We start from the raw sequence: 55,424 nt of genomic DNA, 5'->3' as shown, positions 1-55,424 counted from the left end.
GGACACAAAAACATCAAAAACACCCTAATTTATACACAGCTAGTAAGCTTTGAGGACAACGAATACATTTGCAAGGCTGCAAGAAACATTGAAGAAGCAACCAAACTCATAGAAGAAGGATTTGAATATGTCTGCGACATGGAAGGCATAAAACTCTTCAGAAAAAGGAAATAGCAACTGTCTGTATGTTCACCGAGAAACAGGGGGTTCGCCGGCAAACCGGGGGTTTATGCCAAAAAGCCGGGGGTGGGAGTTGAACCCACGTATAGCTGCTCTGCAGGCAGCCGCCTGAGCCGCTCGGCCACCCCGGCGTTATTTATATGGTTTTAAAGCGATCTTTGGGTAATAAATTTTGTTAATTCTGTTGACGGTGATGATGGAGTGTCAATTGTGCTTGGTGATGTTCTAATGTGTAGATTTTTATGTTTTTACTGAAGGATGTTATCGTTGGATTTGTATGTCTCGCGTGTTAGAAGGGAAGCTTAGGCGTTTAATCGAGGTTTTGACTTCGGCTTTTCTCTTTTTATTTCAGTATGTACCCGTGTCAGGTCTTGGTATGGCCTTATGGTTTTTCCATTGGTATTTTATGTATTTGGATTCTTTTGGAGTATTCCGGAATTTAGAGAACCGCAATTTTACCTTTTCCTTTTTGAACCGAGGATAATGTTTGGAAGGGTTGTTGCGCTGGTTGGTTTGATAATATTCTTAACGGCTTTTATTCAGATGTTGAGGATGAGGCGAAAGCGGCTTTTAACCAGCGGACTCTATTCAGTTGTCAGACATCCTCAATACTTTGGAATTATCGTTATGACTTTAGGGTTAACTATAATGTCTATACAATGGTCGGGAATGGAGCCTAAAGTCCTTTTAATGTGGCTGATTGAGGTTTTGGGCTACTGCTTGCTGGCGAGCTACGAGGAGCGATGCCTCTTAAACAAGCATGGAAAAGAGTATCGACAATATAAGCAAAAGGTTCCGTTTATATTCCCAATAAGTGTAAGTAGGATGCCTGAACCAATCCTCACATTAACAGTGGCGCTAATAATAGCCGCTGTGTTAACACTACTATAGTTTTCGTACAGAAAATTCAGTTTAATCCAATTTTCTGTTTGATTTCTTGGTATATCTTTGTTGCTGTTTCTTCGTCTGGCACGTTTTTTATTAACATTCTTCCATGGTTGAATAGGGTTATCTCATATTTCTGGTAGGCGAAGACTATTGCCATTGAGGATTTTAGTCGAATTTTGAAGTTTTCCTTTAGCTTTGCATGAATGGTTTCCATGTTTATTTTTAATGGTTTTTCCGGATTTATGTTGACTGTGTTTCTTCCACACAGCCAAACTAATTTTTCTCGAATTTTATGAGTTGTTGCTTCGCCTTTGCACGCCGGGCAACCCGGCCTTTTGTTGATTTCTATTGTGGTAAAGTACATGTCGTTGAAATCGCATATCATGAGTTTGCCTTTTAGGGGTTCGCCTATGCCTGCCAAAAGCTTTAAGGCTTCCATGGCTTCCATCGTGCCTATTATGCCCGGTGTCGCTCCAAGCACGCCTCTGACATCGCACGTGGGAATAGTGCTGTCGTCAATGTTTGGTAAAACACATTCTAGGCATGGTGTCTCCGGAGGCGCAAAAACTGAGATATTTCCTTCAACGCCTATTGCTGCTCCAAAAACATATGGAATCTTTAGTTTCACACATGCACGGTTAACGATATAACGGGTTCGAATGTTATCTAAACCGTCAACGACGCAGTCAACACCGTTTAAAAGTTTTTCAACATTATCCGCATTCACGTTTTCAGGAATTGCCTCAACCTCTATGAAAGGGTTTCTTTCCATAAGCCGTTTCGCTGAAACCTCAGCCTTCGGATAACCTAAATCTTTTGCAGTGTACAAAACTTGTCTATGCAAATTGTGGGGCTCAACAGTATCTTGGTCTATTATGCGCAGGTATCCAACACCAGCCAATGTTAGGTAAAGCGCCGAAACTGTGCCAAGGCCGCCGAGGCCTACAACAGCAACTTTGGATTTTGCAAGCTTTTCTTGTCCCTGCGGGCCGAGCTCTTTTAAGACGAGTTGTCGACTGTAAAATTCATTGTAAGAGATTTTAGGCCTTCTTGGTTTTGCCATTTCAATCAACCCGAAGCGTATTTATGGTTTTCAAGTTTATATTACCTTTTTTAGAGAATTGGCTCTCGTAGATTTCTCTAACCCGCTGTATAGTGTCAGCTTCCTCGGCAGTTTTATCGTCTCGTATGCGGGTTATCCGCGCGAACCGCAATGCCATACCGCATTTATATTTTGGGCTTCTTTGAATTTCGTTGTAGGCTACTTCCACAACTAGTTTTGGAACCACAAAAACTCTTCTAGGTTCTTCTTTAATTGCCAATGCTTTGAGACGTTCTGTCATTTCAATGATTTCCGCATCTGTTAGCCCCTTGAAAGTTTTACCTACAATCAAGAACTCGCCAGTATTGTTATCTCGCGCTGCAAGATAATAGTCTGACAGCCATTCACGCCTTCTTCCGTAGCCATATTCCGCTGCAACGATTACCAGATCAAGTGGGGGAAGCGTCGGCTTTATCTTGAGCCAACGTTTTCCACGTATCCCGGGCATATATTTGCTGTCAACTTTTTTAGCCATGAGCCCTTCATGGCCGGAACTCGTGGCTTCTTTAAGAAATTGTTCGGCTTCTTTAACACTGTCGGTTATTATTTGCCTTGTTAAAGAGATTTCGCCGACGCTTTCGGCTAAAATTTGTCTCCTCTGGAGATATGGAAGTATTGTTAAGTTTTGCCCATTTAAGTATAGGATGTCGAAAAGGAAGAGTTTAACCGGTATGGCTGAGGCTGCCCCTTCAATTCCGTGGATTCTTTTAAATCTTCGCATTAAATGTTGGAAAGGTAATGGGTTGCCCTTGCCGTCGACGGCTATGACTTCGCCCTCCAAAATGGCGCTTTGAGCTTTCACGTTCTTTTTGACAATTTCAGCTATTTCTGGAAGGCTTTCAGTGACATCCGTTAACCTGCGGCTGTAAATTTTGACAATTCCGCCTTCCTTATGAATTTGAACTCTGGCGCCGTCAAGCTTATATTCGAAAGCTGTTTTTCCACCGTGCTCTTTAAGGGCTTCCGCCACACTGGCGGCTGTTTGCGCCAACATAAGTTTAACAGGCCTAAAAACCATGAGGCTTACTTTTAAAAGACCTTCTTTTCCTTGGGTTTTAGCCATCGACGCCACAGTTCCAATGTCGCCCAATGTCATACTGGCTTTTCGAATGACATCAACCGGAACATGGAATGCCTCGGAAACTGCTTGTTCCATTAGGCCCTCTTGGAGGCCGGTCCGCATTTCCCCGATAATTATTTTAACTAAGTATTTGACTTCGAGAGGAGATGCTGAACTCAACAACGCTTCTAACAAGCGCTCCTTTTTTTCTCTAGAGCCAGGGCCGGTGGCCTCTGCTATGGCTTCAAAACTTTTCCTAACATCCATTATCGTTAAAGTTCTTTTGAACAGAGACACTTGCCTCTTAACCTTGCTTTTTTCAAATACAATTTTTGCAGCCGAGCCAACATCGCCAGTTTTGCTGAAGGCTTCTGTGAAAACTTCCCGGCTAACTCTGGTTATGCGCTTGATTATTTCGCTTATGGTAGCCCAGCTTACTTCTAGAGTTTGCTGGCTACTTTTAGGAAGCGCGTTTCCTAAAATCATTGAAACAGCGGGCTCAACCTCTTCGGGTTCTAGAGATTTTAGAAAATAAGAAGCTAGGCTGATCATGTGGGTTCGTTTTTTCATGCCTTCTAGTTTTTCACATAATTCCGCAAGGTTCCTAAAAGGGGTGGGCATAACTCACCCTTTACATGCTTCATGAAAGATTTATATGCCCTCTTAGATAAGGCTACGGTAGCCTAAAGGAAAAAGTGGAGCGTAAGTTTTAGAAGGATTCTTCCAGCCGAGCTTTAATCTCCCTTATCTTTTTCTCCAGTTCCTCAACTTTCTCTTTTTGCATCAACACTTTGTAGCAGTCCTTTGCATACTCTAATGCGCTTACTCCGAACCTGTCAAAACCTTTGTTGAATGAAAGGTCTGCGGATTTTAGGAAATGCTCAGCAGCTTTTTCATAGTCTTTTAACATGAAAGCACATTCACCAGCCTTGAAAAGCGAGTAAGCTGCATCAAAAAAGTTGTTTGCCTTCTGGTAAAGCTCTGATGCTTGCAGAAAATTTGCTTTCGCCTCTTCGTACTTGCCAAGTTCGTAAAGAGTGTTTCCATCTTTATGTAGCTTAACAGGATCTTCTTTTTCCACCATTGCCAACCAACCTACACTCACTTACAATGTTTGGAGACCCAATTTAGGTTTTCCATTTCTAATGTCTAACCTTTTAAATTGAAAGCCTTTGCGGATGCATTATGCCCAGCCGGTTTCAATAAACGCTGCATCACTCCAGCCACGAAAGCCAGAGAACGCGCGACATCCACAAATGGATAAGCTAATATACGCATGTACATTCCGTCCCCTAGGTGAAATGTTCTGTAAGCGTACAACGCCATAAGCCCAACAATTGGGAAAAATAGGAGAGCAAGTAATGGTGATAGGAATTCCGTTGACCACGTCAAGACTATGTAAATAGTCAGAGATAAAACTACAAAAAACCAAAGTGAAAAAGCAGCAATACTAAATAAAACCCATATAGATAAAATGCTGTCAACCCCCTTGATTTTTGGCACTAAGCCGCCTCCTTGCCCATAACGGAAAGCTTGTTTAATGAGTTCTGAAAAACTAGAGCGATGCTTATGTTTAACCGTTATTTCCGGAGTTAACAGTATTTTATATCCCTTCTCGCAAACTCTTTCGGCAAACTCCAACTCGTCAAAGCCATATTCAAATCTCTCATCAAAAAATCCAGTTTTTTCAACGGCCTCCCTTTTAACGGCAAAGTTGCATCCAACTGGATAATATGCGGGAGAGCTTATTTTGTTTAAAACTATTTCCTTTTTGAAAATTCGCATCACTGGGATTATGCTTTCATCAGCATAACGGGAAAAGAAATCGTCGCCATATCTTAAAATTTGGCCGCCAACGCATCCAACTTCAGAGTCTTGAAGGTTTTCAACTATTTTCTTGATCCAATCCTTTGGAACAACGCAGTCGTGATCCGTAAAGGCTATGATTTCTCCTGTGCTGTTTTTTATTCCCGTGTTTCTTGCAGTGTTAACCCCCGGCTTCTTTTCCACCAAGAGTCTTACAGGATATTTAGAGACTATTTCTTTTGTACCATCTGTTGAGTCTCCGTCAACAACTATTATTTCAAGCTTGTCTTTGTCATAATCAACCTGCATTAGGGAATCTAGTAAGTCCTTTATTTTAGCTGCTCCATTCTTTACGGGAATTATAACCGAAACTTTTGGAATTCTATTTTCTTCTTCCCTCAACCTTATTCCTTCACAGGGTTTTATTCATCCTTCAGGATCTCCTCTGCAGCCTTTTCTACTGCTTGATAGCTGTTTAGTTTAGGTTTCCAACCTAATTTTTTAATTTTATCAATATCTAGGAGCATAAATTTTACGTCTCCTTTCCACCCTCGCCCTCCCTCAACGCCACCTGTAAACATGTATTTGACGTTGTTTAATCCCATTTTTCTACAGACAATATCCGCAATTTCCTTGACGGTTATTTGGTCTTCCGATCCGACATTAAAAATTTCCGCTTTTCTATGGACTAGGTTTATGCAAAATAAAATCGCGTCCACGCAGTCTTCAACATGCAAGTAGGATTTTTTCTGGGTACCATCCCCAAGTATTTCAAGCTTTTCCGGGTTTTCTTTCAGTTTCCTTATGAAGTCGCAGATTACTCCATGACGCGCTCTGGAACCAACTATGTTTGCAAGCCTAAAAATTACCGCTTTGAATCCATAATTGTAAGCGTAGCTTATTATTAATGCTTCTGAAGCTAGTTTGGAAGCGCCATAAACAGAAATGGGTTTTAAGGGGGCATAATTTTCAGGTGTTGGAATTTGCTGGGCATCCCCGTAAACCGTCGATGTGGAAGCAAAAATTAGGGTTTTAACGCTGTCTGTTCTGCGAATTGCCTCTAGTAAGTTGAAGGTTGCGAGCACGTTTTGTTCGTAGTGAATTTTAGGATTTTCTGAGCTTATCTTGACCTCTGGGTTTGCTGCAAAATGAAAAACCGTTTCGCAACCATTTAAAGACTTCAAGATTTTTTCTGGAAACAGTAGATCACCTAAAACAAAACGGAAGTTCGGTGCATCCAGCCACCTTTTAATATTTTCAATACTTCCCGCACTTAAGTTATCGAAAACAACTACGGGTACATGTTCTGCACACAATCTGTCGACTAGGTGGCTTCCTATAAAGCCAGCTCCTCCGGTTATGAAAACTTTTCCGAAGCTCGGAGAGAGCATGTTTTTTCTTTTATAACTTTGCTTTTTTAAAGCTGTTGTTGCCAATTTATCTATATTTTGCTAAGGCAAGCCATAAGTGATCACTTTCGGGGCGAGGGATAGCCTCTAAACTACCGTTCTTCCGCACTAGGAAGCGCTGTTGTCTATGGGCTAAGAATTCTCCAATAATCGAAGCTTCTATACGATTTTTCCTTAACTCCTCGACAATTTTTTCAGAGTATCCCTTTTTTGAAGCTATGAGTAAGGCTCCGGAGCCGATTAACTGTAAAGGGTCTATTCCAAAGAATTTACAAATTTCAACAGTTTCTTTTGCTACTGGAATTTTTTCTTCAAAAATTTTAACACCGCAGTTTGAAGCGTCAGCCATTTCGTGGATCCCACCAAGAATACCGCCTTCAGTTGGATCATGCATAGCGTTCACGCCGTCAGTTTTGAAGGCCAGAATTGCCTCTTTTACGATGCTTATTTTTTCAAAGAACCTCTGAGCTGAATAAACCATCTCTTCATTTAAGCCACTTTTTAAAAGCAGTTCACAGCGTTCTGTTGCAAGGATAGCTGTTCCCTCAACTCCAGCGCTTTTTGTCAATATTAGTTTGTCGCCGGGTTTTGCCCCTCCGGCCGTCACATATTTTCCTCTATCGGTTATTCCCATGGCACAGCCGATAACAATTGGATTGGTAAGCCCAGGCGTAACTTCGCAATGTCCTCCTATGATTGCCATTCCAAGGTTCTTCGAGGCTTCATCCATTTGTGAGCATATAGCCTCAACTATTTGTTCATCAGCCTCCTCGGGTAAGAGAATGCAAGAGGAGAAGAAAGCTGGTTCAACGCCAAAGGTTGCAATGTCGTTGGCGTTGACGTTAACAGCAAGCCACCCAATTCGTTCAACAGCTCCAGTTATTGGGTCCATTGAAACTATGAAGGACTTATCGCCAGTGTCTATCACTGCGCCGTCAAACCCGGCCGAAGGCCCCAGGACTACTTCGCGTCTTTTCGCTCCAAGGTTTTTGAAGACTATATCCTTCAATATCTCCACTGGGACTTTTCCGGGGGGCAGTTTCATTTTTTGTTCCTTCTTTTAGCCTTTAAGTTGTGGCAGTATATGCCTAACAACTCTCACTATTGGCGTGGCTATTATAAGCCCAATGGTCATTTGTCCGATGTTTATGGGAACTTCGGCTATAGCGAAGACGCCTAGGAAAAATTGTTCGTAGAGGAAGTAGCCGAGAACCATCAATAATCCCCCAGAAACGCACGAAATGATTGTAAAACCATACTCTGGCTCGGAGATAAACGCAATGAACAAAATCATTAAGAATGCAAGCACACCTATTCCGGACCAAAAGCTTGCCGGAATAAAGAGGGTTGACATCGGATTTTCGGCGGAAACTATGCCGGAGTAAAGTTTAACAAGTCCACTGTAATATAGTGAGCCTACCAGAGTTACAAGCCCTCCGACGAGAGCCCCCGTTAGAACCGTGAAAAGTCTTAGTTCGTTTTTGGTATACGCCTTAGCAATGCCTTGTCCTTTTTTGCTAAGAAAACCCGTAACGAATCCTTCAACAGCTTTAATGATAAGCGTCGCCGGTGCATAGTAATAGTAGCCCAGTAGGAGGTCGGCAAACATGGAGCCGACTCCACCGGAAAAAGCACCAACGAAAGGTCCGAAAAGTATGGCTGCCATGTAAACCATTGTTTCACCGATGTTAAAGTAGCCTTTGGTGCTTGGCACATAAACCGTAAAACTGGCCGTAGCTATACACACAAGGGCTGTGAAAACAGCGGTTATGCTGGATTGTTTTGTTAGACTTTTCTTTTTCATCAGCCTCATCAACCATTAGTATATAGTATAGTTGCAACTTGACTATTTTTAATTTACTGTCGAATTTAAAATCAAAGCAAAAGTTTCAAGTCGTCAAAGGCTTGAAGAACCTTTAATCCACGGCTAGTGATTTTAAAAAACTTTCGTCCATTCTTTTCGTAACATGTAATAAGTCCCTTGCTTGAAAGCTCTTTTAAATGCTGATAGACAGCCGCTCTTGTCATGACCTCACCAAGCTTTTTCCATAATTCATAACCATATGCGTCTTTTTCGTTTAGAATTCTCAGTATTTTCTCTTTTGTGGTTAGCTCTAAGCCAACCACTGCGGTCTTTCTTTTCTTCGTCAAAGCTTGCAGAACTTCGGTTGCTTTGAGTCCGCTTCCTGTTATTAAGCACACAACCTTATCCATCCTGCCTATCAATCCTTGATTCATGAGTTTTTTAGCAGCAGCGTAAGTGGCTGCGCTTGCTGGTTCAGCGAAGACGCCTTCAAACTTTGCCATCTCTCTTTCCGCCAAGAATATTTCTTCGTCGGAAACAGCCAACGCTAAGCCTTTCGACTCTTTTATAGCATTTAAGGCTAAAATGCCATATGCTGGATTTTTTACTAAAATTGCAAGGGCATGGGTTGAAGGCTTCACTTTTAAGACTGGCTTATGGGTCTTTCGCAGATAGGCGTTAACTATTGGCGAACATCCTTCAGCTTGAACGCCAACAAGCTTTGGCAGCTTGCTTATCTTACCAGCTTTTTCAAGTTCTCTGAATCCTTTCCATATAGCATACAGTGTTCCGCCGCTTCCCATGGGAACTATAAACCATTCTGGGACACCTATCTGCTCGAAAACTTCGTAGGCTATGGTTTTGAGAGCCTCCAGAGCCAATGGATTCAGCTCAACGGAGCATTGATACCATCTTGTTTCTTTTGCGATTTCTTCAGCTTTTTCTAAGGCTTCATCAACTATCTCACCATACTCTTCAATCATAGCATCGTAAATGAGCATTTGGGCAAGTTTTCCTATGTCCACATTTTTGGGGACCACTATATGACATGCAAGTCCAAACTTTGCACAGTAGGCCGCCAGGGAAGCGCCAAGGTTGCCATTTGTAGCGCAAACCACTGATCTATAACCTAAGTCTAAAGCGTTTGAGACTAGAAGCGCCGCACATCTATCCCTGAAAGAGTTCGTGGGATTGCGTGTTTCATCCTTAAAGTAGAAATCTCCAAATCCGATGGTTCCGGTTAGTCTATGCGCCTTGTGGAGGGGTGTTCCGCCCTCACCCATGGAGACAACATTTTTAACTTCTGGCATAAAGTGTCTATAACGCCAGAAGTAAAAGCGCTCTGTAAGCTTTGTAACTTTAAACCGTTCATAATCATACTTGTATTCCAGCACGCCTCCACAGTTACCACAGAGAAACTTTGGTGGAAAAGCATCAAACTTTGAACCACACGAAACACATTCCAAAAACGTCATTTCCACATAATCCCTTGCAGCCCAAATTATTAAAGGATTTGTCTCGCTTTAAGCTTGATATCCTGAACAGTTGCACGAATATCATTTTTAATAAAACCAGATCTAAAAAGCTCAGCATCTCCTACTTTTCTAAAAGACTGTACAACCGCCCTTTTTTCCAAAATCCTCCTGAAATTAACTAGAGGATAGAAAAGGCCTCTAAAGGTTTCCTTAGCCTCTAGAAAGTGACCAGCCAAAACAAAGCCAATTCCGGCTAAAAAAGTTAGAAAGGAGTAAAGGGTAAGATGCCACCACAAATTTTTTAACTCATAGTTTTTAGCCATCGTGAAGATTCTGTTCTTAACAGAGTGCCATAGCTTCCTTGGATTCAAAGCTCTCACGGGGTCTCCATCATGAAAAACTACCGCGGTGGGAACAAAAACTATTTTATATCCAAGTAGCCTCACCCTGAAGGAGAAATCTGTGTCATCGTCGTAAATGAAGTATTCTGGATCGAAGCCTCCAACTTTTTCAAAAGCCTCAAGCCTTACTAAACATCCGGCGGAGGACGCGGCGAAAATTTCGGTAAGCGTTTGAAAGTTGTCTGCTTTTAAACCTCTTGGAGTGTACCATGTTCCTAAAGCGTCTATGGCTAGTCCAGCGTTGTCCATTAATTTTTTGTTGCTTGTCATCAGTATTTTCGCTTGAGCAACACCTATCTTCTCGTTGCTTTCCATGACTTTCACAAGCTCGGTTAGCCAGTTTTCGGTTACGTAGGCATCATTGTCGAGGAAAGCCAAGTACTTGCTTTCCGGATTTAGAATGGCCTTTCCAACGTTATGGGAGGCTGAAGGCCCTATATCATAGGCGTAATGGACAATTTTCGCTTTTGGAAAGTGCTGGTTAGTCCATGATTCCAAGTTTTCAGTTAAACAATCTACGATGATTACCTCATAGTTAGGGTAATTTGTCCGCATTAGATAGGTTAAACATTTTTCAAGCTGGTCTGTTCCTCTAAAGTTGATCACGACCACGGAAACCATGGGCCATTTGTTCGACAAGTGAGGAAGCCACCGTAAGTGTCTTTTCTGTTATGATATTTTGTCAGTTATGTAAACCCATTTCCGCATATTCTCTATTTGAACCTTCCAAAACTTGACATGTTCAAGACGCTTTACCAGTATGTTCAAGTTTTTTTCAAGGTAGTCGGCTAATTCGAAGTAACAGTCCGCATAACTTTTCGCCGAAAAATCTGCAGAGTCACAGACTCTCCATAAATATTCATTTATCTCCAACCCATTTGCCTCTTTAAGCAAATCCTTGAAAACGCTTCTACCCCGCTTGACATGTCTTCCAGAAGGTTTACCCAGACAGAGTTTATCACCTATATGGTCAGCTATTTTTTTGAGGAAGACACCGGACCAAATGTCGTCAAACCTGTCAATGCCATTGAAGTTCATGTAAAGCTGGTAAAAAGCTGGCACAATTTTTGACAGAAAAGAGGTGTTCATGCTGCAAATTCCAAAATAGGTTCCCTTTTCTACAACCACTTTGTCCCGTTTGTGCCCCATACTTTCTATTGAACATTTACCATCCAACCCACCATAATAAAGTATTGTTAAAGCGTCTAAGTCTGGGTGTCCACTCCAAAGTCCCATGTTTAAAACACATTTCGCACCCTCGTCTGTCCAGGTGTAGTCTTCTCTCCTACATGTTGGATCGTAAGGATGCCCCCTTGGGAAAATTGTTTGATCAATATTTAATCGGAGGTTTTCGATGGCATTGTACCATTTACCAGAAGCGTTAACTGTTACACCCTTTTCGCTAAACAGGTTATCGACATGTGACTCAAGAAAGTCCCTCGATATTTCGACATCATCATCTAACTCTATTATAACATCGGCGCCCTCCTCATAAGCCTTTAAGAAGCCAAAAGAAATCTCTGCATGACATTTCTCGGGGATAATTTTAACATATTTCCGATATGACCGCCCAAATCTATCCTTAAACCACTTTTCCCTTTCCTTTGGCCCATAGTACTCATGGAGCACCCTTGACAAGAGTTTCTCATTCAACCTGCGAACGTTTTCATCACCTTCATCTATAACCAGGATCTTAACCTCGTCTATAGACGAAGGGTTATTTGCAAGTACGTTAAGGTTTTCTAAGGGATTTATAGATGCGGTAACCACATATGCGTGCATTTAAATTCACTTTGGGATTCTGTATGCAAATTTCAATGTACATTTTATTCTATAAGCTTTTGCAGCCTCAGCCACAACGTCCATGAAAACAGCCTAGGATTCTAAATCGGACAGGAAGGCTAAGATCGACGAAACCTCTTTGGGAACAGTAATATTGGCGTTGAGTTCCTTTTCAAGATCAAGATTTCCGCCATCCGCGATCTCGATCCCCAAGTCTAAATCATGAAGTATCATGTAATCATAATCTTTAATAACTCTCGGTCCAAGGTCCTTTGGTTTTTTTAACTCGATTAAGGATGGCAAAAGCATGAGGATGATAAGGGACAGAACACTAAAAAATAGCAACATCACCATCGATAACGGATTCGAAGTCGGAGCCATTCCTTATCGTTTTCACTTTTTGGAAGGAATCATAATATAACGGTTTCCATTTCCAGAATGCATAGTTTTTTCCCAGCAATTGTTGTTTTTTCCAATAAGCTTTGAAAACAAGAGATCCAAGAGAGCTTTCATACATATTGGAATATTATATAGAAATACGAAAATCAGAAGAGGGATAAGCCATTGAACTCGTATTCTGCCATCTAGATATGTTCCAACACCAACCTCATAAAAAGGTGCGAAATTTCCAACGGTGCTATACATAGAAATGAACATGGCAGCCCAAAATGGAGAAAGCCACTGAGAGTATTTCAAAATGAAAAGCGGGATGCCAACAATCCATGAAAGAAGTGCTATGATTGGCATGAAGTAGACGTTAAGCAGAAGTAGCCCATCAACTTTTTGGATGAACGTAAGCTTATCGCTTCTCAAAAGGTTTATGGAGTGTTTGAAGGCGCATTGCATGTGACCCTTAGCCCATCGGTATCGCTGTTTCCAGTAAGCCCACCAGTTTTCCACAGCCTCCTCGTAGCATTCCGCGTCTAAAACATATTTGACCATGTAGCCTGCAAGGTAAACTCTGAAAGTTAGGTCGGTGTCCTCCGCGAGCATTCGCTCATCCCAGCCGCCAAGCTCTTCTAAAAGTTCTCGGCGGAAACCACCAACTGTGCCGCCGAACTGAGTTATAAGGCCTAGTTTGTCACGAGCTTCTTGATCAACACGATACCCGCCTATTCTTTCCAACGCAACAAGTCGCGTAACGATGTTTTGCGGCTCGTTTAAAACAACGACTCTGCCTTGAACAGCGCCAACTTTGGGGTCTGCAAACTCTTTAACGAGTTTTTCTACGATGCATCTCTGTGGGTAGTAGTCTGCGTCAAAACATAGGACTATCTCGCCATCGGCGTGTTTTAACCCAGCATTTAGGGCAGAAGCTTTTCCACGTCCACCTTCATGTTCACGACGGTGAAGTACCTTAATATAATTGTAGCTTTTAGCGTATCGCTCAGCTATTTTTCCAGTATCATCCCATGATGCATCATCAACGACTATTACTTGTAGTTTATCCTTTGGATATGTTAGCTCTGTAATCCTTTGGAGAAGCCTTCCAATAACCTGTTCTTCATTGCGGGCAGGTATCAAAATTGAAACTGTAGGCTGGTAACATCCATTGGTAAAGCCTAAATTCGCTTTATTTTTCTGGTTATGTTTAAGTACTGTTATGGTGAAAATGTAGTGACGAAGTAAATAAACAACCATTACACCAGTTAGAAGAAGAAACAGAGCCTCTAAGAACTCAATAAACACTATCGCCGTCACCACTCACTATTCCTAGATTTCACCAAAAATGTTAAGCTGGTGGACCAAAAGGAAACAATCCAGAGTAAATTTAACAATGGATTCAGAAAAAGAAACAAAGCGTTAAAACCATCACCGAAACAGGAGGAAACGACGCCGACAAACATGGAAAACAAGGTACTCCAAATAAAACAGACCGCATTTCCAACTAAAAGGATGATTAACTTTCTTTCTAACGAACCATTTAACGGAAAAAGCATGCATACAAAGAATATGTTAAAAGTGAGTAATGCTTGAAGGGTTTCGTCGGAAACACGCAACAAATAGGAAGAAAAGATAATAATGAAGCCAGCAATCAGCCCAATGAGCACATGCCTCAAATTCACATCTTCCACATCTCCGTTAAACAGAGTGGACGCCCAAGTTACGCTTGGATAAATCTGAATATCTTCTGTTTGAACATTAAAAAATTGTGAAAAAGCGTTTATTTATTAAAAACCATTCGGTCTAAAACTGAGACTAAGGTTTGGAAAACCTCTTCAGCTGTTAGATTGTCCACGTCTAATATTAACTGGAAGGGTGTGAAGTCTTCGCCTAGTCTGAAACCGTAGAGTTTCCTGTAAATGGCTTTGGTTTTTTCTTCTTTGTTTCTTAACGCCTCTAAAGCCTTTTTAATGCTTATTCCGTCTCTCTTGGCAACCCTTTCAGCCCTTTTTTTTAGGGATGCCTCTAGCCATATCTTAAAGCCATTCTTAAGAAGCCATGGCATGGTCCAACTGTCTAATATGACGTCGCCTTGTCCCGCCACTTCCAAGAGTTTCTGGTCCACAGCTTTGTCGAACTCCAAATTTTTTTCTCTGGTTTCTAGAAAGGCTAAGCCTTCCCGGCTTTCCCACCAACCTTTTTCAAGGGGCATATAGCCCTTTTCTATGGCTAGAGCCTTTAGAGCGTCTCCTCCAGAATAATATTTTAAGCCGTATTTTTCAGCCAGCTTCTTGGCAACTGTGCTTTTACCACTCCCAGCCATCCCGCAGATACAGATGACGACCGATTCTTTCACCATCTTCCTAGCCTCAGCTTGCGGCTGTTAGACTTCTTGCAGCTTGTTTTAAAGCGCTTTTCAAACAGTTGGGACAGAGTTGGCCGCCATAAATTCTTGAAACTCTTCTTTTTGAACTGGTAAGTTTTCTCACCTCGAACGGAAGCATCCTCGGAATCCCAGCAAGTGGTTTACCGCACATACTGCAACTAGTTTTGGCTGGTACTTCGCGTTTAAAGTGCACGCCTGTACGTCCACCTGGCAACGCTTTTGAGACGCGTTTTCGACTTCTAGTTCGAAGGGCTGGTTTAGGCATTTTCACATCACTCCACACTAACTAGGCCAAACAAGTGGGAGAACAGTGTACTGAAAAGGAAATAACATAAGGTGTACCACCAGAATATCGACGAACCAAACAATGGAATAGGCAGATGCCAACCTACACCTGGAAAATAAGCAATTTCAGCTTCGCCGTATATCCCTCTAAGAAAGAACCAGATAATCCATAAAGGAACAATAAATATGAGCATTACTTTGGTTGATTGCCACGAAATTTTAGCGTTAAGCTGTAAAATGTACTGTTGTTTTTTCATAAGCTTTTCCATCCGCTTTTTATCTCCGCTTTTTTGGGCCTCCCGCCACTGTTTATAAAAGTCTGAGATTTCTTTTCTCCAAGCCTTCAGTTTTTCAGGGTCTGTTGAGAGACGATTTGCAAGAGTCATTAAGAAGGTGAGGGAAGCAGCTAGCAAGAAGAAGAAAAGCGTTGACCCGGGAGGGGTTGTGGGTAACATTTTAATACTCCTCCATTTCAGCCTCCAAATATTCTTCTAAAGGCTGGGTACATTTCAGCCACCCTTTCCCGCACTAAAATCTCGTAGTATTGGTAGATTATGCCAACGGAGAGGAGAATCCCAATGCCAGAGCCGAAAACTCCAAAGAAGTCTGATAAGCCTGCGATAAGCCCAACTATTATTCCGCCAAGCACAGTCACGGCTGGAATGTAGCGTTTAAGAATCTGTTCAACGGCTTTTTCAGAACGCCGGTAACCCGGAATCTGCATACCAGAGTCCACAAGCTGCTTTGCAACCGTGGAAGGCCCTAAGCCGCCCACTTCAAGCCATGTAAGTGAAAAAATAACACAGAAAACCATCAAGATTATGAGATATCCTACGGCTCTTAAAGGCTCATTCAGAACATTTGAAAGGTTCCCGGGAGAGGTTACGTAATAGACTAACCCCCCGGCTGGCACATACTGGTCACCTTGCAGCTTGTACCAGCCTAACAGGTCTGTCCAAAAGTTTCCTCCTTGAGGCCGGCTCCAATTATACCACAAGAGATAAGAGAAGAAATATATGTTAGCGAAGAGGGCTGAAGCAAAAATTACCGGAAGGTTTGAGACATATAAGAGCTTGATTGGGTAGCGGCTCCTAAAACCGCGATAGCCCGCGTAAGACAACGGCAACTCTACTCTGACACCTTCCATATAAATTATCACAAGAAAAGCGGCTATTGTGGCTATGAGGCCTGTCAGGGAGGGAAAGTTTCCGGGCCTCAACAGCAAGCCGGTTACAGATTGTCCGCTCATCAAGGTTTGTGCCAATGCAACAAAGATTCCGAAGCCGCCGTATTGGTCAACTGGTGAAGGGTTGAAGCATTCCCAGAATATTTGTTGCGCCACACCCGCCATTATGAAGAGGCTTATTCCACTGCCGAAACCCCAGCCCTTCTGGATAAGCTCATCTAAAAGCATAACGATCACCCCAGCGGCTAACAATTGCAAGAAAATTATAATGGCTGTTGTACCGGACAACTGACCGTACATGCCGCTTATTATGTAAGCAGACGCTTGAATGCCTGTCAATATCAAGGCGAGGACCTTGCTTGCAGCTGTGAAAAGGGCTCTGTCTTCGGGTTTTGACATGTCGCACTCAATCATAGCTGAGCCCACTAAGAGCTGTAAAATGAGACCGGCGGTTACTATTGGGCCTATGCCTAGCTCCATTAGAGTGCCGCGGCTTGAGGCAAAAATTATTCTTAGAGGAGCGAATGCTTCCTCTCTTTGGATTCCGTAGAGGCGACAAGCATCGCTGGCCATGACGAGGTATATTATGAGCGCTATGGCTGTCCAGAAAAGCTTCTCGTTAAAACTTACTCTCCGCTCTGGAGCCTTAACCTCTGGAATGAATCTTGCAAGAGGCCTGAAAAAGTTTAAGAATCTTCCAGCCATGGATTAACCTTACTACTCCTCAGATTCTTCCATGGATTCTACTAAAACTTGTCCCCCGGCTTCTTTTATCTTTTCAGCTGCAGACCTTGAACATGAAGTAACTTTCACCACTAACGGTTTAGTAACTTTTCCGGTTCCTAAGAGCTTTGTTATTCCAAATTTTTCCAAGTCCACGAAGATTTTGCCTTCTTCTTCCTTTGGCTGGAATTTTTCAATGTTTTCTTCTAGTTCTCCAACGTTTATGGCTTTAACTATTCGTTTAATGCTTTGGGGAGAGGTAAAACCTTTCTTGCCGAAGTATTCTGGTTCATATCTCATGACATAAGTCCATCCATGCTTATGGCGGCCAGCCTTTCTATAACCCTTCGAGCCTGATTTTCTATGCTGGCCTACTCTTCCGTAGCCGCATGTTCGTGAACCACGTTTTTTGCGAATTTTCCTAAGCTTGTGGGGCATATTTACTAACCAGCCATTTTGCTTATGGTGCTTTCTTTAATGGCTTTCTTAAGCCTTATTTCCAACACTCCGTTCTTATAAGTTGTATACATAGATTCCGGGACAACGGTTTCGGGCAAAGTTAGACGTCTACAATATCTGCGGTTTTGAGATTTCGCTAGCAGAGTTAGCTGATTCTTTTCCACATTGATTTTTATGTTTTCTCTTTTGAAGCCTTTGAGCTCTGTAACAATAATTACATAATTTTCATCATCGAAAACGTCCAGCAAAGGTTTAGGTTCTTTCCATTGTGAAGCAGTTTTTCCGTCAATCTTTAATCGTTTACGTGGGTACGTGTAAGGATTTCCCTTGGCTTTGAATTCATCAAATCTAATAGTTTTTAGATGTTTCCTACCTTCAGCTTCGTCCAACCTTCTTACAGCTTTAAACCATTTGGGACGCCGGTTGCTTCTCCGCCACCTCATTTCAAACCTTCTCCCTTATAGCATAATGGCATTCGTAAACTGGCTATAAAAGGTATCGCCTTAAAAATGTCATATAAGAAGAGGCTAAATCATCCGTTCCAATAAGTCATTTATTTTTTCGCCTCTATAGCCAAGTTCGCCGCCCATGTTGTAGCCCTTCTTTATTTTGCCCTTGAAGCCTTTTGTCGGCGGATGTAGCCTAAAATATGGTTGTACACTAGGAAGTTTCCAATATTCAACTTTGCAGTTATGTATGGCTTCCGCTAGATCCTCCAGTGATTTGAAGCCAAATTTTTGCGCGTATTCATCTGTTAACTTTTTGTTTCCAGCCAATCTTCCCTTCTTTTTCAGCAAGTTAGCTATGATTTCTTTCGAAACTTCTCCCCATGTAACGAAATTTTGTGCCGTTTTGAGCATCCCAAGAAATGATGGGCGATTGTCTATTAAAATGGCATAGTTATTTCTTTTTAGGTTTAGAATACGTAGGGTTTCCCTAACCTGCAATGGTGCGCTTATGATCCCTCGAACCCTCACAGCTGCAATGCATTTGCGTTCTTGATGTGGCTCCGCCAACTATCTCACCCAGTCCACGGGAGTTGTCAGACTGTAAGTTTTCTTTAGAGCATCAAAAACAGCATAAGCAAATGACGGAACAGTTCTTGTTGAGCCGTAGCTTCTAGTCCAACAATCCTTTATTCCAGCAAGTCCAAGGATAACTTTTGCAACCTCACTGGCAACAAGTCCTAACCCCCTCGGGCCGGGGATTACAACAACTCTAACGCCTCCGCATTTTCCCTCCACTTGAAAAGGCACAGAGTGGGGTTTTCCACATCCACACTCCCAGCTTCCGCATCCTCGTCTGATTGGAGTTATATTGAGCCTAGCATCCGTAGCTGCTTTCTCTATAGCTGTTCGCACTTGGCTTGCCTTGCCAGCGCCAAGTCCAAGGAAACCGTCCCTATTTCCAACAGCAACTATGGCTTTAAACCTAGACTTTTCCCCGGCATCAGTCTGCTTTTGAACAAGATTTATGTTTATAACTTCCTCTTGAAGGCCCGGGAGCAAAGCATCAACAATTTGAGGTTCCCGAATTGGTAAACCTTCCATGAAAACTTCTTCAATAGAGGTTATTTTGCCTTCTTGAACAAGCTTTCCAAGACGTGTTTTTGGAACCCACTGTTCCAGACTGCTAGCTTTACTCGCCACGACCTCTACCTCCACCTTTAAATGCTGCAACTACAGCCTTTTTAACCTCTTCAAAATGCTCAGGAAGTTGCTCCGGTGAGATTTTATTCTCCAAATATTTAGAGAATACAATCATATACTTTTCAGCGTTAACCGACAAGCTTCTAGCATACTGGGCTATATGCAGACCCTTTATTCTATCCTCATCTGGAAGCTTTTCCTCTCCATGGGGAACGGATAACCCTGCGTCTAAAACCCCTTTTAAGGCAGCGAAAACTCTTGCGCCTTTCGTTGGGGAATGCAGTCCAATGTCCAAAACAGCCTCATCTACGCCTTTAGCTTTGGCCTTTAACCCGCAAAGAAGCCCAGTTAAATAGGCTGCGGGAACATTACCTCTCGGAGCCCTCCAGCCGAACTTTTTTAGGAGTTCTCTGCTGTGAGCTGAAACCAAAACTTCATCGCCTCTGGGTTTAGCTGTAACTATTTGGACGAGAATGTTTTTCAGCGAGCCGCGAACCACAAGTCTCGGCTTCCCAGAAAGTATCAACGCTTTCCGTTTTCGATAGTTTGTTTTTCCTTCCCTCCTCCGACGGTAGGGTACACAGTAGCGGGCATTTCTCGCCATTAACGCTTCCTCCACAAGTCATGCGCCTTAATGTAGCGCTCCATGTCTGCAACAGACGCGAACCTTCCACTTTTCACCATCGTGTACAGTTTTCGATAGGTGCTCTCAGTAATGATCTTCCCGATTTTAAGCTCGCGAAGCCTCTTCCGCAAGGCCCTAACCTTATTCATCCAAGCTTCTTTCTTGGAGATTTTTGCACCAGTTGCCCCACCCCTGCTTCCTGGGCCGCGTCTCAAGCCTTTCTTCCTCTTTTCATGAACAACCCTTGCTCTCGCGCGGCTAACACCTTTCTCTTTTATGGGCTTGATTACGCCTTCATGGATAAGCTTTTTAATTTCCTCACGGGTTATCGCAGCTTCTACGTCCTCTATTCTGTTCGGGTCTATCCAAACCCTTTCTTGGCCGACTTTCAATATTTGTGCGGCTAGGCGTCGCTGGCTTCTAAGATTTGTCATTGCTTATCTTCTCCTCCTTCTTCTTTTTTGCGTTTCCTTCACCTTTTCCTCTTCGACCTCCTCTGCCTTCTCTTTTTCTATAGATTTTTCCTCGACTTTTTCTTTTGCTTCGCTAAGATTCAAAACGACTATTCTCTTTTTTCTTGCCTCTTGAAGGATTTGCATTCGCTTCTTTTTTCCAACTGTATGGGCAATTCGTACCGCTTGGGTTTTTGCATCAACTTTTTTAAGGTCTTCGATGTTATAAACCAAAACTTCCTCATAGCCTGAGGGGTGGATACCTCTAGAAGCTTTCGGCCCTCGGTATCCAACGTTTACCGTTTGAGGCCAACCCTTGATTTTCCTCCGCATTTTGTTGTCTATGCCTTTTGGTCTACGCCAATTCTCTTTTAAACGGTCATACCGCCAACTTTCATGTCTGACAAAGTCCGGCTTCTTCTTTTTTATCTTAGCCCTCAAACGCAAGGCTTTTTCCAAAGTCACGCTTTTCGACTCACTCATATTTAATTCATCCCCTCACCACGTTCGTATAGGTATACGCCGTCTAAGAAAACCCGCGGGTCTTTTCTTTTCACTTTGGTGGCTTGCTCTATGTTGGCTGCTGTTTGGCTTACATCTTCAATGTTGATTCCTTGAACTATCACATCGTCGCCTGAAACTTTGACTTTCGCGTTGCCTACTATTTTCGCTTTTCTCGGGTTTCTCTCACCGGTGAAATTTTCAATTAAAACAGTGTTACCTTGAACCTTAACCGAAATTGGAAAGTGAGAGAAAACTATTTTCAACTTGTAGGTGAAGCCCTTTCTAACTCCGGTGATCATGTTGTTGATATGCGCATAAACAGTGCCAACAAGGGCGCTTTCTTTTTTGCGCGGCCAATTAGCCCAGATTCTAAGGGTTTTTCCTTGAAGCTCCATTGAGATAGGAGCGTACGAAAAATCTCTTGTAAGAGAGCCGAGGGCGCCTTTAACGGTTACTTTTTTGCCTTCTAATGTAACTTCAACGTCGTCTGGAATTTGCAGAACCTTTGAGACCTCTACAGCCCGCATTGTAAAGCCCTCTCTTTAGTATACAAATGCTAGAAGTCTCCCTCCGATTTTTTTCTCCTTAGCATCCCTGTGGGAAAGCACGCCTTTCGACGTCGAGATAATTAATAATCCCACATCTCTGGACGGCAAAAACTTTTTCTCCCAATCTTCAATCTTGTCTACACTAACGGCGAAACGGGGTTTGATGGCGCCACACTTATTTATTCTGCCCAAAAGCTGAACTTTAAATTTCCCAGCGCGTCCATCATCTATAAATTCAAACTCGCCAATGTATCCGTGTAACTGCATAACTCTTAAAACTTTACCGAGAAGTTTAGAGGCTGGGCTAATTACGCATTCGCGCTTGTTGCGTAACTCGTTGTTTAGTATTGTTGTCAAGCCGTTTGCCAACACATCCATAGCCTTAGCCTCATTCATATTTTTGGAAGCCTAATTTTTTAGCCACTTCCCTAAAACAATGCCTACATAAATATAAATTATAACGCCGAATAATGGGTCCATAGGAACCACATCTTATACAAGGCCTTGAACCTTTACCGTATTTCCGCTCTTTCTTAGGTTTCTGTTTGGCCATAACCTTTCACCCCTTTTAGACTATTTCAACCCCTAAGGTGTCTTTAACAAAAACCATGGCCTCCTCTGGAGTTAAAATATGCCCAGCACCAACTTTTGACCTAGCTCTTTGCCTGTTTTTAACACGCCAACCAGGTCGATTTAGGGACACGCAAACATCCATGCCAAATATGCCAATTTCCGGGTCATATTTCACTCCAGGAATTTCTATGTGCTCTTTTATGCCGAAAGCGAAGTTTCCATGCTTGTCGAAACAGCTCCTTGGAAGCTTGTAATCAATAACATGCAAGACTTTCTTCAGAAAGTCTAGAGCCTTTTGCTTTCTAAGAGTAACTATGCATGCCATAGGTTCGCCACGTCTAATTCCGAAATCTCTTATTGTCTTCTTCGCTTTCCTCTTGCATGGATTTTGTCCGGTTAATTCCTTCAAAACTTTTGATGCTTTCTCAAGGGGCTCCCCGGATTTTCCGACACTTATGTTTACAACAACCTTGTCTATTTTTGGTTTAAGCATAGGGTTTTCTTCCCATTTTTTCCGGATTTCATCCTCAGACATTTTGTTTGGCCTCCGGTAAAGATATTAAGGGTTGTTCTTCGCCTATTGCAAAGACAAAGTCTAGAATTGTTTGGTAACGGTTTCCTTTCTCATCTTCTATGGTCACTATGGAGTCTTTGCGTTTCTTGCCTTTTGCCTCCTCGATAGCGATTATTCTACCACATTTCCCCATGTTTTTGCCGCCGGTTATTAACACGAAGTCCTTTTCTTTCATTTTTATGTGTCCAATGATCCGCCTGTCTGGAAGGTTCAGCTGAACTGTGTCAAAGGTATCGTAAACGTCTTCTTGTGGGTTCCTTGGATCCGCCACCTTTATGAGAACATTTGAGCCGTCATGAAGGTTTAACTGTACATGACCATTTTTTACAGTTGTTTTGTTTTCTATCCTACAGAGTTTAAATGTTGTTTCTTCCCCAGTTATTGGATGGAGAATAAAGCCCTTGTGAGACGGCAATATACGGAAGTGTTTGTCTGCCTCTGGAAGTGAAACAACATCCATAAGCCCCACAGGAAACTTGTCTTCGCGTCTAACCTTTCCATCTACGTAAACCTTTCCTTGGGAAGCAATTATTTTAGCTTCTTTCCTCGTTTTTGCAACTCCGAGGATTTCACGCAGAATTACGGTTAAGGGGAGACAGTTTTCAAGCGAGTGTGGACCTGGTTTCGGCTTTACAACCCATACAAACTCTTTTCTATGGATAGGCCAGACTTTTGGCGCTGGCTTCCGTTTCAGACCCATTGACCCACCTTTTTTACCCAACCTTTAATTCCTCCGACGACTTTCTTTTTCTTGTCCCGGTTTTCGCCTCTGGCTTAGCCGCTTCCGCTCCTTTAACAGCTTTCTTTGTTGCTTTCTTCTTTTTTCCTGGTTTCTCTGCCTCCAAGGCTAGTGGAAACTCAGCCACCGCTTTTTCTTCTGAGGGTTTTTCCTCAACTTTTACTGCTTCTGGGGGTTTCTCCGTTACCTCCACAGCTTTTTCAGTTGCTGCCTCCACTTTTTCTTTCGTTTTCTTTCTTCTTTCCAAAATTTTCCTTCGCCATTTGTCGTCTAAATTAAGCTTGGTTATCATGACTTTTGATGGATGAACGGGGACAAAAACAGTTGTACCATCAACCTTCTCTCGGGTTAAACCTTCAACGTAGATGCGGTATTTTTTCCGATCCACACGGGAAACTTTCCCCTCGAATCCTTTGCGGTCGCCTCGCATGACGCGGACTGTGTCGCCGCTTCTCACAGGCAAGCTTCGCGTGCCGTAGGTTTTCCTTAACTCTGGAGACAGCGGAGCTGCAAATTGTTTATAGCGTACGTGGTCAGCCGCCTGGAACAGTGCTTTCCTTTGCTTTGAAGGTTTAGATGTTTTAGCTGCTTGCATAGGCCTACCCCGCTATATTATTATGCTGGCTGCGCTGGCTATCCTCGGCCATCTTTCCGCAGCCTCCTTTGCAACAGGTCCGCGGATTTCAGAACCCTTCATCTCGCCCTCCGGAGTTATTATCACAGCAGCATTATCTTCAAATTGAATCCATACACCATCAGCTCTGCGGAAGGGCTTTTTCTGCCTGACTATAACCGCTTGGAAAATTTTTCTACGCATATCCGGCGTTCCACGCTTAACGGAAACCGTTACGCGATCTCCCACAGCCGCGGATGGCAAGCGGCCTAGCCTTCCCTTGTAGCCTAAAACTTGAATTAAACGTAATTCTCTCGCTCCAGTGTTGTCTGTGCACTTCAATATAGCGCCAGTAGGCAGCCCCCGTGAAATCTTTGGTCTTTGCCCGATCACTCCTTTTGCAACTAGGCCCCTTGTCTTTGCCTTTGCAGCCATTTTACTTCTCCTCCTCCCTCTTCTCAACAACAACGAAGGAGACGGTTTTGCTTATCGGCCTGCATTCAGCTATTGTAACGTAATCGCCCTCCTTCGCGTCTATGCATGGTGGGTTGTGGGCGGGTATGCGACTGTATCGTCTCTCATATCTCATGAACTTTGACACATATTTTAGATAATCGTGTCGCACTATTACGGTATTATTCATTTTGGCGCTGACAACAACGCCTTCTAATATGCGTCCTCTTACTGGAAGATTTCCATGGAAGGGGCAGTTCCGGTCGTTACACGTTTTTTTCGGCACTTTGAAAGTAAGCGCCATCACCATAACCTCTTAACTCGCTTTTTAAGGCGGTCTTCAGGTCTTCCAACAAGAAGTTTTCCATCAACCTCCACAATAGTGCCGTCAAAAAATTTGAAATGAAAAATTGACGTATCTTTAATAATTATCTTCCTTTCACCATTATGAAGTATCGTGAAAGTGTTCTTTGTCTCATCAATAACTCTACCTTGTATGCCTATATAGTTCGGGTTAGTGCTTTTGGCGACTTTAGCTTCTGTTCCAATAAACTCGTAGCGTATAATGTCAGGCGTTACTCTCATTTGCTCTCCTTCCTCCTTTAGATGCCTGAGATAGGGAAGCTTCAATCTTCTGCTCGTTTTCAATTGTTAATATTCGGGCGATTGCTTTTCGCAGCTCCTTTATTCGCGCAGGATTTTCTACGGCGCCCCCGGCTTTAACCATGGTTTTTAGCCTGACCAACTCTGTTCGGAATTCATTTAGTTTTTTAGCTCGCTCCTCCGGCGACAGCTCTCTTATCTCTTTAACTCGGATTATTGGCATTTACTTAGCAGCCTCCTCTTCTCCGCTTGTTTCTTCAACTTCCTTCTCCTTTTCAACCTCTCTCGGCGCGGTGTCTGCGGGTTTACTATCTTCTGTCACTTCTGATTCTACCTCTGCCGGAAGAGTTTCCGCTATTTCGATTTTGTCTGGAAACTTTGCGTCTGGAGGCATTATCCTAACTTTAACTCCAAAAATGCCTGGCTTTAATTGCACATGAACTTCAGCTTTCCGCATATATTTTATTGCGGGATCGCCGCACTTAGGTAGGTAACCCGCCTTAAACTTTTCGTATCGTGCTCTCTCAGTTCTCAGCTTTCCGCTGATTATGATTTCTACACCTAAAGCTCCGGCTTCCATCACTTGATTTAGAGCCCAGAAGCCTGCCCGCCTGAAATGTACGCCTCTTTCCAGGGCGGAGGCTATCCGCGTGGCAACAATATGGGGGTTTAGCTCTGGAACCTCTATTTCGGAAACCGAAATCTGTGGATTTGAAACGCCGAACTTTTCCTCTAAAGTTTTGGCAAGCTCTCTTATGGTTTCGCCGCTCCGCCCTATTACAAGTCCCGGACGCATAGCATAAATGACAATGTGAGTGCCAAGCGGGGTTTCTGCAATATTCACTCCACCATACCCGGCCCTTTCAAGTTTTCTCTGCAAGAACTCGTCTATTTCCGCCCTTTTCTTGGACTTGGATATAAAATGTTTCACAACAGCCATTTAAGATTCCTCCGTAACTGTTTCCGGCTGTTCCTCTAGGACTAACTCAATGTGAGTTAAAGTCTCAAATTTTGGAGTGGCCCTCCCAAAAGCCCTAGGCATGTAATGCTTGATCTTCATTCCCGGATACGCTGACGCATGAATTATTTTCAGCCTTTCTGTGTCCAAGCCCTTATTTTCAGCGTTGGCTTCGGCTCCTCCAAGAATCTTTAAGATCTGCTTGGCTGCTTTGACTGGATATCTGCCAGCATAAGCTTTTTCTAGACCGTGACGGTGTCCCGCCTTCTTTTTAAACCGCGTGAAAGGAACGGCCCTCCTTTTGGCTATAACATCCAGTAGAAATCTTTTAGCTTCGTTAAGGGTCATTCCCTTGATGGTTTTACATATTTCGCGGGCTGATTTAGGGGATACTCTAACCTCCCGCCCGCTAGCCTTAACCGTTTTTTCCGGGTCTAATGCTTCTTCAGGTATTGAATATCCCCACTCTGGCACTTAATAGACTCTCCAACTGTGCAATTGAACAGCTACATGGCGATTTATATGGTTTTCCATTTAGTTAAAGATGTTTCCAGAAGGTCTACTGGCCAAAAGCACACTTAAGCCTTCAAGAATCCAAAAAGCAGTGAAAGGTGTAGGAGAGAGCCATTGGTTTTGGTTCACCGTCAAAGTGTTGCGATTCCTTTATCTCCGGCGACCTCCTAGTATCCAGAGGCGGTGATAGCCCTTGAGTGCGAGTAAAGGCGTCATAACCATGTTACATGGTGCTGGCGGAACAATAATGCATGAACTTGTCAGAAACTATATCGTAAAGTATTTTGGCGGTTTTAGCAACGCAGAAGTCCCTCTCGAAGCACTTGATGACGCGGCGGCTGTTGGCGACATTGTTTTGAAAAGCGACTCCCACGCCGTAAAACCCATATTCTTTCCGGGTGGAGACATCGGGCGCTTAGCTGTTTCCGGCACAGTAAACGATATCGCTGTTCTGGGAGCTGAACCCTACGCTTTGGCATGCGGCTTCATCCTTGAAGAAGGACTAGCACTATCCGATTTCGAAAGGATTTTGGCAAGCATGCATCAGACATGCCAAGAGGCAGGCGTGAGCATAATTACAGGCGACACAAAGGTTATAGAGAAGGGCAACTTAGGCGGATGCGTCATAAACGTTTCAGGCATAGGTAGGAGAACCGAAGCCTTAGAAAAGAATTTAAATGTTGTGAAACGTTTTAGAGGCGACTTCAAGGCACGGTGGATTTTGGACTCTAACCTCAGCCCCGGCGACAAAATAATCTTGTCTGGAACCATTGCTGACCACGGCTTGGCGGTTCTGTCAGCCCAAGAAGGCTTAAGCTTCGGAAGCGACATAAAATCAGATGTCAAACCTTTAAACCGTCTAATCCAGCGCATGCTCTGCGAGGTGGGTGGCATAACAGCCATGAAAGACCCCACCCGTGGCGGTTTAGCTGACGCTCTCAACGAGTTCAGCGAAAAATCCAACGTAGGGATCATAATCTATGAGGATAAAATCCCTATTAGAAACGATGTTAGGGCAGCTTGCGAAATGCTAGGCTTAGATCCGTTGGAAGTTGGGAATGAGGGTAAGATAGTTATAGGCGTCGTGAAAGAGAAAGCCGAAGAACTTCTAGAACTTTTGAGAACAACAGAGGAAGGGAGGGGAGCCGAAATGATAGGCGAAGCTACAGACGCCTTTGCAGGAGTTGCTATGCAAACCGTCGTTGGCGGGAAAAGAATAATTCCGAGACCCGTTGGAGATCCTGTCCCAAGGATTTGCTAGGAGACTATTTGGATTTTCTCCAGAGGTCTGAAACTCTTCCAGCCTTAACAAGTTTCCATCTGCCAAAGAAATCCTTCTTGTAAAAGTGGAATAAGCCACAACGGCTACATTGCATAACTCGGCGCCCTTTCTCGAAATCCATTTCATATAAAACCAAAGGTGAGCCGCAGTCAACACATTTACCTGTGTACGCCCTATCGCTTTCACCGCTCATCTTCGAACACACGCCTCTATACAGTTTGAATTTTCCAGTGTTTAAGCTTAACCAATAAATGAACAGAGAAAAAGGCTAGTTAGGGTGAGGGGGGTTGTAGCGATGATTGGATAGCTGCCGGTTGAATTGGTGCCTGCGCTGTTTTTATGGAGAAAAAGCCTACAGCCATAAGTATCCATGAAATCCAAACTATAATAATGCCTATTAGTGGTATCACGGCACCTATAAGCCAGACTAAACCGGCGGTTCCAAAAAGTTTCTCATCTGACCTTGCAGAAAGCGCGTTTAACGATTTTCTAAACAGTATTGCTGAGACAATACCAGCAATGTAGAATACTAGGAGAGCTCCTATAACGGTTCCAACAATTCGCCAAAGAATATCCATATGGCCCATAAAATATTGTTGAACTTCTAAAAGATTGGCCCAATTTAATCCCATAGCTAGCACTTGCAGGGCAAGCATTACGAATATGGTTGTGGTTGCCGCTATGCCGACAATTATGGCGATAACTCCATAAAGAGCGTTGTTAAATATGCCACCGTCTTGGTAATGATCCGCGAAACCCTTTAACGCAATCAAAACCAGAATAATTCCAACAATCAGTAGAAACAATGTGTAAGCTGATTTGAATAAGCCGAGAAGACTTATAACCATCAGTATTGCACCTACACCGCCTAACGCCTTGTTTGATTCAAGACTCATAGTTTTTAACCTCGCTTAGAGGCGATTCATGTTATATCGCATTCTGAATAAAAGCTTTATCTGATGGATTTCGCCCAGATCCGACATGTTCCTTCCATGCTTACCATGCATGCCCCCACAGGTTTCTGCGGGGTGCAAATTTTCATGAAAAGAGGGCACTCGGTAGGCCTAATTTTTCCAATCATAACGAGGTGACACTGACACCCGGGCGGCAAATCCCTACCACGAGTGATACGTACTCTAAACTTTTCTCTTGCATCAAAAGCCGCATGCTCATCTTTTAGCCTGAACGCTGACGATGGCAGTTTTCCCAGTCCTCGCCATTCACCGTCCACGATGTCAAAGGCTTTATACATGGCTTCTTGAGCTTTAGTATTGCCCTCCCAACTTACAGCCCTAACATACTCGTTTTCAAGTCTCGCTACGCCTTCCCTAAGTTGTTTCAGAACCATGTAGATGGCGAATAACACATCTAGTGGTTCGAATCCAGCAACGACGGTGGGCATGCGGTAAGCTTTTGGAAAGATTTCATAAGCCTTTAACCCTATAACAGTGCTCACATGTCCAGGGGCGATGAAACCGTCTATATGAAGGTCGCCTATTCCCAGCAGAAGCTCCATAGCTGGCGGAATGAGACGATGAGAAACAAGAAAACTAAGGTTTTTAGGAGGTTTCCTTAAGATTTCTATAGCCGTTGAAGGTGCTGTGGTTTCAAAACCGATGGCAAAGAAAACGAACTCCTTACTCGGTTCTTTTTCAGCCATTCGGACAGCGTCTAAAACGCTGTAAACAACTCGGACGTCAGCGCCCTTAGCTTTAGCATCTAAAAGAGATTGCTCAGAGCCTGGAACGCGGAGAACATCCCCAAAACACGTGACAACGACTCCTTTTATGGCAAGGACTACAGCCTCATCCACCTCCGAAGCCGGTGTAACACAGACCGGGCATCCCGGCCCGGCGATAACCTCAACAGTTGGAGGAAGCAAACTTCGCAGGCCGTAATGGGTTATTGTCCACTCATGAGTGCCGCAAACGTGACATATTTTCACAACATCATTTTTAGGTGCGATTTCCTGTATTTTCGCAGCTATTCGACTGGCCAAATTTTGGTCTCTAAACTTTAATTGTTCAAACATATTGACCAGCAACACGCCACATCATTTTGGTCCTAACGTGCTCTCAACCTCTAAGATTTCACGCCATAAACGTAGTGTTTCTTCAGCCTCTTCCCGGCTTAACACTTGGATGGCGTAACCAGCATGTACCAAAACATAGTCGCCAACCTTAACATCCACAAGGGAAACATCAACCTCTCTCAGAACACCTTCTCCAAAGTCAACTTGAGCTTTACTGTTCTGAACTTTTACAACCTTCGCAGGAATAGCTAAACACATTGTTCTCATTGAAATGCAAGCACACATCAATAAAATGGTTGCGTTTAGAAATGAAAAAAACCGGCATAAACAGCTTGACCGAAAGATAAACCTCCGTCGCCAGGTGGAATAGCCTCGTGAACTAGAAAACGGAGATTGGCAGCTTCCACGGTTTTCCGCATAATTCCAGCAAGTATTTCGTTGCATGCAACTCCACCCGAAAAGCCAATAATTTTGACGCCTTTTTCTAAGGCTTTTTCAACCGCAAGCTCAGCCAAGCCCCTAGCCAAATATACATGAGTGGAAAAAGCCAAATCAGCCACTGCGCACTTTTCTCGTTTTTCAAATATTTCAAGAACCATGCTTGTCGTTTCTAAAGCATCCCCCTGTATTATGGGTTTCAATTGCAAAACATCTTTACCGTTTATAGCTGCTGATTCAAGTTTCATGGCTGGTTCACCCTCATATGTACGCTCATAACAAACACCAAGAATAGCTGCAATAGCATCCAGAACTCTTCCACAACTCGTTGTTTCAATCACACCACGCCTCTTTTCCAGTTGCTGAAGAATTAGATGAACCTCCTTTTCTCCGTATGGGAAGCGTGACCCATTCTGCATAAGCCACTCCCTCATGTTTATTTTTCTATGAAGAATCCCGGCGGCCATTCTCAGTGGGTAGCGTGTTGCCAAGTCTCCCCCAGGCATTGGTTGTTCCTCAAGATGAGCAACGCGTTTTACTTCGTAGGAGTTTCGTGAAGCGAATATTATTTCGCCGCCCCATGCCTCACCGTTAATTCCATATCCGTACCCATCGCAACATATGCATATTATTTCGTCAACGCCATGTTCAGCCATTAAAGCGGCCACGTGGGCAAAATGATGTTGCACTTGGATAAGTTGCCATCCATGTTGGACAGCCAAATCCTGAGCAAGTCTTGTCGTAGTGAACTTCGGATGCAAGTCACATGAAACTACTTCGATCCTACTGTTAGTTAGATAAGCCAAATGTTCAGCAGTGTTTTTAAGAAAATCTCTGGTTTCAATGTTTTCAACGTCACCTATGTGCTGAGATATAAAAGCTTTGTCGCCGTTCAAAATGCAGGCAGTATTGTTAAGTTCGCCGCCCAAAGCTAAAACGCATTTTTCAGCCTTTTCCCTTAACATTAAAGGTGCTGGAGCATAACCCCTTGAACGTCGGATGAAAACTTGTTTTTCACCATGCACACGCATCACTGAGTCGTCGCAACGGTGAGCAATCCGTCTATTATGGAACAGAAAATAGTCGACTACGCCGCCAAGCGCTTTCAAAGCTTCAAGGTCGTCTTTGACTATAGGCTGGTTAGGCGGATTAGCACTGGTCATCACAAAAGCTGGATCGTCGACGTCGTCAAAGAGCAGGTAATGTAAACCCGTATATGGAAGCATGACTCCAACATTGTGTAGGCCTGGAGCGACCAAATCTGAAAGATAGTAATCGGCGCTTTTTCTCAGCAACACTATGGGACGCGTGTAGGAGGTTAAAAGCTCAGCCTCTTTAGCATCCACTTCGGCGAACGATTTCACAGCGTCTAAGCTTCGCGCCATAATGGCGAAAGGCTTCTGCTTTCTATGCTTTGCTTTTCTAAGCCTTTCTAGAGGTTCATCTTTTAAGGTTGAAGTCGCGACATGAAAACCTCCATAGCCCTTAACAGCCACGATGAAACCTTCAGCTATCAGTTTGCCAGCCTCTCGTATGGGGTCCATAAACGGAATAATTTCGCCATTGCTTGTTGTTAAATAAGCCTTTGGACCACACCTTGGACAAGCTACGGTTTGGGCGTGGAAACGTCTGTTTAACGGGTTCCTATACTCGTTTTGGCAGAAACTGCACATGGGGAAGTCTCGCATCGTAGTGTTCTCTCGATCATATGGAAGTCTTTCAATAACGGTATATCTTGGACCGCAATCAGTGCATGTAATGAAGAAATAGTTGTATCTGGGGTTGCTTTTGTCTCTAAGCTCTTTTAGGCATTCGTTGCATATAGCCACGTCTTGCGGAATTACAGAACCAGAAAGTTCAGCCTTATCAGAACTTTCGATAATTTTAAAGTCGGTGTATTCGTATTGTCCTTTAACTTCGGTTGTAATGACTTCGTGGATCTGCGCCAAGGATGGCTTTTTGGTTTTCAAGTCCATTAGAAAATTGTTAATGGCATTTTCTTCACCTTCTAGAAGAATTTCCACACCAGCGTCGCCCATGTTACGGACATATCCTTTGAGATTGTTTTTTACTGCTATACGATATATAAACGGGCGGAAGCCTACTCCTTGAATTATGCCAGTAACCCTAACCCTCACTCGCACCAGCGTCATCTCTTGCCTAGGCTGTTAAACATAATTGTCATGGTGAATTTTAAGGTTCACCTCAGCTTCCTTCCACAAATAGTTAAAATAGTCCTTAGCTAGTCCAGCCAGACCCGGATGATCTGACCATATGGCAGTTGTTTCCCCTTTTCCATCGCTGAAGAGAAGCAGAACTTCACGACTGTCGGATATGGCTCCGCCGCCGAACATTTTGTCCTTGAATCTTACTTCACCAACTTTTGAAAGGATTCTAAGGACATTTGCGCTTAACTCCTTCGAAACCATAACCCGCACTTGAATTTTCTCTCCGAAAAAGGAATGAAACAACTGGTAAAATTCTAAAAGAAAATCCTCTTTAACGTATGGAAGCGCCACCAGCAACTCTTCCCGACAGTTTTTAGCCATCTCCTTAAACTTAGAAGCTATGTTCGACGACCCTCTCAGAATCCAGATGTCATATTTTTCCTTGGCTTCAATCTTTTCGTAGAGCGGTGTCAACTTATCTGACACGACTTTTTCAATTTGTAACCATTCATCATCTAAAATTGCTTTAGCCGTTTTTAGGGCTGTTTCAGGCGACTTTGGAAAATATTTGCTCGGCCTTTTCCTCGAAACTTCTATCCATCCCTTCTTTTCCAAGCTATTTAAGACCTGATACACTTTTGAGGGGGGTATTTGTGCTCCATAACTTATTTGTCTGGCTGTTAAGGCGCCTTTCTCCAAAAGTGTTAAGTAAGCATTCACCTCATAATCGGTTAATCCGACTTTTTTAAGAAAAAAGTTCACTTTACCGCTCATATATAAGAATAATACTTTTCACCATATTAAAATTATGGAAATTTTAATATAGCTTTAGCAGAAACCTAACCACTAAACGTTGCGGGATAAAGATGACATCAATAATTGAAGAGACAACATTCGAAACTTACTCAACGAGCGTCTGCCCAGAATGCCTAAAAAGAGTCCCCATGAGAATTTACGAGGAAAATAATGTAATTTATCTCGAAAAAACTTGCCCTGAACACGGAAAGTTTGAGGATATCTATTGGGGAGACGCTGAGCTTTTCAAGTGGTTTTACAAGGGCTGGTATAGCGCAAAATATGGCGGAGTTGGATTAGAGAACCCTCACACAAAACCTGCCAAGGGTTGCCCCTACGACTGCGGATTATGCACTCAGCACAGATCCCACACTGTTTTAGGCATAATAGACGTCACAAACAGATGTAATATGGCTTGCCCAGTCTGTTTTGCATATGCAGGAGCGGTAAACTACGTTTATGAACCAAGCTACGAGCAACTGGTGGACATGATTAAACTTCTTAGAAACAATAAGCCTTGGGCCTGTAACTCGCTTCAGTTCAGCGGGGGAGAACCAACATTAAGGAACGATTTGCCAGCGCTTATCGCGGAAGCAAAAAAGGCTGGAATACGCCACGTAGAAGTTAACACCAACGGCTTGCGCCTCGCAGAAGACACAGACTATTTCAAAAAGCTTTTAGATGCTGGTTTAAGCACACTGTACCTTCAGTTTGACGGCTTGAAGGAGGAAATTTACAAGAAAACAAGAGGCAGAACAGACGTTGTCCAAGTAAAACAAAAAGTTGTGGAAAACGCCAGAAAAGTTGGCTTAGATTCAATAGTCCTCGTTGTCACACTTGCAAAAGAAGTGAACGACAAAGACTTGGGAGAAATAATCCGCTACGCTGTAGAAAACCATGACGTTATTAGATGCGTGAACATTCAACCAATCTCTATGGCTGGAAGAGCCCGGAAGGATGAAATGCGAAAAATGCGCATAACAGTACCCGACGCTATAAAACTGATAGAGGAGCAGACAAACGGAACCATAACCCGTTGGGACTGGCGCCCCGTTAACTGGCCTGTACCAATATCAAGAGGTATGGAGATTATTAAAAACCGCGTTTACCCAGAGTTTACAATGCACCCCATGTGCGGGGCTGCAACCTTCATAGTTGTTGAGGATGATGGTTCCTACAAACCTATCACCCAGTATTTAGATGTAGACAAGTTTGCAGAAGTCTTTTGGGACATCCACTACTCTGGCGTAAAGGGCAAGAGAACCATGGCGAAAATGAAAATGTTAGAGTTACTGCCCATGGTGAAATCCTCACTGGTTAGAGGCTTAATTAAAGACGTCGTAACTAAAGGCAGCTATGAGGCACTTGGAAAATTCATGCGGAGAATTGTGATGATAGGAATCATGCATTTCATGGACATTTGGAACTTCGACTTAGACAGAGTTCAAAAATGCGTCATTCACTATGCAACACCAGACGGAAAAATTAGACCATTCTGCACCTACAACAGCTTCCACAGAACCAGCGTGGAAAAGCAATTCGCCATATCAGCCAACGAATGGGTTGCAAAAACAGGTAAAAAGCTGAACGAGCCGGTATAATCGCTAATGAGGGGCATTTAAGTCTTAGCGGCCGCCTTTCTAATTTCCTCTTCCCGTAAAACCCTTCTGAGAACCTTGCCCACGGCGCTTAACGGCAACTCCGTTCTAAGTTCCAATTCTCTAATTGCTTTGTAAGGTGCAACCCTCTCGTTTACAAACCTCATCAGTTCCTCTTCAGTAGCGGTTACACCCTCTTTCAGGACCACGAAGGCCTTCGGAACCTCTCCTGCAACCGGGTCAGGTTTGCCGACTACGCAACAAAGCTTTACCGCTGGATGCTCATATAAAACGTCCTCAAGCTCCCTTGGATAAACACTGTAACCTTTAAACTTGATTAGATCTTTTTTGCGATCTGTTATGTAGAAGTAGCCCTCCTCATCCATTTTTCCAATATCGCCCGTGTAAAGCCATCCATTTCTTAAGACCGCAGACGTTTCTTCCGGCATTTTCCAATAACCTTTCATAACTTGTGGGCCTTTAACTACTAGTTCACCAACCTCTCCCGGCGGTAGCTCTCTTTCACCAGTTTCCATATCAACTATCTTAGCATCCGTGTCAGGCCAGGGTATGCCTATCGAGCCGATTTTCACTGTTCGCATGCTTTTATCAAAAGGATTAACATGGGTAATTGGTGACGCTTCAGTGAGACCATAACCTTCAACTAAAACGCCGCCCGTAACCTCTATAAACTTTTTCTGAATTTCAGGTGGAAGCGGCGCCGCACCTGACACGCAGAACTTTATCGAATTAAGGTTATACTTTTTGAGTTTCGGATGAGTTAAAAGCATAGCGTACATCGTCGGCACACCGCAGAAAACGGTTACTCTGTATTTTTGGATAGCTTGCAGGGCGTTTGCCGGATCAAAGCGAGGTAGTAAAACCATTGCTCCGGCGAATGATATTGGCGCGTTCATGCTTGTTGTCATGCCATAAATGTGAAAGAGCGGTAGAGCAGCCAACACGACCTCCTCGCCTTCGCTGGCTTGCAACCATTCTTTACACATAAGAGCGTTCGAAACGAGATTCATATGCGTAAGCATCGCTCCTTTGGAAATTCCTGTGGTTCCACCAGTGTACTGCAGAGCAGCCAAATCATCTTTTGGATTTATTTCAACTTTAGGTGGCGTAGCCTCATATTTTGCAATCAATTCTGTAAAAAAGTATAGGTTTGTCTTCTGCCTCACCTTACGAGTTGGAACTTTTCCCAACAAAGATCCGAGAGCAGCCTTAAATGGCGGCATGTAATCTTTTATGGACGTTACAATAACATTTCCAAGTTTGGTTTTTTCCCATATTTTTTCAACGATTGGATATACTAGATCAAGAACAACTATTGTTTCAGCTTCTGAATCGTTCAGTTGATGTTCAACTTCCCGTTCTTTGTATAGTGGGTTGATGGTTGTGACAACAGCGCCGGCCTTCAATGTGCCGTAATATGAAATTACAAACTGAGGAATATTTGGAAGCAGTATGGCAACTTTGTCTCCCTTTTTTATCCCCAAATTTGCTAGGGATGCGGCAAACTTATCAGTAAGCATGTTAAGCTCTTTGTAGCTTATTTTACGGTCAAAGTAGATAATCGCCGTTTTATCAGCATATTTTTGGGCTGCATTCCTCAAAAGTTCATGGAGGGGTATTTCCGGATAGACTATATGTCTTCTAACGCCTGGAGGATAGAACTTGTACCATGGTTTTTCTTCTGGCTTTTTTTCAACTTTCTTTTTCCTTTTAGCCGACATAACAGGCCCCTACGGTAGACATGCATGGCTTGGAAGTAATAATGCTTTCCGCAAGTGAAATTTTGCAGCATTACCCTCTTTATTCTGGTCGAGTGAACTCATAGGTAGGTTCTCCTTCATGGGTAATTTTTGCTACGAGTTTAGCTTTCATGCCTACTTTTATTTCCGAAAGCTTGAAGCCCGTCAGCCAAGCAAGCACCCGTAGGCCCTCCTGCAACTTGCCAATGGCAACAGTGTAGGGTTTTTCCTGCTGGAAACTTCTTGGTCTGACGACAACATGCGTAAAAGTTTCGATGGTTGCTTCACGGCTAAGTTCAATCCATTCCATATTTGAGGAAAAACATTTTGAACAATCAGCAACCGGTGGAAAATATAGTTTCCCACATTTCTTACATTTTGTAGCCAAAATTTTTCCTTGCTTTATACCTTCCCAAAAGGGCAAAGTTTTGCTTATTGGTATATCCTGCACAACTTTTATTTCTCTGGATTTTATATGCGGCATTGTCGCCATACGAAATCATCTCCTCAAAATAATAACATAACAATAGTGGCCGGTTCCACCTACATTGTGGGCTAGGGCTATGTAATTCTTCATTGATGCTTGTCTCCCTTTCTCAGCTACTTCTTCTCTTAATTGTTTTGTTAACTCGTAGATCATTGAGCAACCCGTTGCACCTATTGGATGGCCCTTCGCTTTTAAGCCTCCATCCACATTTACAGGAATTTTTCCACCTATCTCGGTTTGTCCTTCTCGGATTAGTTTAGCACCTTCGCCTTTTTTGCAAAGTCCAATGTCTTCGTAGGCCATTATTTCAGCTATTGTGAAGCAATCATGCACCACAGCGACATCAAGCTGTTCAGGCGTAACCTTAGCCATTTTATAGGCTTTTTGCGAGGCTAGAACGCTTGCCTCCAGCCCTAAATAATCAAGCCTTTTGCTAATGTTTGCAGTTCCGGAAGCGTAGCCTACTCCAGCAACCCAGATAGGCGTGTCGATTTTCAATTCTTTAACTTTTTCTTCCGAGGCAAGAATTATCGATGCCGCTCCGTCGGATACTGGACAGCAATCGTAAAGTTTTAATGGAGCAGCGACAATCGACGACGACAAAACATCGTCAACAGATATTCTATTCTGCAGGTGGGCTATTGGGTTCATGGAAGCATACTTATGGTTTTTAACGGCAACTAACGCTAAATCCTCCTCGGTTGTTCCAAATTTGGCCATGTGGGCAGTTGCGTACAACGCATAATAGGCTGGAAAGGTCATGCCAAAATTGTGGAATTCCCAAAGGTAATGCCCAGCCCTGCCAATCCACTCCATAACAGTGGGTGTGTCTATCTCTCTCATTTTTTCAACACCCAAAGCAGTTGCAACATCAGCCTGTCCGCTTGCCACAGCCCAGTAAGCAGTTGCGAATGCGGCGCTTCCACTTGCACATGCAGCTTCACAACGCACAAGTCCAGCGCCAGTTAAACCACAATATTCAGCAAAAACAACAGCAGGAAGAAGTTCCTCATACCATGCTCCCGCTCCCACCGAACCTACAGCCACAAACTCTATATCTGCTGGGGATATTCCAGCATCTTCAATTGAGGGCTTGAATGCTTCGAAAGCCAACTCCGCCACATTCACGTCATTTCTAACACCAAACTTTGAGCACCCGACACCTATGACTGCTACTCGCCTCATTACATCACGCCGCGCAAGGTCTTTCAAAAATAAAGGATTTGAGCTATTTCCCCTTAAATTCGGCTTTCCGCCTTGACATAAAGGCTTCTATGCCCTCTTTTATATCCTCGGTGGAGAAAGTTAAAGCCATAAGTGCAGACTCTATATGCAATCCAGCTTCTAAGGGTACTTGCGTGCCAAAGTTCAAGGCGTATTTAGCATACTTTAAGGCTATTGGCGGGCCCTCGCACAGTTTTTTAGCTAGTTGACGAGCCTCACTCCTAAGGTCTTCATAGTGTACAACCTTATGAACTAAGCCTATTTTGAGCGCCTCCTCAGCCTTAAGCCGTGTTCCAAGCATAACCATTTCCTTAGCTTTTGCTAAGCCGACAATTCTCACAAGTCTTTGAGTCCCACCCCAGCCCGGGATAAGGCCCAAAGTTATTTCCGGACTCCCAAGTTCTGCGTGTTCAGCGGCTATTCTAAAATCACAAGCCAAAGCAAGCTCTAAGCCACCTCCTAAGGCGAAACCATTTATGGCTGCTATAACGGGTTTTGACATTTCCTCTATCTTGCTGAAAACCTTCTGTCCCATTCTGGAGAACTCTTCAGCCTTTACGGGGGTGACCTTCGGAAACATTGTAATGTCCGCACCGGCGCTGAAAGCTCTGTCTCCTTCACCAGTTATTACAACACACCTTATTGACTGATCTTTTTCAGCAGTGTCCAGGGCGTCTGCAAGCTCCTCCATTAAAACGTCATTGAAAGCGTTAAGCCTATGCGGCCTATTTAGGATCAGCCACAAAACGTTTTCTTCCCTCTCCATCTTTATTGTTTCATATTCCTTACTCATGACCTTTCACCAAAGCTATGTTCTCAGCACGGCTTTATATTTGCTCTTTGGAACTTTTTCAGAACTTTCTGAGAAGGTACTTGAGCGTTGTAAGCTTCTGGATTTCGCTTGTGCCCTCATAGATTTCAGTTACTTTTGCGTCTCTATGATACCTTTCGACACGGTATTTTCCCAGATAACCATATCCTCCAAGGGTTTGAATTGCGAAGTCTGTAGTTTCCATGGCAACGCGGCTTGCATACTGCTTTGCCATTGCAGTAACCATTGGATCCATTTTTCCAACATCAATAAGCCAAGCAGCTTTATAGGTCAAAAGTCTTGCAGCTTCTATTTTGGCGGCCAACTCGGCCAAGGTACAACCTATAGCCTCATGTTGTATTATGGGCTGTCCGAAGGCTTCCCTCTGTTTTGCGTATTTGAAGGCTATTTCCCACGCACCCTGCGCCATGCCGACGGCTTGAGCAGCCACTCCCACTCTTGTTTTATCAAAAAACTCCATTGAATAATAGAAGCCTCTGTTAAGCTCGCCGACAATATGCCAGTCAGTAACCTTAACGTTGTCAAACCTGACTTCGCCAATTAAGGAACACCTAATGCCCATCTTGTTTTGAATTTTCGTTATCATTAATCCTGGAGTATCCTTGTCAACAACAAACAGTGTCTCACCTCTGTAAGCTGGTCTAACTTTTGTGTCCGTCTGAGCTAAAACCACAATAAAGTCAGCTATTGGAGCGTTTGTTATGAAGATTTTTGTTCCGTTTATCCACCATTCGCTTCCATATTTTATGGCGGTTGTTTCTATGCGAGATATATCGCTTCCGCTAACGTTTGGTTCGGTGAAGGCCGCAGCTGAGATATAGTCGCCTCTGCAAATTGGCGGCAAATACTTCTCCTTTTGCTCTTCACTGCCATACTCCAAAATTAATTCACTGCCAAAATTTCCAGCTGAAACTGCTACGCCAAGAGAGGAATCAGCCCTACACATTTCCTCTATCACAAGACAGGTTTCCAGGAATCCATAACCTTGCCCGCCGTACTCCCGCGGGAAAAACATGCTTGTAAAGCCGAGTTTTGCAGCCTTCTTATAAAGTTCCATTGGAAACTCTTCTTTGCAATCAAGTTCTAGGGCAAGTTCCGGTTTGAACTCTTTTTCACAAAACTCTCTTACAGCATTCCTTATTCCAATTTGATCTTCAGTTAATTCAAAATCCACTAGTAAAACCCCCTTCCAGCTTTCCTTCCTAACCAACCTTTACTAACATAATCCTCAAGCAACGGACATGGCTTATAGAGTTCCATCTTATATTTGGCATGAAGTTCATTCAAATTTTTAACAATAACGTCTAAACCGGTTCTGTCCGCATATTCACATGGACCTGAAGGCCAACCTGCACCGAGCTTCATTCCCGTGTCTATATCTGCTGGGCTTGCAGCATCCTCATGTACAAGCCAAGCTGCCTCGTTTACAGCTACAGCCCAAGATCTCTCAACGTCGTACTCCTCCATTAGGCTGAAGGGTATCCTCGGCCTTCCTTTGGTCCAATCGTAAAAGCCCACGCCAACCTTTTGTCCAAGTTTTCCCGCTTTTACAAGCGGCTCAATTAGTTCGGTGCAAAGTTTAAAGCGCTCACCATAGGCTTCATAGAGTATTTTCCAGATTTCATAGGCCAAGTCTAACCCAACGAAATCAGCTAGTTCAAACAACCCCATTGGGAAACCCCCACGGTATTTTAGTGACGCATCTATGCCCTCCTTCGTTGCCTCCTCGCGATAATAAGCCCAAAAGGCCTCGATGAAAACAGCAACCAAAACTCTGTTGACTATGAAGCCTCGTACGTCTTTCTTTACGATAATTGGAGTTTTTCTGAGTTTTTCAGCCAATTTAACAAGAGTATTTATTGTTTCATCGCTTGTTTTTTCACCCTTGATAACCTCTACCAGCAGCATTAATTGAGGGGGATTGAAAAAGTGCATTCCCGCAACCTTGTCGGGACGATTTGTCGCCTTACCCAGTTCTGTTATACTCAACGTCGAAGTGTTAGAGGCTAAAACCGCATAAGGCGGCGCCACCCTGTCAAGTTCACTGAAAACCTTCTTTTTAAGCTCAATGTTTTCGGGAACAACTTCTATGGCAACATCTACATTCATCGCGGCTTCTTCATAACTTGTCGTTACATGTATTCTTGCAAGAGCAGCGTCCGCGTCTTCCTGTCTTATACGCCTTTTTTCTACGAATTTACTCAGACTCCATTTAATTTTCTCCAAGGCTTTTTCGAGAAAAACTTGGCTAACATCCACCATCGCCACTTGAAAACCATTCATTGCTAGAATTTGCGCTATTCCATGCCCCATTGTACCAGACCCAATGACGGCTACTTCTTTAACTTCCCTAGCCAAACGGGGCCACCTAAAGGTTTAGAATATGCTACTTGGGCTAAGAGGTATAAACTTTTACAAAACTCTAAAGCCATAATTAAAAAGAGGGAAAAGAAAACATTCGTGATTTTTGGATTTCGCTGATATATCCCCACATGTTTCATCGACTGAACTATGTTACTTTTTGGGCTTTAAGTTCGTTAATCTTGTTTTTAAGGGCTGGTACTATCTTGAAAAGGTCTTCGACAATGCCGTAGTCTGAGAAGCTGAATATTGGCGCTTTTGGATCTTTATTTACAGCTATTATTAGGTCGGAGTTTTTCATTCCTAAAACATGTTGGAAGGCTCCGCTAATTCCCAAGGCTATGTAAAGTTTCGGCTTCACAATTTTCCCGGAAGTACCCACTTGCCTGTCGTTTGGAAGCCATCCTTTATCTACTACTGGACGAGAACATGCTAAAACGCCGCCAAGGGATTTCGCCAACTCCTCCACAATTGGTATGTTGCTTTGGTCTTTTACGCCCCTTCCAATACCCACCAATACACTTGCAGCTGTTATATCAACTCCTCCCGGGGGCGGTGGCACATATTCCAAGAAGCGTTTAGCGGTTACTTCCTCGATTAGAGGTGGTTGGATCTCTTCTATTTGCCCGTTTAACGGCATAGGTGGTTTTTTAGCTTGAAAGGCAGCTTGCCGCAGCGTAACCATGTAACTTTCAGACTTCCGTAGTACAACTTTTGCATTCACTTTTCCGCCGTATATTTGTCGAGTTACTGTAAACCTTTCACCCTCGAAATCAAAGTCTATACAATCCGTTGCTAATGGAATGTTTAAGGCTGCTGCCAGCCTTGGAGCAAGCTCCACACCATAGGAAGTGTGGCCAATAATTGTTAAAACTGGTTTACGTTGCCTGATTAAATGTGAAAGAACTTTATGGTACACGTCAGAGTTAAAGTTTTCAAGCCTACTATCCTCAATCAGCAAAACATTTTTGGCATACTCCGCCAACGTTTTCGCGTGTTCCTTAACATTCTTGCCCAGCAAAACAGCTGTCAAATTAGCGTTTGTCTTTTCAGCGATTTCCCTGGCTTTAGTCAGCATTTCGAAGGTTATATCTCTAAGCGCTCCTTGCCTGTGTTCAGCTAACACAAATATCTCAGCCATTTTAGATCAGCCCCCTTGACTTCAGAATTTCTATAACTTTAGCAGCTATCTCGTCCGGGCTTCCTTTCAGAAACTCTGTTTGCTTCTCAACTGGTGGAAGATAGAGTTTTTCTATTACCAGCCATGAACCAGTCTCGCCTACATCGTTTTCGCTTAAGCCTATATCAGCCAGTCTCATGACCTTTATTTCCTTTTGCATGGCTTTACGTATTCCCATGATGGAAACATAGCGTGGTTCATTAATCCCGGTCTGAACTGTGAAAAGCGCTGGCAGTTTAACCTCCAACCTTTCTTCGAAACCACCCTCAAGCTCACGGTTAACAATTGCTTTGTCTCCATCCAACACTATCTTTTTTACCATGGTGGCATGCGGCACCCCAAGAAACTCCGCTAAAACTGGGCCGACGACAGCGCTTCCATCGTCACCGGCCTGTGCTCCAGTTAGGATTAAGTCGAAATGCATGTTTCTAATGACGCTGTAAAGAATTTTTGCTGTGGCATACGCGTCTGAGCCGGCAAACTTTGAATCTGTTACACGTATGGCTTTGTCTGCGCCACGCGCTAAACACTTTCGCAGAGTATTGTCAGAATCTTCTGGGCCAACTGTTATCGCTGTTACAGTCCCGCCGAATTTTTCCTTGATGCGCACCGCCTCTTCTAAAGCGTAGTCGTCCCACTCGTTTATGTCGAAGACCAGTCCAGTTTTTTCTATGCCCTTACCAGTTGCGTCTATTTTCAGTTCTGCTTCAGCAGTTTCTGGAACATGTTTAACACAGACGATGATGTCCAAATCTATTCTCTCCTTTATATTCGGTGATCTTGTTCACACTTCGTTTTCATATAATTTTTGCTAAAAATATTCTTCTTAAAACATGGTTCAACTATGAAGAAGCTTTGTAGCGTGTTGATTATTTATGTTTAAGTTGATTCTCCAAGACTTCCGCGGCCCTTTTAATGGCTTCCCTTAATTTTTCGGTCAATGGCCCTCCACCCTGAGCGAAATTTTGTCTTCCTCCTCCCCCTCCACCTATTATTTTTGAGGCTTCTCTAGCTATTTCGCCAGCGTTTATACCCCTTTCCACAGCCTTTTGCCCGGCCATGACAAGTATTCTTGCAGTTTTTCCATCAACGCCGTAAAAGACTGTGACTGTGGTTTCGTCCCTTTTCACTATTTCGTTTGCCGTTTGTATCATGCGGTTGACATCAGCGTCCTCTCCAAAGTCACGCATGACAAGTTTAACGTCATCGATTTCACGGATGTTTATTGCTTCCGCCTTTGTGTCTACGCTGAGACTCTCCAGCCTCGCTATCTCCTTTAATAGTCTTCTTCTTTCAGCATTGGCTTCCTTTAAGTCTTTAACCATCTTCTCCGCAGTCTTATCTAGTTTTTCTAGCGGAGCATTCAGAATCTCTGAAACTCGCCAAAGCAGCGCCTCATTTTGCTGTATAGCCTTTAAGGCATGTATTCCAACAGAATATTCTAGACGTTCCACACCGTCTTGTATCCTTTCTGAATGTATTATTTTGATAAGACCTATCTCCCCGGTGCTAAGCACATGTGTTCCAGCGCAAGCCTCCACTTCCCAGTCTCCAATTTTAACCACACGAATTTCTTTTCCAGGAACAGCACCACCTTGGTACAGCCTAAAGCCATAAAGGTTTTCAGCTTCTGTTCGAGGCATCCATGAAATTTCAACTGGAATGTTGCGAAAGACCGCCTCATTGGCTAAAAGCTCTATTTTCTGCAATTCTTCTCGTGTAAGGCGCCGGTAATGGGAAATATCAAGCCTTGAGCTTTCGACGCCCTTCTGTGTGCCAAACTGCCAAACATGCTGTCCAAGAACGCGCCGCGCGGCAGCATTGACCACATGCGTTGCTGTGTGGTTTTTCATTAATACATATCGTCTATCCCAATCTATGAAACCTTTCACAAGACTTCCTTCAGCAGGAGGCTTTCCACCTTTAATCTGGTGAACAATAACTTTGCCTATTTTTTGCACGTAGACAACCTCAGCCCTTCCGCCGTCAAACGTTAAAAAACCAGTATCAGCAGGCTGCCCTCCGCCTTCCGGATAAAAACATGTCCTATCCAGAACTATATATTGATTCTTAAACACTTTGAGAACTTTTGCCTCAAAGCTTTTCATATACTGATCCTTGTAGTAAAGCTCCTCTGTTGGGGGAAGACCAGCCACTTCATTCTCAATCCATTTCTCGTGTTCAATCTCCTCAGTCGGTTTTGAGGTTTGCATGTGCCTTTCAGCAATCAAACTGTAGAAGTTCGCTGGAACCTCAGCAGTTACACCTTCAGCTTCCGCCATCTCCTTGACAATTTCCGGTGGAAGACCATGCGAATCATAGAGCTCAGTCAGCGTTTCAATGGGGATTTTGTTGAGATTTCTTGACTTTAAGTCTTCGGTTATGCGTTTTACAAGGCTGCTTCCCCTTGATATAGTCTCTTTGAATTTTTCCTCCTCTACGTGAAGCATCTCAATTATCTCATCTCGCATTTCCATGAGATGTGGATAATCCACAGACCAATAATTGATTTGCATATCAAAAATATCATAAAGCTTGTCCGAAATCCCCAAGAGTCTTAATAACCTATAAATTCTCCTAAATAAAAGTCTAGCTAAATATCCCTCTTGAATATTCGAGGGAACAACACCCTCAGAAAGTATAAAGCTTAAACATTTTGTGTGGTCTGCTATGGCAAATGCATTTTCTATAGGGGACAAGAAATTATCCAGCATAGCGGCATCTATGCCCAAAATGTTAGCTATTTTCTTTCTAGCCTCCATTAGGCTGATCGTTTTTCCCAAACCGACAAGGGGGGAGACTCTTGCAACTCTTGCCAGCAAATTCATGTCAATTTGGGTTATTCCAGCCATTTCAAGGATCTTATTCAGAAGTTCTCCGTATATAGTGTGGAAGGCGCTTGGGGCGCCTTGCGAAAGCCAAGCATAGCGCTCTATGCCATAGCCAGTGTCAACGGTTCTTATTGGTAATTTGATGAATTGATCATTGACAACTTTGTATTGCATAAACACTAGTGTTGCAACTTCTAAGCCTCGGGCTATGCATTCAAGGCATGGTCCAGCGTTTCCGCCGCCAGACCATATTTCCTCCTTATAAGTTATTTCTTCGGGTTTTATGCCGAGCTCTTCAGTAGCGAAGGCGTGATGATACCGCACTGTCTGATCTTTCCAGTAAACTTCTTTGTCTGGGTAATTGAATGCGTGATGCCCGCCCATCTCGAAAATTGTTAAATACTTACCAAAGGTTGGCCCGGTGTTAGTTATATCAACTAAGCGAATGCATGGCTGAGCTATAACCAGAGGATTTGCTGGTGGAGGTGCAATTCCCTCCGTTACATATGGTTGGAAATCTATTATGCTGGCATGCGTCAAGTAAATGTCGTCTCTCCACCTTGCCACAACAGGATATGGCTTTATGCGGGTGTGGCCATGTCTTTCAAAAAACGACAAAAATGCTTCACGCATTTCACGTAACGTGTAGCTTTTTCTTGTCGGTGGATCACCTATGAAGGTATAAGTGGAGCATCCTTCAACCCTAGCCTCGCCGCATGTCTCTCGTTCTGGATTTAGAGTCCAGAAGTATGTCTTGCACGTGGGGCAAAATTTTCTGATGTATCCTTGCTCTTTGAAAAAGGGAAGCGCATACTCTTCGGCTGGAAATCTTTCCAACATCTCAAGGCTCCTAGACTGGCTTATGAGCAGTTGATGACTTTTTCAATGGATAGAGTAGTTTCCGACATTTAAACCATTTTACTATCCAAGTTTAAACCCTATAAGAAAACCGATGACAAAGCTTGCGGCTAAAGGCAACAAAGCCACGGTATGAATAAGCCAAGAAAGTGCACTGCCAGCAGCTCCTAAAAAGTCGCCTACAAGCTTAAAAAGTGCCTCATAATTCACGCTCAAAACACCCCTTAGACTAAGATAAACTAGAGAGCCTATCAACAAGCTCATCAAAAAGAGTACAAATTTACTCAACTTTTTGACAGCAAACCCCACTATAAAGCCACCTACGCCACCCAAGCCCAACTCATTAACAATTAACGATAAAGCGTCACTCATCTGCGATTCTCCAAGCATCAGACAAGTTTGCTACCCCCTTTAAACTTTATTATTACCTCTCCAAATAAATAGATATGACAATTCTAGGGGTGAAAGTAGCTTATCAAAGTCTTCATAGAATACAGTTACTCATGGGAAATGCCATTCTTCAATAAGTTTAACCTTTGAACCCCCCTGCTTTTCCATACCGTAGCGTGTTAGGGGTTTTGTAAGATGTCTCTGGGATCTAGGTGAAGTGATGTACAACCCTTCACCCAAGTTCCGCTTGACTTGAACAGCAACCTTGGTGAGAGTGGGAAAACGCAAACCGCACCTTTCACATCTAAAACCTTTACTTTTACCCATAGACTTTAGATGTTTGCCACATTGCGGACAAACTGGATTATGGTAAGCCACTTGAGGGGCAAGCTTCAATACACGCAATTTTTCAAGGTTAATGGTCATCGGCCGATTTTTGGAAGGTGGACGAACACCACCATAAACTTCAATGTGATCACCAACAATAAGCTTGCTTGCTATTTTTCTCAAAGCGCCAGTTGGCGCATAGGCTGCACAGTCAACACTGGCACTTTGATCTTCAATCGTGAAGATAACATGCCTTCTAGGAACTATTCGCGGATTTGATGCTACCATTCCTTTGGCGATTACTGGATTATAGGGCTTAATTTCGCTTAACTGTTTAACGCGCTTCAAGTGGGCATCCGTGCCATGATTTGTCCGGAAAATAACCCAGCGTTCTATAGGCTCAAGGGGCTTAACCATTTGGAAAGCTTTCTTGACAATTTCAGGGTTTTCACCCCTTATGCCGAAAAGAATCGGGTCAGGTCCGTGGGGTGCTATCAAAATTCTGCCAGTTTCCGGGTCGATGTTATTAAATGTGTAAGGAGCAGTAGCTCGGTCCATCTCTATAACTGACGCCTTATCTATTTTTCTTTCAGTGCCACAGTTTTCCGGTGTGCGATAGGCAATTATTTCAAATGTATAGTCACCCTGCAAGGTTTCGCCGACCGCTGCCAAGCCACCTATTATACCACGCCAGCTTTTGAACCCAAACGCCTCCGCTTTAAACCTTTTTAAAAGTTTAAAGGCATCTTTAATGCTTACAATTCCGGTGATGGCTTTTTTAGCGAATGTTTGAATTTGCTCTGGGATTTCGGCTTCTGTATAGAAGACTACGCCGGGTTCTGTGCCTCTATAAGATAAGTCTGAGTTTTCTTCTATAGTGTCTATGACTGTCTCTTTGATTCTGTCTACAATGTTTTCGTTGCATTTTATCCTCAAGCAGAGTGCTCCGTTTCCCCTAGTTTTCCATGGGACATTAGGATTTAATCTAATGAGATTCGGATAATCGGTGAAACTGACTCCGAGTTTTTCCAATTTTTCCACTAAAAGGGCTGCGATGTAGGTTGTACATCCTTTCCGGGGTGAATCAGTGTCATCAAAGCCTATATGCAAGTATTTTAGAGCCATTTATGCATCCTTGAGAAGGATAAACGCTTCAAACTGAAAGAGTATTTGTCTCGTTAAGGAAATCGCTTAAGTTTGTTGGATAAAATAGGGGGATGATGGGCTATTTTGGTGATTCTTCAATTATTATCATTGTAAGGGTTGATCTAACCTTGTCAAGTCTTCTTATGCGCCATGTCACAATTTCTTTAAGTTTATCCATAGTTTCGGCGCTAACTCTGCAAATTATGTCATATACTCCATAAACAGCAAAGGCTTCCTCAACACCTTCAATCTTCTTTAGGTCCTTTAAGACATCGGCTTCTGAACCTATTTCTGTGTTGATTAATACAAATGCTTTCGGCATTTAAACCTCCTCATAATACTGTCTCAGCTTAATGCATTAAAATATTTTGTTGTTGAAAACTGGAGGAGCATTAAACTTCAGCTTAAAGATTGAAAACGTTCTTATGTGTAATCTATGATATTAGTCTTAAGGTTCGGGCATGTCAACGAAAAATATCTTCGAAAATTCTATTATGAGCCGTGAAATGCGAGCTTTGGAGTTTAACGCAGAATATTTCGGGATTTCTCGGCTTCAACTCATGGAGAATGCCGGGCGAAACTTAGCATTGGAAGTAGCCTCAAGATTTCCACCAAACAAAAAGGTTGCAGTTTTCTGCGGTTTAGGCGGCAACGGAGGAGACGGGTTCGTTGCAGCTAGACATCTTGCAGCTATGGGTTTTAAGATAACCGTGATTCTTGCCGGAAAAGCGAGTGAGATCTCCCACAAAGCAGCCCAAGAAAACTGGAGAAGCTTGCAATTTCTAAAAGAAAGCATAACAATCCATGAAGCTTACGACAGCACGCTTCTACCGGACATAGACGCAGATATAATCATAGACGCTCTCCTCGGAACCGGAACAAAAGGCAAACTAAAGCCGCCTATAAAGCAACTTGTTGAAAAAATTAACTCGTTAAACGCTTTTAAAGTGGCCGTTGACGTGCCGACGGGCATTGACTCTGATACCGGTGAAGTTTTGGGAACAGCTGTGAAAGCGAACCTCACAGTAACTTTTTACAAAACAAAAACCGGATTGGAAAAAGCGAAGGAATACACTGGCGAACTGGTGGTTAGAGACATCGGGCTTCCTGCAGAACTTGAAAACTATGCGGGACCGGGGGACGTCAAACTCGTTGTAAAAACACGCACCTCTGGGTCTCGCAAGGGAGATCATGGAAGATTATTGGTTATTGGCGGAAGTGAAACATTCTCAGGGGCTCCAGCATTAGTGGCGCTTGCTGCGCTAAGAACAGGTGTTGATTTGGTTTACGTTGCTGCGCCACAAAAAACAGCTTATACCATCGCAGCAATGTCACCGGACCTGATAACCATAAAACTTGATGGAGAACACTTGAACACCGGGAACATTTCGACACTAAAACCGTATATAGAGAAGGTGGACGCAACTGTCATCGGCCCTGGACTAGGGCTTCACCCGGAAACCAGAGAAGCTGCTAAAGCCTTAATTGAAGTTGTCGAAAGTCTTGGTAAACCGTTATTGCTAGACGCTGACGGCCTGAAGGCCTTTGCAGAATTTAAAAGGAAACTCATCACGTCATTAGTTCTAACGCCCCACGCTGGAGAGTACGCTATACTAACAGGAAAGAAGCTGCCGGAAAACTTAAAAGAAAAAGCTCTAGAAGTTCAGAAAACTGCAGTCGAGCTTGGCGCCGTAATACTTCTTAAGGGCCCGGTGGATGTGATTGCTCATGAAAGAAAGATTAAATTTAATTTTACCGGGAACCCTGGGATGACTGTTGGCGGAACTGGAGACGTGCTTTCAGGAATTGTTGGAGCCTTCTTAGCGCAAGGCGCTGACCCCTTTGAGGCAGCTGTTGCTGGAGCTTTTGTTAATGGTGCTGCTGGAGACTTTGTTTTTAGGGAGAAAGGATACCACATGATGGCTTCGGATCTTCTTGAATGGATTCCCAAAGTTTTAGATGACCCCATGAGCCACTTGCAGGTGCAAAGGACAAGTGCAGCAAAGTAAACTTAGAGTTGTTGTCTATCACGCTGGGCAATGCGACCCTAAAAAATGCACAGCATTAAAGCTTAAGCGCCATGGGCTCATCCGCCTGGTCCATCAAATTAAGCTTTTACCAAGAGGAGTTGTGATCTTGAATCCTTTTTCGAAAATAGCTTTTTCACCGGCTGACCGGGAACGCATCGAAAAGTATGGGTTAGCGGCTTTAGACTTTAGTTGGGAATACGCTGAAAAACCATTAATGAAAAACGTTAAAGGGGCGTCTAGATGTTTGCCATACTTGGTTGCAGGAAACCCCGTTAACTTTGGATACCCTACAAAATTAAGCACGGCTGAAGCTTTAGCTTCAGCTCTTTACATATCCGGATTTAGAGAAGAAGCCCACAAACTGCTAAGCATTTTCAAATGGGGACACACTTTCATAGAGTTAAACAAGGAAAAACTTGAAGAGTATGCCAAGGCAAAGGACAGCGGTGAAATAGTGGAAATGCAGAAAAAATTTATTGAAGCCCTCAAGACTAACAAAAGTGAGTTTAAACAATCTAGGCGCGCCTCAGAAGCACAGAAACACGAACAACTCTTACACGGGAATGGAAATGGACTCTGCAGCTGATTTGCCCCTCTTTTTGGCTTCTGTTGCTTTAATCTCTCTCTCCGGGGTTATGGCACCTGGACCGGTTTTTGCAGTGACCGTCGCGAAGGGATATGAAAGCAAAAAAGCAGGAGTTCTAATAGCTCTCGGCCACGGTGCAGTAGAGTTTCCCTTGATAATCCTCTTATATTTTGGCCTCTCGGAATTTTTCCGTTCTACTTTAATTAATAAAGCCATAAGCTTTTTAGGAGGACTAATTATGATTTACATGGGCTTTGAAATTTTCAGGAACCGTGGAAAAGCAAGCATAAAGCCTCAACGCTCAAGGTATACCTCGTTTGCCGCGGGTTTTGTTACAACGGCTGCGAACCCATACTTCTTTCTCTGGTGGGTCCTTGCAGGTTCGGCTCTAATCAGTAAGGCTTCCTTGTTTGGTTATATCGGGGTTGGCTTATTTGCAATTGTTCATTGGTTCTGCGACCTAGCTTGGGACACTTTCGTATCTGTAACTGTTTTTAAGTCGCGGTGTTTTTGGACTCAAAAGGTGTTCAATATTGTGTTCGCTTTTTGCTTTGTAGTTTTAGCGATTTTTGGTTTATGGTTTATCGCTTCAGCCTTGTTATGGTAAAACGCTAACTGTTAGATTTGTGTCACGCTTGTAAATTAAACATCCTTGCAAGTTTCTATTTGAGCGTCGCTTCTAGAGCGTAACTGAAACTTAAATCTTTAAAAGGCAAAATTCGCAAGCATTATAACGGTGTCTAAGACAATGAATGAGAACGTCTGCGAATTCCATATTGGAAAGGCGAAAATCTGTATTGTGCAGGGCGACATAACTGAGATGGACACGGATGCTATTGTCAACGCAGCAAATCCATCTCTTATGGGGGGAGGTGGAGTAGACGGAGCAATCCACCGCAAAGGTGGACCAAAAATTCTTGAAGAATGTAAACGGATAAGGGCAACGGAGTATCCCGAAGGCCTTCCGACGGGGAAAGCCGTCATTACCACAGGAGGCAATTTGAAGGCTAAATATGTCATTCACACAGTTGGACCAATTTGGCGTGGTGGAAGCCAAAGTGAGCCGGAGCTTTTGGCTGAAGCCTACCGTAACTCTTTAAAGCTAGCAGTTTCAAAAGGGCTTAAAACCATAGCGTTCCCCTCGATCAGCACGGGAGCTTATGGATACCCAATTGAAAAAGCGTGTAAGGTAGCATTGACAACGGTTAAAGAGTTCCTAGAAAAAGAAAATAAGATCGATAAGGTTGTGCTTGTTTTATTCAGCAAACGTGACTTTGAAATCTACAAGGAGGCCGCAAAAGAGATTTTGATCGGCTAGTATTTGATGTAGAGATTCACCTAGATCCACTGAAGTCTGCTCTGTTCAAAGGACCATTAAAGTCAATAACTAGGCATGGAACCAAACTCATGTATGTAGGGTTATTAATATCGCTTTTTATCAAAAGTGGGTCGATGTAGGCGATTAGGGTTTTCCCATTCGTATCAGCCTTAACCCTCCAGAACCGTTTCAAGTCTCTCTCAGCTAACCTCTTTCTGCTTTCCATATCGGACCTTTTTGCAAACTCTATGGATTTAAGGTAAAAATCGGTTATAGAATAGTTTACGAGTCGTAAGTTAAACTTCAAGTCTTTATCATTTAGAGACTCCAGTGTTTTTAAAACAGCGACTATGGCGTTTCCGAAGTCCTTTAGGCTTTGCTCCTTCAGAACGATTAGTGGGCAAATAAAATTGGATGCTTGCAAAAGCGAGTCCAAAGCAGGGTTGTCATCGATTTTTGGCAGTCTTAAAAGCTTCTTCCACTTCAAATTGAGTTGCAAGTTTTCAGAAATTCCAAGTTCTCTGTATCTAAACTTCCGTTTGAGCCAGTCGAATTCGGTTTTTGGACAAACCTCCCTTGAAAAATAAACTATTCCCCTAAGGTTTTTGACAAGATAACGGTATAAGGGTTCCGCAATATCGCGCATCAAATGTAAAACTCCACGTCTTTAAATTTTAAACTTTGTCCATTTTTACAAGTTTTATACGTTTACAAAAAGCGCATATTTCACTTGATGAGGGAAAACCGCAAAGTTTGCATTTAACAAGCGGCGGTTTAGCCTTAACGTTTTCTAGCAATGGCATGATTTCTAAAAATCGGTTTAAAAGTTGTTGTTTAAAGTATGGATTATATTTAGCTAAGGTTTCAAGAATTTCCATTCTTTTTCGCACACCAGTTCTAGTGGAGAAGGGACAGTCGATTTCTCTGAAAGGGACAGTCTCGTATAGGCAATAAAGAAGGTTTTCGTTTTCCGGGCTGCGAAAAAGCGGTTTAACCTTTGAAGCCATTCCTTCCGCAAGCGGTGGCAAAACTGGCTTAAGCCTAACAAACTGTTCCCAGCGTCCATACAGAAAATTGTTAAGCAATACGCCCGTAACGTCTTCCAAATTGTGTCCCGTTGCCAAAACGTGAACTTTAGCCTTCATTGCCATTTCCTCAAAAATTCGCCTTTTTATAGTTCCGCAAACAGAGCAAAGTTTTCTTTTGAATGAAGTTTCCTTAAAATCAACTATTTTTACACCTAATTCTTTATGGAGATCAAAAACGTGAAGTTTAACTCCCAACATGTCAGTTAGTTTTTCAACTTTGGCCTGGCAATGTTCCGAGTATTCAGGTATTCCAAGGTTTATGTGCAGAGCCGCAAGCCTAACTTCTGGGTAAGCTTTTCGCAGAGCATGAAGAAGGGCGGCGCTGTCTTTCCCTCCAGAAACCGCAATGCCAACAAAGGCACTTTTATGGAACATGTTAAATTCTTCAACAGTTTTTCTGATTCTTGCAACATAAAAGTCGGCGAAACATTTAGGGCACAAGCTTAGTCGGGCATAGGGAATATGCACTTCAGCGCTGGCTGAACGACATTTTACGCAAGTTACAGGCATAACCTTTTCAATCGCTCAATGCTGTATCGTTAATAAAAACATTTCATTTCATACTTCAAAATACGCCACAATAAGAGAACCCAAAATAGTTTTATAGAATCTGGGCGTTATTTTAACTTTCTAGATTCAAAGTCTTAATTTGGAAGTTTGATTATGTCCTCTGACAACTTATTATCCTCTACTCACAGCAGGAAACGTGTCATCATAATGGGTGCTGCTGGCAGAGACTTCCACAACTTTAATGTTTACTTCAGAAACAACGAGGTGTATGAGGTTGTGGCTTTTACAGCTACGCAGATTCCAGGAATAGAGGGAAGAATTTACCCACCGGAGCTTGCAGGCAAAAACTATCCAAAGGGTATACCCATCTATCCCGAAGATGATTTAGAAAAACTGATAGAAGAATATGATGTAGACCAAGTTGTTTTCGCTTATAGTGATGTCTCCCATGAATATGTGATGCATAAAGCATCTCTAGTGTTAGCTAAAGGTGCGGACTTTAGGTTAATGGGGCCAAAGACAACGATGTTAAAAGCCAGTGTTCCAGTCGTATCCGTTGGAGCCGTTAGAACAGGTTGCGGCAAAAGTCAAACATCACGGCAAATTGCAAAAATCTTGAAGAATAAAGGTTTAAATGTTGTTGTAATAAGGCATCCAATGCCATACGGTGACATACGAAGGCAAATCTGCCAACGCTTCGCCACACATGAAGACCTTGACAAATATAACTGTACAATAGAAGAAAGAGAAGAATATGAACCTCATCTAGATAATGGAGTGATCGTTTACGCTGGGGTAGACTATGAAAAAATTTTGAAAGAGGCGGAAAAAGAAGCTGACATAATTGTTTGGGATGGAGGGAACAATGATATACCCTTCTATAAACCCAACTTGCATATAGTTGTCACCGATCCTCATAGAGTTGGACACGAAACAGCATATCATCCCGGAGAGACGAACCTACGAATGGCAAACGTGGTGATAATAAATAAGGTTGATACAGCACCCTTAGAGAACATTAACCACATCAGGGAGAACATTAAGAAAGTGAACCCAAACGCCTTAATCCTAGAAGCAGCATCACCAATAACCGCTGATAATCCAAGCCTTATCAAAGGAAAACGCGTCTTAGTCATAGAAGACGGGCCAACATTAACTCATGGAGACATGCCTTATGGTGCTGCAACATTACTGGCTAAACAGCTCGATGCTGAACTCGTAGACCCCAGACCTTATGCTGTTGGCTCAATAAAGGAGGCATATGAGAAATACTCCCATCTCGGCTTGGTGCTTCCGGCCTTGGGCTACGGTGAAAAGCAAATGGCCGAACTATATGAAACGATTGCTCGTACACCGTGTGACGTTGTTGTAATTGGAACCCCCGTTGACCTAAGAAGAGTTATGACAATAAACAAGCCCACCGTTAGAGTTAAATATGAGTTGAAAGTTTTGGGACCCATATCACTCGACCATGTTCTAGACGATTTCCTTAAGAGGAGGGGTAAAAGTGGGAATTGAAGAAACACCAGAAATATCAAGGATAAAAGTTAAATTAATAATCGAAGGTTTAGGTGAGGCTGAAGGTGAATTAATTCGGCATCTAGCTCCAAGAACAGTAGATATGGTTGTTCGAAAACTTCCCTTCGAAGGAAGAGCAGCCCTCTGGAAAGAAGAAGTTTATTTTGAAATTCCAGTTAAAATGGGGGAGGAAAAAGCCAAAAGCACCGTAGAGAAGGGCACCATAGCTTTCTGGCCCATGGGAAGCGCTCTCTGCATATTTTATGGCGAATCACAGCCTTATAGCCCAGTCAACATTATTGGAAAGATAACAAGAAATCTTGAACTCTTCAGCAAAGTGAAAAGTGGCACAGTAATCAAAGTAGAGAAATTATAGGTACACGCTCTCGCTCCAGCTTTTCAGAAGTTTTTCACATTCTTCTATAACTTCACGTTTTCTACTTCTATTTTTCAAAACTTCAAGAAATTCTATGCGCTTTTCTATAGATCGTCTTTCAGCCTCACCACCGTAATATAGTTTACCCTCAAGAT

Annotated in this window: 66 protein-coding genes and 1 tRNA gene (2 of these 67 only partly in view); 10 read left to right on the top strand and 57 right to left on the bottom strand. The window is 43.1% G+C overall.

The window, feature by feature from the left end; all coding sequences use genetic code 11:
• On the top strand, window positions 1–174 hold the 3' portion of the coding sequence (locus KEJ24_05965) for a site-specific integrase (GenBank protein ID MBS7647363.1). 120 nt of this gene lie to the left of the window's left edge; only the last 174 of its 294 coding nucleotides appear in the window; its start codon lies off the left edge, out of view; the stop codon is at window positions 172–174.
• Between the two features lie 64 nt (window positions 175–238).
• Here the strand turns inward: KEJ24_05965 and KEJ24_05960 are convergent.
• Window positions 239–311, bottom strand: a tRNA-Cys gene (locus KEJ24_05960).
• A gap of 265 nt (window positions 312–576) precedes the next feature.
• On the opposite strand from KEJ24_05960, the gene KEJ24_05955 reads away from it, so the two are divergent.
• Entirely contained in the window at window positions 577–1,071 is a 495-nt protein-coding gene (locus tag KEJ24_05955; GenBank protein ID MBS7647362.1) for an isoprenylcysteine carboxylmethyltransferase family protein, read from the top strand.
• 16 nt (window positions 1,072–1,087) lie between these two features.
• Here KEJ24_05955 and KEJ24_05950 read toward each other — a convergent pair whose 3' ends face one another.
• The 35 genes from KEJ24_05950 to rplV all read right to left on the bottom strand — a co-directional run bounded on the left by KEJ24_05950 (window position 1,088) and on the right by rplV (window position 26,095).
• On the bottom strand, window positions 1,088–2,131 hold the full coding sequence (locus KEJ24_05950) for a HesA/MoeB/ThiF family protein (protein ID MBS7647361.1): 1,044 nt from the start codon (window positions 2,129–2,131) through the stop codon (window positions 1,088–1,090).
• Window position 2,132: 1 nt separating this feature from the next.
• Complete coding sequence (locus KEJ24_05945; GenBank protein MBS7647360.1) at window positions 2,133–3,851, bottom strand: ATP-dependent DNA ligase; 1,719 nt, start codon at window positions 3,849–3,851, stop codon at window positions 2,133–2,135.
• A gap of 88 nt (window positions 3,852–3,939) precedes the next feature.
• The gene (locus KEJ24_05940) at window positions 3,940–4,314 is read right to left on the bottom strand and encodes a tetratricopeptide repeat protein (protein ID MBS7647359.1); all 375 of its coding nucleotides are present in this window, start codon (window positions 4,312–4,314) and stop codon (window positions 3,940–3,942) included.
• A gap of 65 nt (window positions 4,315–4,379) precedes the next feature.
• On the bottom strand, window positions 4,380–5,438 hold the full coding sequence (locus tag KEJ24_05935; protein ID MBS7647358.1) for a glycosyltransferase: 1,059 nt from the start codon (window positions 5,436–5,438) through the stop codon (window positions 4,380–4,382).
• Between the two features lie 20 nt (window positions 5,439–5,458).
• A complete protein-coding gene (locus tag KEJ24_05930; protein ID MBS7647357.1) occupies window positions 5,459–6,427 on the bottom strand; it encodes a GDP-mannose 4,6-dehydratase in 969 nt (322 codons plus the stop codon).
• 46 nt (window positions 6,428–6,473) lie between these two features.
• The gene (locus KEJ24_05925; protein ID MBS7647356.1) at window positions 6,474–7,490 is read right to left on the bottom strand and encodes an AIR synthase family protein; all 1,017 of its coding nucleotides are present in this window, start codon (window positions 7,488–7,490) and stop codon (window positions 6,474–6,476) included.
• Between the two features lie 15 nt (window positions 7,491–7,505).
• Window positions 7,506–8,249, bottom strand: coding sequence for an ECF transporter S component (locus tag KEJ24_05920; GenBank protein ID MBS7647355.1), 744 nt, complete (start codon window positions 8,247–8,249; stop codon window positions 7,506–7,508).
• A gap of 71 nt (window positions 8,250–8,320) precedes the next feature.
• Window positions 8,321–9,724: a threonine synthase gene (thrC, locus tag KEJ24_05915; GenBank protein MBS7647354.1), complete on the bottom strand. Its 1,404-nt coding sequence runs from the start codon at window positions 9,722–9,724 to the stop codon at window positions 8,321–8,323.
• Between the two features lie 29 nt (window positions 9,725–9,753).
• Window positions 9,754–10,764, bottom strand: a complete 1,011-nt coding sequence (locus KEJ24_05910; protein ID MBS7647353.1) for a glycosyltransferase family 2 protein — start codon at window positions 10,762–10,764, stop codon at window positions 9,754–9,756.
• A 30-nt stretch (window positions 10,765–10,794) separates the two neighbouring features.
• Window positions 10,795–11,907: a hypothetical protein gene (locus KEJ24_05905; GenBank protein ID MBS7647352.1), complete on the bottom strand. Its 1,113-nt coding sequence runs from the start codon at window positions 11,905–11,907 to the stop codon at window positions 10,795–10,797.
• A 93-nt stretch (window positions 11,908–12,000) separates the two neighbouring features.
• Entirely contained in the window at window positions 12,001–12,288 is a 288-nt protein-coding gene (locus KEJ24_05900) for a hypothetical protein (GenBank protein ID MBS7647351.1), read from the bottom strand.
• A 12-nt stretch (window positions 12,289–12,300) separates the two neighbouring features.
• Entirely contained in the window at window positions 12,301–13,596 is a 1,296-nt protein-coding gene (locus KEJ24_05895; protein MBS7647350.1) for a glycosyltransferase family 2 protein, read from the bottom strand.
• Window positions 13,597–14,071: 475 nt separating this feature from the next.
• On the bottom strand, window positions 14,072–14,650 hold the full coding sequence (locus KEJ24_05890) for a cytidylate kinase family protein (GenBank protein MBS7647349.1): 579 nt from the start codon (window positions 14,648–14,650) through the stop codon (window positions 14,072–14,074).
• Between the two features lie 10 nt (window positions 14,651–14,660).
• Window positions 14,661–14,942: a 50S ribosomal protein L34e gene (locus KEJ24_05885; GenBank protein ID MBS7647348.1), complete on the bottom strand. Its 282-nt coding sequence runs from the start codon at window positions 14,940–14,942 to the stop codon at window positions 14,661–14,663.
• A 7-nt stretch (window positions 14,943–14,949) separates the two neighbouring features.
• Window positions 14,950–15,417 carry a DUF106 domain-containing protein gene (locus tag KEJ24_05880; GenBank protein ID MBS7647347.1) on the bottom strand — a complete coding sequence of 156 codons (468 nt, stop codon included), beginning with the start codon at window positions 15,415–15,417 and terminating at the stop codon, window positions 14,950–14,952.
• Between the two features lie 17 nt (window positions 15,418–15,434).
• Window positions 15,435–16,853: a preprotein translocase subunit SecY gene (secY, locus tag KEJ24_05875; GenBank protein ID MBS7647346.1), complete on the bottom strand. Its 1,419-nt coding sequence runs from the start codon at window positions 16,851–16,853 to the stop codon at window positions 15,435–15,437.
• A 12-nt stretch (window positions 16,854–16,865) separates the two neighbouring features.
• Window positions 16,866–17,309 carry an uL15 family ribosomal protein gene (locus tag KEJ24_05870; protein ID MBS7647345.1) on the bottom strand — a complete coding sequence of 148 codons (444 nt, stop codon included), beginning with the start codon at window positions 17,307–17,309 and terminating at the stop codon, window positions 16,866–16,868.
• Between the two features lie 5 nt (window positions 17,310–17,314).
• On the bottom strand, window positions 17,315–17,773 hold the full coding sequence (locus KEJ24_05865) for an Hsp20/alpha crystallin family protein (protein MBS7647344.1): 459 nt from the start codon (window positions 17,771–17,773) through the stop codon (window positions 17,315–17,317).
• A gap of 84 nt (window positions 17,774–17,857) precedes the next feature.
• Window positions 17,858–18,307 (bottom strand): 50S ribosomal protein L30, encoded by a 450-nt coding sequence (locus tag KEJ24_05860; protein ID MBS7647343.1) that lies wholly within the window; start codon window positions 18,305–18,307, stop codon window positions 17,858–17,860.
• A 39-nt stretch (window positions 18,308–18,346) separates the two neighbouring features.
• A complete protein-coding gene (locus KEJ24_05855) occupies window positions 18,347–18,979 on the bottom strand; it encodes a 30S ribosomal protein S5 (GenBank protein ID MBS7647342.1) in 633 nt (210 codons plus the stop codon).
• Window positions 18,969–19,583 carry a 50S ribosomal protein L18 gene (locus KEJ24_05850; GenBank protein ID MBS7647341.1) on the bottom strand — a complete coding sequence of 205 codons (615 nt, stop codon included), beginning with the start codon at window positions 19,581–19,583 and terminating at the stop codon, window positions 18,969–18,971. The genes KEJ24_05855 and KEJ24_05850 overlap by 11 nt, the downstream gene beginning before the upstream one ends.
• The gene (locus KEJ24_05845) at window positions 19,583–20,038 is read right to left on the bottom strand and encodes a 50S ribosomal protein L19e (GenBank protein MBS7647340.1); all 456 of its coding nucleotides are present in this window, start codon (window positions 20,036–20,038) and stop codon (window positions 19,583–19,585) included. Before KEJ24_05845 ends, KEJ24_05850 begins: the two co-directional genes overlap by 1 nt.
• Before the next feature lie 3 nt (window positions 20,039–20,041).
• The gene (locus KEJ24_05840; GenBank protein MBS7647339.1) at window positions 20,042–20,539 is read right to left on the bottom strand and encodes a 50S ribosomal protein L32e; all 498 of its coding nucleotides are present in this window, start codon (window positions 20,537–20,539) and stop codon (window positions 20,042–20,044) included.
• Window positions 20,540–20,541: 2 nt separating this feature from the next.
• Window positions 20,542–21,087 (bottom strand): 50S ribosomal protein L6, encoded by a 546-nt coding sequence (locus tag KEJ24_05835; GenBank protein MBS7647338.1) that lies wholly within the window; start codon window positions 21,085–21,087, stop codon window positions 20,542–20,544.
• Window positions 21,088–21,102: 15 nt separating this feature from the next.
• Window positions 21,103–21,486 carry a 30S ribosomal protein S8 gene (locus KEJ24_05830; GenBank protein MBS7647337.1) on the bottom strand — a complete coding sequence of 128 codons (384 nt, stop codon included), beginning with the start codon at window positions 21,484–21,486 and terminating at the stop codon, window positions 21,103–21,105.
• A gap of 10 nt (window positions 21,487–21,496) precedes the next feature.
• Window positions 21,497–21,661: a 30S ribosomal protein S14 gene (locus KEJ24_05825; protein MBS7647336.1), complete on the bottom strand. Its 165-nt coding sequence runs from the start codon at window positions 21,659–21,661 to the stop codon at window positions 21,497–21,499.
• 15 nt (window positions 21,662–21,676) lie between these two features.
• Entirely contained in the window at window positions 21,677–22,216 is a 540-nt protein-coding gene (locus KEJ24_05820) for a 50S ribosomal protein L5 (protein ID MBS7647335.1), read from the bottom strand.
• Complete coding sequence (locus KEJ24_05815; protein ID MBS7647334.1) at window positions 22,209–22,955, bottom strand: 30S ribosomal protein S4e; 747 nt, start codon at window positions 22,953–22,955, stop codon at window positions 22,209–22,211. Before KEJ24_05815 ends, KEJ24_05820 begins: the two co-directional genes overlap by 8 nt.
• A gap of 13 nt (window positions 22,956–22,968) precedes the next feature.
• Complete coding sequence (gene rplX / locus KEJ24_05810) at window positions 22,969–23,589, bottom strand: 50S ribosomal protein L24 (GenBank protein MBS7647333.1); 621 nt, start codon at window positions 23,587–23,589, stop codon at window positions 22,969–22,971.
• A gap of 12 nt (window positions 23,590–23,601) precedes the next feature.
• Window positions 23,602–24,042 carry a 50S ribosomal protein L14 gene (locus KEJ24_05805; protein ID MBS7647332.1) on the bottom strand — a complete coding sequence of 147 codons (441 nt, stop codon included), beginning with the start codon at window positions 24,040–24,042 and terminating at the stop codon, window positions 23,602–23,604.
• 1 nt (window position 24,043) lies between these two features.
• The gene (locus KEJ24_05800) at window positions 24,044–24,370 is read right to left on the bottom strand and encodes a 30S ribosomal protein S17 (GenBank protein MBS7647331.1); all 327 of its coding nucleotides are present in this window, start codon (window positions 24,368–24,370) and stop codon (window positions 24,044–24,046) included.
• Window positions 24,364–24,645: a ribonuclease P protein component 1 gene (locus KEJ24_05795; GenBank protein ID MBS7647330.1), complete on the bottom strand. Its 282-nt coding sequence runs from the start codon at window positions 24,643–24,645 to the stop codon at window positions 24,364–24,366. Before KEJ24_05795 ends, KEJ24_05800 begins: the two co-directional genes overlap by 7 nt.
• Window positions 24,629–24,886: a 50S ribosomal protein L29 gene (gene rpmC / locus KEJ24_05790; protein ID MBS7647329.1), complete on the bottom strand. Its 258-nt coding sequence runs from the start codon at window positions 24,884–24,886 to the stop codon at window positions 24,629–24,631. Before rpmC ends, KEJ24_05795 begins: the two co-directional genes overlap by 17 nt.
• Window positions 24,887–25,603 carry a 30S ribosomal protein S3 gene (locus KEJ24_05785; GenBank protein MBS7647328.1) on the bottom strand — a complete coding sequence of 239 codons (717 nt, stop codon included), beginning with the start codon at window positions 25,601–25,603 and terminating at the stop codon, window positions 24,887–24,889. It abuts the gene before it with no gap.
• Window positions 25,604–26,095 carry a 50S ribosomal protein L22 gene (gene rplV, locus KEJ24_05780; protein MBS7647327.1) on the bottom strand — a complete coding sequence of 164 codons (492 nt, stop codon included), beginning with the start codon at window positions 26,093–26,095 and terminating at the stop codon, window positions 25,604–25,606.
• 259 nt (window positions 26,096–26,354) lie between these two features.
• Between rplV and hypE the strand changes: the two genes are divergently transcribed.
• Complete coding sequence (gene hypE, locus KEJ24_05775; GenBank protein ID MBS7647326.1) at window positions 26,355–27,395, top strand: hydrogenase expression/formation protein HypE; 1,041 nt, start codon at window positions 26,355–26,357, stop codon at window positions 27,393–27,395.
• Window positions 27,396–27,399: 4 nt separating this feature from the next.
• On the opposite strand, the gene KEJ24_05770 is transcribed toward hypE, so the two are convergent.
• The 6 genes from KEJ24_05770 to KEJ24_05745 all read right to left on the bottom strand — a co-directional run bounded on the left by KEJ24_05770 (window position 27,400) and on the right by KEJ24_05745 (window position 32,816).
• Window positions 27,400–27,609, bottom strand: a complete 210-nt coding sequence (locus KEJ24_05770; GenBank protein MBS7647325.1) for a hypothetical protein — start codon at window positions 27,607–27,609, stop codon at window positions 27,400–27,402.
• Between the two features lie 79 nt (window positions 27,610–27,688).
• Window positions 27,689–28,312 carry a DUF996 domain-containing protein gene (locus KEJ24_05765; protein MBS7647324.1) on the bottom strand — a complete coding sequence of 208 codons (624 nt, stop codon included), beginning with the start codon at window positions 28,310–28,312 and terminating at the stop codon, window positions 27,689–27,691.
• A 56-nt stretch (window positions 28,313–28,368) separates the two neighbouring features.
• The gene (gene hypD, locus KEJ24_05760; GenBank protein MBS7647323.1) at window positions 28,369–29,448 is read right to left on the bottom strand and encodes a hydrogenase formation protein HypD; all 1,080 of its coding nucleotides are present in this window, start codon (window positions 29,446–29,448) and stop codon (window positions 28,369–28,371) included.
• Window positions 29,449–29,469: 21 nt separating this feature from the next.
• Window positions 29,470–29,706: a HypC/HybG/HupF family hydrogenase formation chaperone gene (locus KEJ24_05755; GenBank protein MBS7647322.1), complete on the bottom strand. Its 237-nt coding sequence runs from the start codon at window positions 29,704–29,706 to the stop codon at window positions 29,470–29,472.
• A gap of 44 nt (window positions 29,707–29,750) precedes the next feature.
• Entirely contained in the window at window positions 29,751–32,030 is a 2,280-nt protein-coding gene (gene hypF, locus KEJ24_05750) for a carbamoyltransferase HypF (GenBank protein MBS7647321.1), read from the bottom strand.
• Window positions 32,031–32,054: 24 nt separating this feature from the next.
• Entirely contained in the window at window positions 32,055–32,816 is a 762-nt protein-coding gene (locus KEJ24_05745; protein ID MBS7647320.1) for a TrmB family transcriptional regulator, read from the bottom strand.
• A 104-nt stretch (window positions 32,817–32,920) separates the two neighbouring features.
• On the opposite strand from KEJ24_05745, the gene KEJ24_05740 reads away from it, so the two are divergent.
• Window positions 32,921–34,450: a radical SAM protein gene (locus tag KEJ24_05740; GenBank protein ID MBS7647319.1), complete on the top strand. Its 1,530-nt coding sequence runs from the start codon at window positions 32,921–32,923 to the stop codon at window positions 34,448–34,450.
• A gap of 17 nt (window positions 34,451–34,467) precedes the next feature.
• Here KEJ24_05740 and KEJ24_05735 read toward each other — a convergent pair whose 3' ends face one another.
• From KEJ24_05735 to KEJ24_05680, 12 genes are all read right to left on the bottom strand, one after another.
• Window positions 34,468–36,189: a long-chain fatty acid--CoA ligase gene (locus tag KEJ24_05735; protein MBS7647318.1), complete on the bottom strand. Its 1,722-nt coding sequence runs from the start codon at window positions 36,187–36,189 to the stop codon at window positions 34,468–34,470.
• Window positions 36,190–36,268: 79 nt separating this feature from the next.
• Window positions 36,269–36,700, bottom strand: coding sequence for a Zn-ribbon domain-containing OB-fold protein (locus KEJ24_05730; GenBank protein MBS7647317.1), 432 nt, complete (start codon window positions 36,698–36,700; stop codon window positions 36,269–36,271).
• Between the two features lie 6 nt (window positions 36,701–36,706).
• Window positions 36,707–37,879: a thiolase domain-containing protein gene (locus KEJ24_05725; protein ID MBS7647316.1), complete on the bottom strand. Its 1,173-nt coding sequence runs from the start codon at window positions 37,877–37,879 to the stop codon at window positions 36,707–36,709.
• Window positions 37,880–37,922: 43 nt separating this feature from the next.
• Window positions 37,923–38,711 carry an enoyl-CoA hydratase/isomerase family protein gene (locus KEJ24_05720; protein ID MBS7647315.1) on the bottom strand — a complete coding sequence of 263 codons (789 nt, stop codon included), beginning with the start codon at window positions 38,709–38,711 and terminating at the stop codon, window positions 37,923–37,925.
• A 58-nt stretch (window positions 38,712–38,769) separates the two neighbouring features.
• Window positions 38,770–39,924 (bottom strand): acyl-CoA dehydrogenase family protein, encoded by a 1,155-nt coding sequence (locus KEJ24_05715; protein ID MBS7647314.1) that lies wholly within the window; start codon window positions 39,922–39,924, stop codon window positions 38,770–38,772.
• On the bottom strand, window positions 39,924–41,108 hold the full coding sequence (locus KEJ24_05710; protein ID MBS7647313.1) for a 3-hydroxyacyl-CoA dehydrogenase: 1,185 nt from the start codon (window positions 41,106–41,108) through the stop codon (window positions 39,924–39,926). The genes KEJ24_05715 and KEJ24_05710 overlap by 1 nt, the downstream gene beginning before the upstream one ends.
• A 151-nt stretch (window positions 41,109–41,259) precedes the next feature.
• Window positions 41,260–42,252, bottom strand: a complete 993-nt coding sequence (locus tag KEJ24_05705; protein ID MBS7647312.1) for an electron transfer flavoprotein subunit alpha/FixB family protein — start codon at window positions 42,250–42,252, stop codon at window positions 41,260–41,262.
• A gap of 1 nt (window position 42,253) precedes the next feature.
• Complete coding sequence (locus KEJ24_05700) at window positions 42,254–43,042, bottom strand: electron transfer flavoprotein subunit beta/FixA family protein (protein MBS7647311.1); 789 nt, start codon at window positions 43,040–43,042, stop codon at window positions 42,254–42,256.
• 118 nt (window positions 43,043–43,160) lie between these two features.
• The gene (alaS, locus tag KEJ24_05695) at window positions 43,161–45,962 is read right to left on the bottom strand and encodes an alanine--tRNA ligase (protein ID MBS7647310.1); all 2,802 of its coding nucleotides are present in this window, start codon (window positions 45,960–45,962) and stop codon (window positions 43,161–43,163) included.
• A gap of 81 nt (window positions 45,963–46,043) precedes the next feature.
• Window positions 46,044–46,352, bottom strand: coding sequence for a hypothetical protein (locus KEJ24_05690; GenBank protein ID MBS7647309.1), 309 nt, complete (start codon window positions 46,350–46,352; stop codon window positions 46,044–46,046).
• A 129-nt stretch (window positions 46,353–46,481) separates the two neighbouring features.
• The gene (locus KEJ24_05685) at window positions 46,482–47,822 is read right to left on the bottom strand and encodes a DUF1743 domain-containing protein (protein ID MBS7647308.1); all 1,341 of its coding nucleotides are present in this window, start codon (window positions 47,820–47,822) and stop codon (window positions 46,482–46,484) included.
• 100 nt (window positions 47,823–47,922) lie between these two features.
• Window positions 47,923–48,165 carry an Lrp/AsnC ligand binding domain-containing protein gene (locus tag KEJ24_05680; protein ID MBS7647307.1) on the bottom strand — a complete coding sequence of 81 codons (243 nt, stop codon included), beginning with the start codon at window positions 48,163–48,165 and terminating at the stop codon, window positions 47,923–47,925.
• A 139-nt stretch (window positions 48,166–48,304) separates the two neighbouring features.
• Between KEJ24_05680 and KEJ24_05675 the strand changes: the two genes are divergently transcribed.
• The 4 genes from KEJ24_05675 to KEJ24_05660 all read left to right on the top strand — a co-directional run bounded on the left by KEJ24_05675 (window position 48,305) and on the right by KEJ24_05660 (window position 51,777).
• Window positions 48,305–49,852, top strand: a complete 1,548-nt coding sequence (locus tag KEJ24_05675; protein ID MBS7647306.1) for an NAD(P)H-hydrate dehydratase — start codon at window positions 48,305–48,307, stop codon at window positions 49,850–49,852.
• Window positions 49,839–50,459, top strand: coding sequence for a DUF367 family protein (locus KEJ24_05670; GenBank protein MBS7647305.1), 621 nt, complete (start codon window positions 49,839–49,841; stop codon window positions 50,457–50,459). Before KEJ24_05675 ends, KEJ24_05670 begins: the two co-directional genes overlap by 14 nt.
• On the top strand, window positions 50,443–51,066 hold the full coding sequence (locus KEJ24_05665) for a LysE family transporter (protein ID MBS7647304.1): 624 nt from the start codon (window positions 50,443–50,445) through the stop codon (window positions 51,064–51,066). The genes KEJ24_05670 and KEJ24_05665 overlap by 17 nt, the downstream gene beginning before the upstream one ends.
• A 141-nt stretch (window positions 51,067–51,207) precedes the next feature.
• Entirely contained in the window at window positions 51,208–51,777 is a 570-nt protein-coding gene (locus tag KEJ24_05660; protein ID MBS7647303.1) for an O-acetyl-ADP-ribose deacetylase, read from the top strand.
• Window positions 51,778–51,793: 16 nt separating this feature from the next.
• Here the strand turns inward: KEJ24_05660 and KEJ24_05655 are convergent, their stop codons facing one another.
• Together KEJ24_05655 and KEJ24_05650 are read right to left on the bottom strand one after the other, a co-directional pair.
• Window positions 51,794–52,423, bottom strand: coding sequence for a hypothetical protein (locus KEJ24_05655; GenBank protein ID MBS7647302.1), 630 nt, complete (start codon window positions 52,421–52,423; stop codon window positions 51,794–51,796).
• Between the two features lie 28 nt (window positions 52,424–52,451).
• Window positions 52,452–53,375: a phosphoadenosine phosphosulfate reductase family protein gene (locus tag KEJ24_05650; protein MBS7647301.1), complete on the bottom strand. Its 924-nt coding sequence runs from the start codon at window positions 53,373–53,375 to the stop codon at window positions 52,452–52,454.
• A gap of 153 nt (window positions 53,376–53,528) precedes the next feature.
• Between KEJ24_05650 and KEJ24_05645 the strand changes: the two genes are divergently transcribed.
• Both KEJ24_05645 and KEJ24_05640 read left to right on the top strand, forming a co-directional pair.
• Complete coding sequence (locus KEJ24_05645; GenBank protein ID MBS7647300.1) at window positions 53,529–54,893, top strand: GTPase; 1,365 nt, start codon at window positions 53,529–53,531, stop codon at window positions 54,891–54,893.
• The gene (locus KEJ24_05640; protein MBS7647299.1) at window positions 54,883–55,269 is read left to right on the top strand and encodes a hypothetical protein; all 387 of its coding nucleotides are present in this window, start codon (window positions 54,883–54,885) and stop codon (window positions 55,267–55,269) included. Before KEJ24_05645 ends, KEJ24_05640 begins: the two co-directional genes overlap by 11 nt.
• Here KEJ24_05640 and KEJ24_05635 read toward each other — a convergent pair.
• Window positions 55,264–55,424, bottom strand: partial view of a hypothetical protein gene (locus KEJ24_05635; GenBank protein ID MBS7647298.1) — the final stretch only. The gene runs 292 nt beyond the window's last position; the window shows 161 of its 453 coding nt (coding positions 293–453); the start codon falls outside the window, past its right edge; its stop codon occupies window positions 55,264–55,266. The genes KEJ24_05640 and KEJ24_05635 overlap by 6 nt on opposite strands.

The sequence above is a fragment of the Candidatus Bathyarchaeota archaeon genome, assembly GCA_018396705.1.
Lineage (GTDB): Archaea > Thermoproteota > Bathyarchaeia > Bathyarchaeales > Bathycorpusculaceae > DRVP01.
Note: the sequence above shows the minus strand (reverse complement) of the source record. Positions and strands in the feature narration are given on the sequence as shown.

What these genes read in the sequence shown, in the direction of transcription:
- KEJ24_05950 (MBS7647361.1), bottom strand. Translation starts at nt 2,131, where the DNA reads ATGGCAAAACCAAGAAGGCCTAAAATCTCTTACAATGAATTTTACAGT.
- KEJ24_05725 (MBS7647316.1), bottom strand. Translation starts at nt 37,879, where the DNA reads ATGAGGCGAGTAGCAGTCATAGGTGTCGGGTGCTCAAAGTTTGGTGTT.
- thrC (MBS7647354.1), bottom strand. Translation starts at nt 9,724, where the DNA reads ATGACGTTTTTGGAATGTGTTTCGTGTGGTTCAAAGTTTGATGCTTTT.
- KEJ24_05890 (MBS7647349.1), bottom strand. Translation starts at nt 14,650, where the DNA reads ATGGTGAAAGAATCGGTCGTCATCTGTATCTGCGGGATGGCTGGGAGT.
- KEJ24_05690 (MBS7647309.1), bottom strand. Translation starts at nt 46,352, where the DNA reads ATGAGTGACGCTTTATCGTTAATTGTTAATGAGTTGGGCTTGGGTGGC.
- KEJ24_05850 (MBS7647341.1), bottom strand. Translation starts at nt 19,583, where the DNA reads ATGGCGAGAAATGCCCGCTACTGTGTACCCTACCGTCGGAGGAGGGAA.
- KEJ24_05650 (MBS7647301.1), bottom strand. Translation starts at nt 53,375, where the DNA reads ATGCCTGTAACTTGCGTAAAATGTCGTTCAGCCAGCGCTGAAGTGCAT.
- KEJ24_05820 (MBS7647335.1), bottom strand. Translation starts at nt 22,216, where the DNA reads ATGTCTGAGGATGAAATCCGGAAAAAATGGGAAGAAAACCCTATGCTT.
- KEJ24_05805 (MBS7647332.1), bottom strand. Translation starts at nt 24,042, where the DNA reads ATGGCTGCAAAGGCAAAGACAAGGGGCCTAGTTGCAAAAGGAGTGATC.
- rpmC (MBS7647329.1), bottom strand. Translation starts at nt 24,886, where the DNA reads ATGCCAATAATCCGAGTTAAAGAGATAAGAGAGCTGTCGCCGGAGGAG.
- KEJ24_05940 (MBS7647359.1), bottom strand. Translation starts at nt 4,314, where the DNA reads ATGGTGGAAAAAGAAGATCCTGTTAAGCTACATAAAGATGGAAACACT.
- KEJ24_05900 (MBS7647351.1), bottom strand. Translation starts at nt 12,288, where the DNA reads ATGGCTCCGACTTCGAATCCGTTATCGATGGTGATGTTGCTATTTTTT.
- KEJ24_05930 (MBS7647357.1), bottom strand. Translation starts at nt 6,427, where the DNA reads ATGCTCTCTCCGAGCTTCGGAAAAGTTTTCATAACCGGAGGAGCTGGC.
- KEJ24_05830 (MBS7647337.1), bottom strand. Translation starts at nt 21,486, where the DNA reads ATGGATGTGTTGGCAAACGGCTTGACAACAATACTAAACAACGAGTTA.
- KEJ24_05680 (MBS7647307.1), bottom strand. Translation starts at nt 48,165, where the DNA reads ATGCCGAAAGCATTTGTATTAATCAACACAGAAATAGGTTCAGAAGCC.
- KEJ24_05660 (MBS7647303.1), top strand. Translation starts at nt 51,208, where the DNA reads ATGAATGAGAACGTCTGCGAATTCCATATTGGAAAGGCGAAAATCTGT.
- KEJ24_05705 (MBS7647312.1), bottom strand. Translation starts at nt 42,252, where the DNA reads ATGGCTGAGATATTTGTGTTAGCTGAACACAGGCAAGGAGCGCTTAGA.
- KEJ24_05845 (MBS7647340.1), bottom strand. Translation starts at nt 20,038, where the DNA reads ATGACAAATCTTAGAAGCCAGCGACGCCTAGCCGCACAAATATTGAAA.
- KEJ24_05825 (MBS7647336.1), bottom strand. Translation starts at nt 21,661, where the DNA reads ATGGCCAAACAGAAACCTAAGAAAGAGCGGAAATACGGTAAAGGTTCA.
- KEJ24_05945 (MBS7647360.1), bottom strand. Translation starts at nt 3,851, where the DNA reads ATGCCCACCCCTTTTAGGAACCTTGCGGAATTATGTGAAAAACTAGAA.
- KEJ24_05755 (MBS7647322.1), bottom strand. Translation starts at nt 29,706, where the DNA reads ATGTGTTTAGCTATTCCTGCGAAGGTTGTAAAAGTTCAGAACAGTAAA.
- KEJ24_05840 (MBS7647339.1), bottom strand. Translation starts at nt 20,539, where the DNA reads ATGAGTGAGTCGAAAAGCGTGACTTTGGAAAAAGCCTTGCGTTTGAGG.
- KEJ24_05870 (MBS7647345.1), bottom strand. Translation starts at nt 17,309, where the DNA reads ATGCCCCACAAGCTTAGGAAAATTCGCAAAAAACGTGGTTCACGAACA.
- KEJ24_05665 (MBS7647304.1), top strand. Translation starts at nt 50,443, where the DNA reads ATGGACTCTGCAGCTGATTTGCCCCTCTTTTTGGCTTCTGTTGCTTTA.
- hypD (MBS7647323.1), bottom strand. Translation starts at nt 29,448, where the DNA reads ATGTTTGAACAATTAAAGTTTAGAGACCAAAATTTGGCCAGTCGAATA.
- KEJ24_05785 (MBS7647328.1), bottom strand. Translation starts at nt 25,603, where the DNA reads ATGGCTGTTGTGAAACATTTTATATCCAAGTCCAAGAAAAGGGCGGAA.
- KEJ24_05865 (MBS7647344.1), bottom strand. Translation starts at nt 17,773, where the DNA reads ATGAGGTGGCGGAGAAGCAACCGGCGTCCCAAATGGTTTAAAGCTGTA.
- KEJ24_05735 (MBS7647318.1), bottom strand. Translation starts at nt 36,189, where the DNA reads ATGTCGGCTAAAAGGAAAAAGAAAGTTGAAAAAAAGCCAGAAGAAAAA.
- KEJ24_05730 (MBS7647317.1), bottom strand. Translation starts at nt 36,700, where the DNA reads ATGGCGACAATGCCGCATATAAAATCCAGAGAAATAAAAGTTGTGCAG.
- KEJ24_05905 (MBS7647352.1), bottom strand. Translation starts at nt 11,907, where the DNA reads ATGCACGCATATGTGGTTACCGCATCTATAAATCCCTTAGAAAACCTT.
- secY (MBS7647346.1), bottom strand. Translation starts at nt 16,853, where the DNA reads ATGGCTGGAAGATTCTTAAACTTTTTCAGGCCTCTTGCAAGATTCATT.
- KEJ24_05740 (MBS7647319.1), top strand. Translation starts at nt 32,921, where the DNA reads ATGACATCAATAATTGAAGAGACAACATTCGAAACTTACTCAACGAGC.
- rplX (MBS7647333.1), bottom strand. Translation starts at nt 23,589, where the DNA reads ATGCAAGCAGCTAAAACATCTAAACCTTCAAAGCAAAGGAAAGCACTG.
- KEJ24_05880 (MBS7647347.1), bottom strand. Translation starts at nt 15,417, where the DNA reads ATGTTACCCACAACCCCTCCCGGGTCAACGCTTTTCTTCTTCTTGCTA.
- KEJ24_05720 (MBS7647315.1), bottom strand. Translation starts at nt 38,711, where the DNA reads ATGAGTAAGGAATATGAAACAATAAAGATGGAGAGGGAAGAAAACGTT.
- KEJ24_05885 (MBS7647348.1), bottom strand. Translation starts at nt 14,942, where the DNA reads ATGCCTAAACCAGCCCTTCGAACTAGAAGTCGAAAACGCGTCTCAAAA.
- hypE (MBS7647326.1), top strand. Translation starts at nt 26,355, where the DNA reads ATGTTACATGGTGCTGGCGGAACAATAATGCATGAACTTGTCAGAAAC.
- KEJ24_05920 (MBS7647355.1), bottom strand. Translation starts at nt 8,249, where the DNA reads ATGAAAAAGAAAAGTCTAACAAAACAATCCAGCATAACCGCTGTTTTC.
- KEJ24_05815 (MBS7647334.1), bottom strand. Translation starts at nt 22,955, where the DNA reads ATGGGTCTGAAACGGAAGCCAGCGCCAAAAGTCTGGCCTATCCATAGA.
- KEJ24_05645 (MBS7647300.1), top strand. Translation starts at nt 53,529, where the DNA reads ATGTCCTCTGACAACTTATTATCCTCTACTCACAGCAGGAAACGTGTC.
- KEJ24_05770 (MBS7647325.1), bottom strand. Translation starts at nt 27,609, where the DNA reads ATGAGCGGTGAAAGCGATAGGGCGTACACAGGTAAATGTGTTGACTGC.
- KEJ24_05675 (MBS7647306.1), top strand. Translation starts at nt 48,305, where the DNA reads ATGTCAACGAAAAATATCTTCGAAAATTCTATTATGAGCCGTGAAATG.
- KEJ24_05685 (MBS7647308.1), bottom strand. Translation starts at nt 47,822, where the DNA reads ATGGCTCTAAAATACTTGCATATAGGCTTTGATGACACTGATTCACCC.
- KEJ24_05795 (MBS7647330.1), bottom strand. Translation starts at nt 24,645, where the DNA reads ATGAGAGTAACGCCTGACATTATACGCTACGAGTTTATTGGAACAGAA.
- KEJ24_05655 (MBS7647302.1), bottom strand. Translation starts at nt 52,423, where the DNA reads ATGCGCGATATTGCGGAACCCTTATACCGTTATCTTGTCAAAAACCTT.
- KEJ24_05925 (MBS7647356.1), bottom strand. Translation starts at nt 7,490, where the DNA reads ATGAAACTGCCCCCCGGAAAAGTCCCAGTGGAGATATTGAAGGATATA.
- KEJ24_05800 (MBS7647331.1), bottom strand. Translation starts at nt 24,370, where the DNA reads ATGGTGATGGCGCTTACTTTCAAAGTGCCGAAAAAAACGTGTAACGAC.
- KEJ24_05835 (MBS7647338.1), bottom strand. Translation starts at nt 21,087, where the DNA reads ATGCGGGCTGTAGAGGTCTCAAAGGTTCTGCAAATTCCAGACGACGTT.
- KEJ24_05765 (MBS7647324.1), bottom strand. Translation starts at nt 28,312, where the DNA reads ATGAGTCTTGAATCAAACAAGGCGTTAGGCGGTGTAGGTGCAATACTG.
- alaS (MBS7647310.1), bottom strand. Translation starts at nt 45,962, where the DNA reads ATGTTGGAAAGATTTCCAGCCGAAGAGTATGCGCTTCCCTTTTTCAAA.